The 57671-nt window shown below is 36.9% G+C and carries 47 protein-coding genes and 1 tRNA gene (1 of these 48 running past the window's edge); 17 read left to right on the forward strand and 31 right to left on the reverse strand.

Translation table 11 applies throughout. The features are described 5' to 3' along the window. Positions 1–131 precede the first annotated feature (131 nt). Together B3P23_RS05895 and B3P23_RS05900 are read right to left on the reverse strand one after the other, a co-directional pair. Positions 132–221, reverse strand: a tRNA-Ser gene (locus tag B3P23_RS05895). A 132-nt stretch (positions 222–353) separates the two neighbouring features. Continuing rightward, positions 354–2468, reverse strand: a complete 2115-nt coding sequence (locus B3P23_RS05900) for an HD family phosphohydrolase (protein ID WP_094773445.1) — start codon at positions 2466–2468, stop codon at positions 354–356. Positions 2469–2638: 170 nt separating this feature from the next. Between B3P23_RS05900 and rpe the strand changes: the two genes are divergently transcribed. The 4 genes from rpe to B3P23_RS05920 all read left to right on the forward strand — a co-directional run bounded on the left by rpe (position 2639) and on the right by B3P23_RS05920 (position 9825). Further along, complete coding sequence (rpe, locus tag B3P23_RS05905; protein WP_045752529.1) at positions 2639–3319, forward strand: ribulose-phosphate 3-epimerase; 681 nt, start codon at positions 2639–2641, stop codon at positions 3317–3319. Positions 3320–3778: 459 nt separating this feature from the next. Next, entirely contained in the window at positions 3779–6541 is a 2763-nt protein-coding gene (locus B3P23_RS05910) for a bifunctional aconitate hydratase 2/2-methylisocitrate dehydratase (RefSeq protein ID WP_094773444.1), read from the forward strand. Between the two features lie 58 nt (positions 6542–6599). After that, positions 6600–8867, forward strand: a complete 2268-nt coding sequence (locus tag B3P23_RS05915; protein WP_293925046.1) for an aconitate hydratase — start codon at positions 6600–6602, stop codon at positions 8865–8867. Between the two features lie 67 nt (positions 8868–8934). After that, the gene (locus B3P23_RS05920) at positions 8935–9825 is read left to right on the forward strand and encodes a hypothetical protein (protein ID WP_293925047.1); all 891 of its coding nucleotides are present in this window, start codon (positions 8935–8937) and stop codon (positions 9823–9825) included. Positions 9826–9863: 38 nt separating this feature from the next. Here the strand turns inward: B3P23_RS05920 and B3P23_RS05925 are convergent, their stop codons facing one another. Then, on the reverse strand, positions 9864–10700 hold the full coding sequence (locus tag B3P23_RS05925; protein WP_094773443.1) for an MBL fold metallo-hydrolase: 837 nt from the start codon (positions 10698–10700) through the stop codon (positions 9864–9866). A gap of 84 nt (positions 10701–10784) precedes the next feature. Next, a complete protein-coding gene (locus B3P23_RS05930) occupies positions 10785–11927 on the reverse strand; it encodes a serine hydrolase domain-containing protein (RefSeq protein ID WP_293925048.1) in 1143 nt (380 codons plus the stop codon). 336 nt (positions 11928–12263) lie between these two features. On the opposite strand from B3P23_RS05930, the gene B3P23_RS05935 reads away from it, so the two are divergent. Beyond that, entirely contained in the window at positions 12264–14870 is a 2607-nt protein-coding gene (locus tag B3P23_RS05935; RefSeq protein ID WP_293925049.1) for a TonB-dependent receptor domain-containing protein, read from the forward strand. A gap of 82 nt (positions 14871–14952) precedes the next feature. Here the strand turns inward: B3P23_RS05935 and gap are convergent, their stop codons facing one another. From gap to B3P23_RS05970, 7 genes are all read right to left on the reverse strand, one after another. After that, positions 14953–15951 (reverse strand): type I glyceraldehyde-3-phosphate dehydrogenase, encoded by a 999-nt coding sequence (gene gap, locus B3P23_RS05940; RefSeq protein ID WP_293925050.1) that lies wholly within the window; start codon positions 15949–15951, stop codon positions 14953–14955. Between the two features lie 9 nt (positions 15952–15960). Continuing rightward, positions 15961–16569 (reverse strand): redoxin domain-containing protein, encoded by a 609-nt coding sequence (locus tag B3P23_RS05945; protein WP_094773439.1) that lies wholly within the window; start codon positions 16567–16569, stop codon positions 15961–15963. Between the two features lie 96 nt (positions 16570–16665). Then, complete coding sequence (locus tag B3P23_RS05950) at positions 16666–17709, reverse strand: AI-2E family transporter (RefSeq protein ID WP_293925051.1); 1044 nt, start codon at positions 17707–17709, stop codon at positions 16666–16668. Positions 17710–17964: 255 nt separating this feature from the next. Next, a complete protein-coding gene (locus B3P23_RS05955) occupies positions 17965–18357 on the reverse strand; it encodes a VOC family protein (RefSeq protein WP_045752538.1) in 393 nt (130 codons plus the stop codon). Between the two features lie 6 nt (positions 18358–18363). Beyond that, positions 18364–19428 (reverse strand): NADH:flavin oxidoreductase/NADH oxidase, encoded by a 1065-nt coding sequence (locus B3P23_RS05960; RefSeq protein ID WP_248753336.1) that lies wholly within the window; start codon positions 19426–19428, stop codon positions 18364–18366. A gap of 54 nt (positions 19429–19482) precedes the next feature. Beyond that, positions 19483–20202: a 3-ketoacyl-ACP reductase gene (locus B3P23_RS05965; protein ID WP_293925052.1), complete on the reverse strand. Its 720-nt coding sequence runs from the start codon at positions 20200–20202 to the stop codon at positions 19483–19485. Positions 20203–20254: 52 nt separating this feature from the next. Next, the gene (locus B3P23_RS05970; protein WP_248753338.1) at positions 20255–20842 is read right to left on the reverse strand and encodes an NUDIX domain-containing protein; all 588 of its coding nucleotides are present in this window, start codon (positions 20840–20842) and stop codon (positions 20255–20257) included. A 22-nt stretch (positions 20843–20864) separates the two neighbouring features. Here B3P23_RS05970 and pyrE point away from each other — a divergent pair, with 22 nt between their 5' ends. Both pyrE and B3P23_RS05980 read left to right on the forward strand, forming a co-directional pair. Continuing rightward, complete coding sequence (pyrE, locus tag B3P23_RS05975; RefSeq protein WP_045752542.1) at positions 20865–21512, forward strand: orotate phosphoribosyltransferase; 648 nt, start codon at positions 20865–20867, stop codon at positions 21510–21512. Between the two features lie 18 nt (positions 21513–21530). Then, positions 21531–21929, forward strand: a complete 399-nt coding sequence (locus tag B3P23_RS05980) for an SRPBCC family protein (protein WP_293925053.1) — start codon at positions 21531–21533, stop codon at positions 21927–21929. 86 nt (positions 21930–22015) lie between these two features. Here the strand turns inward: B3P23_RS05980 and B3P23_RS05985 are convergent, their stop codons facing one another. The 6 genes from B3P23_RS05985 to B3P23_RS06010 all read right to left on the reverse strand — a co-directional run bounded on the left by B3P23_RS05985 (position 22016) and on the right by B3P23_RS06010 (position 29627). After that, complete coding sequence (locus B3P23_RS05985) at positions 22016–22732, reverse strand: superoxide dismutase (RefSeq protein ID WP_293925054.1); 717 nt, start codon at positions 22730–22732, stop codon at positions 22016–22018. Between the two features lie 397 nt (positions 22733–23129). Next, positions 23130–24422 carry a branched-chain amino acid transport system II carrier protein gene (gene brnQ / locus B3P23_RS05990; protein WP_293925055.1) on the reverse strand — a complete coding sequence of 431 codons (1293 nt, stop codon included), beginning with the start codon at positions 24420–24422 and terminating at the stop codon, positions 23130–23132. Positions 24423–24844: 422 nt separating this feature from the next. Further along, positions 24845–25936, reverse strand: a complete 1092-nt coding sequence (locus tag B3P23_RS05995; RefSeq protein WP_293925056.1) for a hypothetical protein — start codon at positions 25934–25936, stop codon at positions 24845–24847. 18 nt (positions 25937–25954) lie between these two features. Next, positions 25955–26515: a biliverdin-producing heme oxygenase gene (locus tag B3P23_RS06000; RefSeq protein WP_293925057.1), complete on the reverse strand. Its 561-nt coding sequence runs from the start codon at positions 26513–26515 to the stop codon at positions 25955–25957. Between the two features lie 18 nt (positions 26516–26533). Then, positions 26534–27253 carry an HmuY family protein gene (locus B3P23_RS06005; protein ID WP_293925058.1) on the reverse strand — a complete coding sequence of 240 codons (720 nt, stop codon included), beginning with the start codon at positions 27251–27253 and terminating at the stop codon, positions 26534–26536. Between the two features lie 4 nt (positions 27254–27257). Further along, positions 27258–29627, reverse strand: coding sequence for a TonB-dependent receptor (locus tag B3P23_RS06010; RefSeq protein WP_293925059.1), 2370 nt, complete (start codon positions 29625–29627; stop codon positions 27258–27260). A gap of 290 nt (positions 29628–29917) precedes the next feature. Between B3P23_RS06010 and B3P23_RS06015 the strand changes: the two genes are divergently transcribed. From B3P23_RS06015 to B3P23_RS06025, 3 genes are read left to right on the forward strand one after another with little or no spacing between them, the layout of a single operon-like run. Then, on the forward strand, positions 29918–30769 hold the full coding sequence (locus B3P23_RS06015; protein WP_293925060.1) for a heme/hemin ABC transporter substrate-binding protein: 852 nt from the start codon (positions 29918–29920) through the stop codon (positions 30767–30769). An 8-nt stretch (positions 30770–30777) separates the two neighbouring features. Then, positions 30778–31812, forward strand: coding sequence for a FecCD family ABC transporter permease (locus tag B3P23_RS06020; protein WP_293925061.1), 1035 nt, complete (start codon positions 30778–30780; stop codon positions 31810–31812). Positions 31813–31815: 3 nt separating this feature from the next. Beyond that, on the forward strand, positions 31816–33645 hold the full coding sequence (locus B3P23_RS06025) for a heme ABC transporter ATP-binding protein (RefSeq protein ID WP_293925063.1): 1830 nt from the start codon (positions 31816–31818) through the stop codon (positions 33643–33645). A gap of 7 nt (positions 33646–33652) precedes the next feature. Here the strand turns inward: B3P23_RS06025 and B3P23_RS06030 are convergent, their stop codons facing one another. After that, positions 33653–34612 carry a helix-turn-helix transcriptional regulator gene (locus B3P23_RS06030; RefSeq protein WP_293925065.1) on the reverse strand — a complete coding sequence of 320 codons (960 nt, stop codon included), beginning with the start codon at positions 34610–34612 and terminating at the stop codon, positions 33653–33655. 253 nt (positions 34613–34865) lie between these two features. Between B3P23_RS06030 and B3P23_RS06035 the strand changes: the two genes are divergently transcribed. Both B3P23_RS06035 and B3P23_RS06040 read left to right on the forward strand, forming a co-directional pair. Next, on the forward strand, positions 34866–35912 hold the full coding sequence (locus B3P23_RS06035) for a ferredoxin--NADP reductase (RefSeq protein WP_248753350.1): 1047 nt from the start codon (positions 34866–34868) through the stop codon (positions 35910–35912). 210 nt (positions 35913–36122) lie between these two features. Beyond that, positions 36123–38030 (forward strand): acetoacetate--CoA ligase, encoded by a 1908-nt coding sequence (locus tag B3P23_RS06040; protein WP_293925067.1) that lies wholly within the window; start codon positions 36123–36125, stop codon positions 38028–38030. A 111-nt stretch (positions 38031–38141) separates the two neighbouring features. Here the strand turns inward: B3P23_RS06040 and B3P23_RS06045 are convergent, their stop codons facing one another. Then, the gene (locus tag B3P23_RS06045) at positions 38142–39749 is read right to left on the reverse strand and encodes an acyl-CoA carboxylase subunit beta (RefSeq protein ID WP_293925069.1); all 1608 of its coding nucleotides are present in this window, start codon (positions 39747–39749) and stop codon (positions 38142–38144) included. Positions 39750–39900: 151 nt separating this feature from the next. Here B3P23_RS06045 and B3P23_RS06050 point away from each other — a divergent pair, with 151 nt between their 5' ends. The 4 genes from B3P23_RS06050 to B3P23_RS06065 all read left to right on the forward strand — a co-directional run bounded on the left by B3P23_RS06050 (position 39901) and on the right by B3P23_RS06065 (position 43913). Then, positions 39901–41046 carry an acyl-CoA dehydrogenase family protein gene (locus B3P23_RS06050; RefSeq protein WP_248753353.1) on the forward strand — a complete coding sequence of 382 codons (1146 nt, stop codon included), beginning with the start codon at positions 39901–39903 and terminating at the stop codon, positions 41044–41046. After that, positions 41039–41884, forward strand: coding sequence for a hydroxymethylglutaryl-CoA lyase (locus tag B3P23_RS06055; protein ID WP_293925072.1), 846 nt, complete (start codon positions 41039–41041; stop codon positions 41882–41884). Before B3P23_RS06050 ends, B3P23_RS06055 begins: the two co-directional genes overlap by 8 nt. 12 nt (positions 41885–41896) lie before the next feature. Next, entirely contained in the window at positions 41897–42682 is a 786-nt protein-coding gene (locus tag B3P23_RS06060; protein WP_293925074.1) for an enoyl-CoA hydratase/isomerase family protein, read from the forward strand. A 508-nt stretch (positions 42683–43190) separates the two neighbouring features. After that, entirely contained in the window at positions 43191–43913 is a 723-nt protein-coding gene (locus tag B3P23_RS06065) for a class I SAM-dependent methyltransferase (RefSeq protein WP_293925076.1), read from the forward strand. 302 nt (positions 43914–44215) lie between these two features. Here the strand turns inward: B3P23_RS06065 and B3P23_RS06070 are convergent, their stop codons facing one another. From B3P23_RS06070 to B3P23_RS06105, 8 genes are all read right to left on the reverse strand, one after another. Beyond that, entirely contained in the window at positions 44216–44683 is a 468-nt protein-coding gene (locus B3P23_RS06070; protein WP_293925077.1) for a hypothetical protein, read from the reverse strand. A gap of 10 nt (positions 44684–44693) precedes the next feature. Then, positions 44694–46553 (reverse strand): CocE/NonD family hydrolase, encoded by a 1860-nt coding sequence (locus B3P23_RS06075; RefSeq protein WP_293925079.1) that lies wholly within the window; start codon positions 46551–46553, stop codon positions 44694–44696. A 143-nt stretch (positions 46554–46696) separates the two neighbouring features. Continuing rightward, positions 46697–48001, reverse strand: coding sequence for a DEAD/DEAH box helicase (locus tag B3P23_RS06080; RefSeq protein ID WP_248753357.1), 1305 nt, complete (start codon positions 47999–48001; stop codon positions 46697–46699). Positions 48002–48075: 74 nt separating this feature from the next. Further along, the gene (gene asnA / locus B3P23_RS06085; protein WP_094773427.1) at positions 48076–49083 is read right to left on the reverse strand and encodes an aspartate--ammonia ligase; all 1008 of its coding nucleotides are present in this window, start codon (positions 49081–49083) and stop codon (positions 48076–48078) included. Between the two features lie 282 nt (positions 49084–49365). Next, positions 49366–49692 carry a HesB/IscA family protein gene (locus B3P23_RS06090; RefSeq protein ID WP_021189141.1) on the reverse strand — a complete coding sequence of 109 codons (327 nt, stop codon included), beginning with the start codon at positions 49690–49692 and terminating at the stop codon, positions 49366–49368. A gap of 90 nt (positions 49693–49782) precedes the next feature. Further along, positions 49783–50955: a cysteine desulfurase family protein gene (locus B3P23_RS06095; RefSeq protein ID WP_293925084.1), complete on the reverse strand. Its 1173-nt coding sequence runs from the start codon at positions 50953–50955 to the stop codon at positions 49783–49785. Between the two features lie 25 nt (positions 50956–50980). Then, complete coding sequence (locus B3P23_RS06100; RefSeq protein WP_045754004.1) at positions 50981–51415, reverse strand: DUF983 domain-containing protein; 435 nt, start codon at positions 51413–51415, stop codon at positions 50981–50983. A 2-nt stretch (positions 51416–51417) separates the two neighbouring features. Further along, on the reverse strand, positions 51418–52287 hold the full coding sequence (locus B3P23_RS06105) for a helix-turn-helix domain-containing protein (RefSeq protein WP_293925085.1): 870 nt from the start codon (positions 52285–52287) through the stop codon (positions 51418–51420). A 137-nt stretch (positions 52288–52424) separates the two neighbouring features. Between B3P23_RS06105 and B3P23_RS06110 the strand changes: the two genes are divergently transcribed. Continuing rightward, positions 52425–53276 carry a mechanosensitive ion channel family protein gene (locus tag B3P23_RS06110; protein ID WP_045754003.1) on the forward strand — a complete coding sequence of 284 codons (852 nt, stop codon included), beginning with the start codon at positions 52425–52427 and terminating at the stop codon, positions 53274–53276. Between the two features lie 111 nt (positions 53277–53387). On the opposite strand, the gene B3P23_RS06115 is transcribed toward B3P23_RS06110, so the two are convergent. The 4 genes from B3P23_RS06115 to B3P23_RS06130 form a co-directional block, all read right to left on the reverse strand. Further along, the gene (locus B3P23_RS06115) at positions 53388–54389 is read right to left on the reverse strand and encodes a D-glycerate dehydrogenase (protein WP_349681554.1); all 1002 of its coding nucleotides are present in this window, start codon (positions 54387–54389) and stop codon (positions 53388–53390) included. Positions 54390–54543: 154 nt separating this feature from the next. Beyond that, positions 54544–55974, reverse strand: a complete 1431-nt coding sequence (locus B3P23_RS06120) for a serine hydrolase (RefSeq protein WP_293925086.1) — start codon at positions 55972–55974, stop codon at positions 54544–54546. A 36-nt stretch (positions 55975–56010) separates the two neighbouring features. Then, positions 56011–56751 (reverse strand): LytR/AlgR family response regulator transcription factor, encoded by a 741-nt coding sequence (locus tag B3P23_RS06125; RefSeq protein ID WP_045754001.1) that lies wholly within the window; start codon positions 56749–56751, stop codon positions 56011–56013. Further along, positions 56744–57671: the 3' portion of a sensor histidine kinase gene (locus B3P23_RS06130; RefSeq protein WP_293925088.1), read on the reverse strand. Its footprint extends 116 nt past the window's final position; the window shows 928 of its 1044 coding nt (coding positions 117–1044); its start codon lies off the right edge, out of view; the stop codon is at positions 56744–56746. The genes B3P23_RS06125 and B3P23_RS06130 overlap by 8 nt, the downstream gene beginning before the upstream one ends.

Here is a 57671-nt window from a genome sequence, read left to right on the forward strand (position 1 = left end):
GCTTCAATACAAAATAAAGCCATTCACTCCGTTCATTACTTTTGTTGTTTATATACTTTTTGTTAAAACTTACGTTTACCCACGTATATAAACAACAAAACCCGACTTAATAGTCGGGCTCTATTTTGTCTTGGCGGAAGAGGAGGGATTCGAACCCTCGGTACCGTTTCCAGTACGACAGTTTAGCAAACTGTTCCTTTCGGCCACTCAGGCACTCTTCCTCGTTTTGACATTGCAAACATAAGGCAATTATTTTATTCTGCAAAGTCTATTTTATAAAAAAAATAAAAAAAAATCGTAAGGTTTTAGTAAGCGATTGTATGTCAATTTATTGCTCATCCAATAAATTTCACTTATTTTTTCTTACTGAGATCGTAATCAACCCTGACATGATAAATACTCTTCAACATGGCCTTGAAAATATTTGAAGACTCCGTGATTTCTTTCAATGTGATGTTACTATTTGCAAATTGATTTAATTTTAATTTGTGTTCAATGATCTTATCAACTAGTGTATTGATCGACTCTTCTGTATGCTCTTTAAGGGCTCTAGATGCTGCTTCTACAGAATCGGCCATCATGAGTACTGCCGTTTCTTTGGAATAAGGAATTGGCCCTGGATATTGATACAACGATTCGTCAACAAGTTTGTCCGGATTGTTCTTGATAAATAAATTATAGAAGTAATCGACTTTTGTGGTACCGTGGTGTGTTTTGATGAAATCGATAATCACATCAGGAAGTTGATTTCTCTTTGCTATTTCAACTCCTTTGATGACATGGGAAATAATAATTTGCGCACTCTGTTCTGGAGATAGCTCATCATGTGGATTCTTTTCTGTTTTTTGATTTTCAATAAAAAACTGTGGGTTTGTTATTTTTCCGATATCATGATATAATGCTCCTGCACGTACGAGTAGGGGATTTCCGCCTATTCTATAAATAGCAGCTTCCGCTAAATTAGCGACTTGAAGCGAATGCTGGAAAGTCCCTGGTGCTTTAAAGGATAGTTCTCGTAGTAGTTTGGAATTACTATTGGTAAGTTCCATGAGCGTTAAATCCGAAACAATGCCAAAGAGTTTCTCAAATGCGTATACCAATGGATATGCCATTAAGGTAATCATGACACTGACAACAAAAGGTATGACGTCCATGATATTGATCGTACTCAGGGAACCATTTCGTGTGAGAAGAAGACCAAAATAGGCAATGAGGTAAGTGGCGAGTATAATCGCAGATGAAATAAAGAACTGCTCTCTCTTAACTAGAGTTTTGATGCTATAGATCGCAACTATACCGGCCATAAATTGTAAAAAAACAAATTCATATGAATTGGGAACGAATAAAGCGGCTAGCAATACCATGAGTAGATGGATGTTTAAAGCTACTCTTGAGTCAAATAGAATCCGGATGATGATCGGTACGGAGCAAAAGGGGATATAGTATAAATTGGGAATCTTAATTTTAATCGCCCACGATAACGCACCGAGCATCCCGATGATCACAATCATAATAATCGAAAGTAGGCGGTTGTTGTAGTAGATATCTTTTCGGAACAGATAGAGAAATACCAATAAGATGGATAATGCTAATGAAATAATCAAAAACTGACCTAAGGTAACATAGGTTTGGTTACCTGATATTTTACCTTCGTCTTCGTAGATCTTACGAAGTGATTCTAACTTTTGGTAGGTTTCATTGCTGATAATCTTATCCTTCTCGGCTATAAGCTCGCCTTTTTGTACCACCCCCCGAGTAGAGGAAATATTGGCTAAAGCTGTTTGTTCTAGTCGTTCTGTTTGTTGATCGTTGTAGACGTAATTGAGCGTAATGTAGTTTTTTAAGGTTTCTAATAGCCACTTTTTGTAGACGATCTTGGACGAATTGTTGAGGACTGAATTTGCATATTCATAGGATGATTCTATGGTGTAACAGTCGGCTGTATTTTTTTGAGTGGCTACTTTGTCTTGGATCAGGGTAAAATTATACTGTTTTGCAGCGGGACTTTTGTCGTCATTTCGATTTTGAAATCGATTATTAAGAGATAAGATACCACGATCATAGAGATGTGATAATATCGCATTACCTACTGCTCTATAGTCTTGGATTTTTTGAGGGGTCGTATCCAATTTATTGGTTTGCCATCTTTCAGCTAAATCCGTTTCAAATTGATCAATCTGTTCTCTACTGATGGTCGAATTGACATCGTAGATAGGTTGAATGGTTTTGAGGATATTTTTTTTATCCTCATTTAATTCTTCTTGTGTTTTAAGAATAGCAAAATTATAGGGGGAAATCAAATTTTCATGATCCCACACTTTTCCTTTCTGAAATTCGTAACGAAAGCGTGCTTGCTTGGGAAGGAATATACAAATAAGAATAATGGTCGCCAATATTAAACTGATCTTACGAATGAGGTTAAGATTGTTGTCGGATTCGCGATTATATTTAATTTTTAATCTACTCACGGAATTGAATTGTTGTTGGATAATAAAGAATTACTCAAGCAAATGTACTTAAAAATGTCCTATTATTAAGTTCTTTATCCATAGCAATCGGGGCTATATTTAATTTTTTTGATTTAAATTCGAGGCTTCCGCAAGACTTAATTATCTTTGTGAAAACAAATCAAAGACTCATGTCAAGTAAAAAGCATCTTATTGCACCTTCAGTTTTGGCAGCGGATTTCGCTAAATTATACGATGATATTATAATGGTAAACAATAGTGAGGCCGATTGGTTTCATATTGATATCATGGATGGCGTATTTGTGCCAAATATTTCTTTTGGTTTTCCGGTCATGCAAGCAATTGCAAAACATGCTACAAAACCGTTAGATGTACATTTAATGATTGTAGATCCAGATCGTTATTTACAGGTGTGCAAGGATTCGGGAGCTGCGGTGATTACTGTACATTACGAAGCATGTACGCATTTGCACCGTACTTTAGCAGCGATTAAGGAGTTGGGATGTAAGGCTGGGGTAGCATTAAATCCACATACTCCGGTTTCTTTGTTGGCAGACGTTATTGCTGACTTAGATTTGGTCTGCTTGATGTCTGTTAATCCTGGTTTTGGAGGTCAAAAATTTATTCAACATACGTATACTAAAGTAAAACAATTGCGTGCTATGGCTGCGGGTGTGAATGATGGCTTGTTAATCGAAATCGATGGTGGGGTTGGTGTAGGTAATGCTGCTGCGTTGCTTCAGGCTGGTGCTGATGTTTTGGTTGCCGGTAGCTCGGTTTTTGCAGCTGCTGATCCAACTCAGTCTATAGCAGACTTAAAAGCGGTTGATATTCAGTTACAAAATATTTAATCAAAATAAAAGGGTATAAAAAAGGGGGAAATCAGACATGGTTTTCCCCTTTTTTATACCCTTTGCTACGATCATATTTTAATATCAGCGTCAAAATATACTGATATGAATTGCTGTTTATTTGATGAAAATCGTCTGCAAATAATTGTATGTTAGGGCTTTATTTTATTTTATTATGGAAAATAATTCTTGTTTAGAATATTTCCAAATTGAGTGAATAAATGGTAATGATAGCTATTAACTATTGATTTTTAGTATTTTTGTGCTCACATTTCAGCATTGATTTTATCGAGAAATAGATCCTTAAAACCAATAAAGTGTAAAGTTAATCTTAGTGTCACGGTGTCTCGTATAGCATGATGTTTTTTTTGGCTTAATTTATTAAACTTGTGGCTGTATTGGAAAACTGCAATGTGTATTTTTTTGAACAGCCTTTAACATATAAAAGATTTATAAACTATGAGTATTTACAACGATTACGTACAAGAGGTTGTAGAACGAAAAGGTCAAGGATTAAATCCTAAACCAATTGATGGAGCAGAATTATTAAGTGAGGTTATTGCTCAAATTAAAGATTTAAATAACGAAAATAGAGCTGATTCTCTGAACTTGTTTATTTACAATACCCTGTCTGGCACGACTAGTGCAGCTGGTGTAAAAGCAATATTCTTAAAAGAAATTATTCTGGGAAAAGAGGTAGTCGCAGAAATTACACCAACTTTTGCATTTGAGTTATTATCTCATATGAAAGGTGGTCCTTCTATCGAAGTACTTTTGGATTTGGCGTTAGGGGATGACGTAGCTATTGCGAAGCAGGCTGCTGAAGTTCTTAAAACACAAGTTTTTCTTTATGAGGCGGATACTACGCGTCTGAAAAATGCTTTTACTAACGGTAACGTCATTGCAAAAGAAATTCTAGAGAGTTATGCTCAAGCTGAATTTTTTACAAAACTACCTGAATTGCCAGAAGAAATAAAGGTGGTTACTTTTATCGCTGGTGAAGGTGATATTTCTACGGATCTGTTATCTCCAGGTAACCAGGCGCATTCGCGCTCGGATCGTGAGCTACATGGTCAATGTATGATCACTCCAGAGGCACAACAACAGATTAAAGCTTTACAGGCACAGCACCCAGATGCTAGTGTGATGTTGATTGCTGAAAAAGGTACTATGGGAGTGGGGTCTTCTAGAATGTCAGGTGTAAATAATGTGGCATTGTGGACAGGTAAACAAGCTAGTCCTTATATTCCATTTGTTAACATTGCTCCAATTGTGGGAGGTACTAATGGTATTTCTCCAATTTTCTTGACTACGGTAGATGTGACAGGTGGTATTGGAATTGATCTTCAGAATTGGAAGAAAAAAGTAGATGCAAATGGTGAGGTTATTCGTAATGAAAATAATGAGCCCATTTTAGAGCAAGTATATTCAGTTGCTACAGGTACTGTTCTTACGATCAATACTAAAACTGAAAAATTATATCATGGAGATCAAGAGTTAATCGACATTTCTAAATCTCTTACTCCTCAGAAAAGAGAATTTATCAAAGCAGGTGGTTCTTATGCTATTGTATTTGGTAAGAAAATCCAAACATTTGCGGCTGGGGTATTAGGTATTGAAATTCCAAGAGTATTTGCTCCTTCTAAAGAGATTTCTATTGAAAACCAAGGTTTAACTGCTGTAGAGAAAATCTTCAATAAAAATGCTGTCGGTACAACTCCAGGAAAAGTATTACATGCTGGTTCTGATGTTCGTGTTAAGGTGAATATTGTAGGTTCTCAAGATACAACAGGTTTAATGACTGCTCAAGAGTTAGAAGCGATGGCTGCAAAGGTCATTTCTCCAACAGTAGACGGTGCTTATCAATCAGGTTGTCATACGGCATCTGTATGGGATAAAAAAGCGCAGGCTAATATTCCTAAATTGATGAAGTTTATGAATGACTTCGGATTGATTACAGCGCGTGATCCAAAAGGAGAATACCATGCTATGACCGATGTTATCCACAAGGTATTAAATGATATTACGATTGATGAGTGGGCGATCATCATTGGTGGCGACTCGCATACGCGTATGTCCAAAGGTGTAGCTTTTGGAGCTGATTCGGGAACTGTTGCCTTGGCATTAGCTACTGGTGAAGCTTCGATGCCGATTCCAGAATCTGTAAAAGTAACATTTAAAGGGAGTATGAAACAGCACATGGATTTCCGTGATGTGGTTCATGCGACACAATCTCAGATGTTACAGCAATTTGGTGGAGAGAATGTATTCCAAGGTAGAATCATCGAGGTTCATATCGGTACACTACTTGCCGATCAGGCGTTTACATTTACGGATTGGACTGCAGAAATGAAAGCAAAAGCTTCGATCTGTATTTCCCAAGATGAGACGCTAATTCAATCACTAGAAATTGCTAAGAGCCGTATCCAAATCATGATTGATAAGGGTATGGAAAATAAAAATCAAGTATTACAAGGATTAATCGATAAAGCTAACAAACGTATCGAGGAAATTAAAACGGGTGTAAAACCTGCTTTGACTCCAGATGCAAATGCAAAATATTATGCTGAAGTGGTGATCGATCTTGATATTATTGATGAACCGATGATTGCTGATCCTGATGTCAACAATGTGGACGTTTCAAAACGTTATACGCATGATGCTATTAGAGAGCTTTCTTACTATGGCGGTGACAAAAAAGTGGATTTAGGTTTTGTAGGTTCTTGTATGGTACACAAAGACGATTTAAAAATCGTTTCTCAAATGCTGAAGAACGTCGAGAAACAACTTGGTGTTGTTAAGTTTAATGCACCATTGGTTGTTGCAGCTCCTACTTACAACATCATAGATGAATTGAAAGCAGAAGGCGACTGGGAATATTTGCAGAAATATTCTGGTTTTGAATTCAGTGATATTTTACCAAAAAGTACAGCACGTACTGAGTACGAAAATATCATGTATTTAGAGCGTCCGGGGTGTAATCTATGTATGGGTAACCAAGAAAAAGCAGCAAAAGGTGATACGGTAATGGCTACTTCTACTCGTCTTTTCCAAGGTCGTGTAGTAGAAGATCGAGATGGTAAAAAAGGTGAATCTTTATTAGCGTCTACTCCAGTGGTTGTGCTTTCTGCTATCTTAGGTAGAATTCCAAACATGCAAGAGTATAAAGCTGCTGTTGAAGGTATCAACTTAACCAAATTTTCTCCTATTTCGACAAAGTAAAAACTAATACTGGAGTTTGAGTAAATAACTTATATAAGTATCATAAAATTAGAAATATATGGCTTTTGATATAGAAATGATTAAAAAGGTATATAACCGTTATGAGGAGCGTGTAAACGCTGCTCGTAGCTTGGTTAATAAACCTTTAACCCTATCTGAGAAAATTTTATATACTCACTTATGGGATGGAAATGCAACTGAAACATACGATAGAGGTGTATCTTATGTTGATTTTGCTCCAGATCGTGTAGCAATGCAAGATGCGACTGCACAAATGGCATTATTGCAATTTATGCAAGCGGGTCGTCCTCAAGCGGCTGTTCCATCAACAGTACACTGTGATCACTTGATTCAAGCGAAAGAAGGTGCTCAAGTAGATTTGCAAAGAGCGAATACAGAATCAAAAGAAGTATTTAATTTTTTAGGTTCTGTCGCAAATAAATATGGTATCGGTTTCTGGAAACCAGGAGCGGGTATTATTCACCAAGTCGTTTTAGAAAACTATGCTTTCCCTGGCGGTATGATGATCGGTACAGATTCACATACGGTTAATGCTGGTGGTCTAGGTATGTTGGCTATTGGGGTTGGTGGTGCAGATGCATGTGATGTCATGGCTGGTCTACCTTGGGAACTTAAATTTCCTAAATTAATTGGTGTTAAATTAACAGGTAAATTAAGTGGCTGGACTTCGCCTAAAGATGTGATCTTAAAAGTTGCGGGTATCTTAACTGTAAAAGGTGGTACTGGTGCTGTTGTAGAATATTTCGGTGAGGGTGCTCAATCTATGTCTTGTACTGGTAAAGGTACAATCTGTAATATGGGTGCTGAAATTGGTGCAACGACATCTACATTTGGATATGATGAGTCGATGGAGCGTTATTTACGTGCTACTGGTCGTGCTGATGTAGCTGATGCGGCAAATGCTGTTAAGGAGCACTTAACTGCCGATGCTGAAGTATACGCAAACCCAGAATTATATTTTGATCAACTTATTGAGATTAATTTATCTGAACTCGAGCCTTCATTAAATGGTCCTTTTACACCAGATCTATACACACCAGTTTCACGTATGCGTGAAGAGGCTGCTAAAAATGGTTGGCCTACAAAAGTGGAGTGGGGATTGATCGGTTCATGTACCAACTCTTCTTATGAAGATCTGTCACGTGCTGCTTCTATCGCTAAGCAGGCTGTTGATAAAGGTTTGGTAACAAAAGCTGAATTTGGAATCAACCCAGGTTCTGAGCAAGTACGTTATACCGCAGATCGTGATGGTTTATTGAAAACTTTTGAAGATCTGAATGCAACCATCTTTACAAATGCTTGCGGTCCATGTATTGGTATGTGGGATCGTGTAGGTGCTGAAAAGCAAGAGAAAAATACAATCGTCCACTCATTCAACCGTAATTTTGCAAAACGTGCGGATGGTAACCCGAATACATTTGCTTTCGTAGCTTCTCCTGAGATCGTTGCAGCAATTGCAATTTCGGGTGATTTGGGCTTCAACCCTTTGACAGACACGTTGACAAATGCTAACGGTGAGCAGGTTAAGCTGGATCCTCCTACGGGTGATGAATTGCCTGAAAAAGGATTTGCAGTAGAGGATGCTGGATATCAAGCTCCTGCTGAAGATGGTTCTGCTGTCGCAATTGATGTAGATCCTAATTCTGACCGTCTGCAATTATTAGAGCCTTTTGCTGCTTGGGAAGGTACTGACCTGAAAGGTTTAAGATTATTGATTAAGGCTAAAGGTAAATGTACTACTGACCATATTTCTATGGCTGGCCCTTGGTTGAAATACCGTGGTCATCTGGATAATATCTCCAACAATATGTTGATCGGCGCTGTTAATTACTTCAATGAAAAAACAGATTCGGTTAAAAATCAATTGACTGGTGAATATGGTCCTGTTCCTGCGACACAACGTGCTTATAAAGCTGCTGGTATCGGATCGATCGTAGTTGGTGATGAAAACTATGGAGAAGGTTCTTCTCGAGAGCATGCTGCTATGGAGCCTCGTCACTTGGGCGTTCGTGCGGTGTTGGTGAAATCTTTTGCTCGTATCCATGAGACGAACTTGAAGAAACAAGGCATGTTAGGTTTGACTTTTGCTGATAAGGATGATTATGATAAGATCCAAGAGGACGATGTAATCGACATCTTAGGATTGACAACTTTTACTCCTGGACAGCCACTTACTCTGGTCCTTCACCACGCGGATGGAACGGAAGATCAAATTTTAGCAAACCACACTTACAATGCTCAACAAATTGAGTGGTTTAAAGAGGGTGGTGCTTTGAACATTATTCGTAAAAATCAAGTAAAATAAAGTAATTATTTTGCTTATCTAAATATAACCCGGTACTTTTGTGCCGGGTTTTTTATTGACAAACAATATGAATAAATTTTTATTGGCCTTAAGTGTGCTAACAGTGTCTGCTTCTTCTTTATTTGCACAAGATCATAGTAGTGAATTACCTGCAAAACCAATCGCTAAAAGTATATTCAATCCGAAATATTCGCGTACGGAAAGCAACAAAGGCAAGTTTTATTTTCACTGGGGATATAACTTTTCATCTTATGCCAAAAGTGATATTCGGTTTAAGGGTACGGGATATGATTTTACTTTATTGGATGTAAAAGCATCGGATAGACCGACTAAATTGTCGATGACCTATATTAACCCTGCTACAATTTCTATCCCTCAATTCAATTTCCATTTTGGGTATTTTATCAAAGATAATTATTCGATATCATTGGGCTGGGACCATATGAAATATGTGGTGGATATTCCACAGACGGTACGAATTAAGGGACATATCAGTCCTGAAATTTCTGAACCTGGCATTCCAACTGGTGGTATGGCCGGAACTTACAATGGTGAGGAGGTTACTTTAGTGGATTCGGTACTGAAATTTGAACATACAGATGGATATAATTTTGCTTCTGTTGCCTTGGAAAGACATGACGATATCTGGGTTTCTAGAACGGGGAAATCTTATTTGTCAATGGAAACTGGTGCTGAACTTGGGCTGCTAGTGCCAAGAACTGATGTTCGATTATTTGGAGTAGGAGAGAATAACTTTTGGAATATTGCTGGTTATGGTGCTGCTGCAAAAGTTGGTTTGCAATATCACTTTTTGAAGTGGATGTATTTGCAAACAAGTTTTAAAACCGGGTGGACAGATCTTAATAATATCCGTACTACGGGGAGAAACAATATTGATAAGGCAAGTCAGTCGATATGGTTCTTTGAGAACTATTGGGTGCTTGGTTTCAAATTCTAAATTTTAAAAGCGGATGATTGTCATCCGCTTTTTTTACATTAAATATCTGAAAGCTGAAAACTTTCTTTTAGTCTTATTCCTTTTTCTGTATGCTGTAAAGTACAACAAGCATTGACCGCATCATGTTCTAAGAAAAGGATGTATTCTCGATCTACTATCTCTTGCCAGTAGTTATTCCTTTCTTCCATGGTAGTGAGCGGTCTTATGTCATAGCTCATGACGTAGGGAAGGGGAATATGTCCTACCGAAGGAAGTAAATCTGCCATATACAAGATTGTTTTATTTTTATATTGAATTTGGGGCAACATCATGGATTCGGTATGTCCGTGAGCATACCTGATCTGAATATTTGGACCAAATGGGCTGCTCTCTTTTTCAATAAATTTTAGTTGACCACTTTCTTGTATAGGTATTATATTTTCCTCCAAAAAAGAAGCCTTTTCTCTTGGATTTGGATGAATCGCCCAATCCCAATGTGCTGCATTGCTCCAATAATTAGCATTAGTAAATGAAGGACGTAATTTATCTCCTTGACGTGCAATGGCGCCACCACAATGATCAAAATGCAGGTGTGTCAAGATTACATCCGTGATATCTTCTCTATTGAAACCATGTTTTGCTAATGATTTATCTATGCTATTGTCTCCATGTATATAATAGTGTCCAAAAAATTTTTCGGATTGCTTATCTCCGAGTCCAGTATCGACCAGTATCAACTTTGCACCATCTTCTATCAAGAGTAAACGATTGGTCCATGTACACATATTATTCGAATCGGCAGGATTTGTTTTATGCCATATTGATTTGGGTACTACGCCGAACATAGCTCCGCCATCTAATTTGAAGTTTTGAGTTTCAATCGTATATAACTGCATAATTTTTTCTTTTTACGTATCTTATACGAATATACTAGTTTTGATCAGTAAAATAGAGGCATCAATGACAAGATCGTATAACGATTAATTTTCAATCATTTCTTGATAAATCAATTGGATACAATCCTTTAAAAATGGATTGAAATCGGTGTACTCGGGGACACGGCAACCATTGGTGATGACTACTATTCCAAATTTTGCTCGGGGATCAAAAAACATAGCGCTATAAAGACCGTATGCAGAACCTGTATGTCCGATCAACGTTTTATGCGGAACTAATTGGTCAGTTGACCTGAGTGCTAGTCCATAGCCTTCATCAGGTGTAATGGGGGTCTGCATGATTTTTGAACTGCTTTTTTTGATGATTTGCTGACCATTAAATCCTTTACCATAATTCATGTGCATACCCATATACTTCGCTAGATCAACGGCTGAAATTTTCATTCCTCCAGTAGGCGAGAAGACGGGAGTGGAATGGCCTAATGTGTAATTTTTGATTTCTAATGATCGCGGATTATAGGCACTGGTTTGGGGACGGAATCCACTTTTATCATGGTCATATTCATAAAGTGTGACAAACTTATTTTTATCTAAGGAGTCAACACAATAACCTGCATACAATTGCAAAGGATCTAGGATATGTTCTTTGATATATAAATCAAATCTTTGTCCGGATAAACGTTCAATCACTGCTCCAATCATATTAAAATTGAGGTTGCAGTATGCATATTTTGTCCCTGGCTCATAGTTGCTATACGAGTTTATGTATTGATCTGAATGCGTAGGATTGATGACTTCTAAGTCAAAGTATCCATTTTTATCATTGATACTTGAGGTATGCGAAAGTATCATTCGTAATGTGATTTTCGTGTTTGGAAAATTAGGGTTTCTAATTTTGAATCCAATCAAATCACTGAAATCATCATCCAGGTGACATTTCTTTTGCTCGATCAATTGCATAATGGCAGTTGCCGAAAATGATTTGGAAATTGATGCTATTCTAAATATATCATCATTTTGCAAGGCTTGATTCTCTTCTATGTTTTTAAGTCCGTAGGAATTCGAAAATATTAATTTATTGTTTTTTATGACAGCAACTGATAGGCCAATAGCCTGATATTGTTGCATGATATCGGTTATTTTTTTATCAATAACAGTTGGTTGAGCTCGGCTTACTTGACTGCAACAGAAGGCTCCGAGTATAAGAATGAATAAGAATTTTTTCATGATTTATGGATTAGTATCGAAAGGTATAAATAATTAATAAATATAGTTGCATTAGTTTGCATTTTTATGTAGTCTTATTGCATACTCTAGCTGTATTTTCTTTTCTTCTTTTATGTTGGTTTGCTCACTTTTTTTTTAAAATCTTTTGTCAAACACATGAAAAGTCTATTTGAATTTTGTTTTAAAAAATAGTATCAACATGTTGTTTTTAAGGTGATTGTGTGTTTGTTTTTGGTTTCAAAATAATTTTATATTTATTTAAAATAAATCTAAATAGATTGAAAAAAAGATTGTAAGTTTGCATCCGAAATAAAATTTATCTTATTATCATACACTATGAAAAAGTCATTTCTCAGCTTAGTATTAAGCTTAGGATTAGTCGGGGGGATACAATTAGAAGGAATTGCGCAGCACAGTGGAATTCACGGAAAACTAAAAAATAAATCTGGGGCTCCAATTGAAGCTGCGACGATAATTGTTAAAGAATTAGGGAAGTCAACAGCAACTGATCGCAATGGATCATTTTCTTTTTCTTCGTTACCTGATGGATCTTATACTATCATCGTTAAAAGTTTGGGTAATGTCATTGACGAAGAGCGTATAAAAGTTGTCAATGGTAGTTCGCAACCTATCAACTTGGTAGGGGATCGCAGCGATTCTAAATTGGATATCGTGGACATTCGCGGGTATAATTCACATAATAATCAGACAGTCAGTGTTGGGAAAGCTGGAATTGCTGATAAAGATCTACCACAGAGTGTTCAGATTATAAACGAGCAGGTGATCAGAGATCAGCAAGTGAATCGGCTTAGTGATGCCTTAAAAAATGCCAATGGAATAGCCATAGGAGCAAATAGGGGGGGTGTTAATGAAAATTTCTATGCACGTGGTTATAGTCTTGGTGCAAATAATATCTTTAAAAATGGGGCACGTACCAATAATGGAGGCTCTATTGAGGCCAGTACATTGGAGTCTGTGGAGATTTTGAAGGGAAGTGCTGCATTGCTATATGGTGGTGTTACCGGTGGTGCTGTTGTCAATTTAGTGACCAAAAAGCCGAAATTTGAGTATGGTGGAGAGGCTTCGGTACGTGTCGGTAGTTATGATTTTTATAAACCGACAGTTGATGTGTATGGACCTATATCCGATAAATTAGCTTTCCGTGTGATCGGTACTTATGAAAAATCTGGCAGCTTCAGGGATCATGTCACTTCTGAAAGGTTATATGTAAATCCTTCTATTTTATATAAAATCAATGATCGTACGGATATCAACTTGATGTTTGACTATCTAAAAAGTGATTATACACCTGATTTTGGTATTGGATCAGTGGATGGAAAGCTTAACAAAGATGTAGGTCGTCATACCTTTTTAAATACGCTTTGGGCATATAATAAAACAAATACGAGTAATGGTCAGATTAATTTGAATCATCAATTTAATGATAACTGGAAGTTAAATGCAATAGCGAGTTACCAAAGCTATGGCCGTGATTATTATGGCTCAGATAGAATTCAAGCTGCTGCCAATGGTATTGCTGCTCGAAATCTGACGCGCTCAAAATCGGATGAGCTTACTTTCAATCAGCAGTTAAATTTGACTGGTACGGTAAATACAGGTGGCATTAAGCATAAAATTTTGGTAGGTGCTGATGCTGATCAGTCCAATACAAAGGCTTATGCATATCGTATTGATAATACTTTAAATATCAAGACAGTCACTTACGATCAAAAAGGATTGCCTGTCATCATGCCAGGATCGGTTTACGATAATATAAATGTTTTTGATCCGGCATCAACAGTATATACTTATATTCCTAGTCATTTTGAAAATAATCTAGCAAATCCTAAAGTTACAGTTCCTGCAGTGATGCAGACTGGGGTTAGAACAGATATGCCAGGAGCAGAATATTTAACCAGAACAACGACTAATATCTACCGTTATGGTGTGTTTTTACAAGATCTGATTGAGGTTACAGACAAATTTAAGGTACTTGCGGGTTTACGATATACATACCAAAGAACGCCTTATGCTGAAAAATATACCTATGCTACTGATGTAACTGAAGATGTTAAAAATTTGGATGCTAACCAAAAGGAATTGGGCGCAAAAGTTGATCAAGCTTGGTCTCCAAAATTTGGATTGATCTTCCAACCGATCCCAACTTCGAGTATTTATGTGACTTACGCGAATAACTTTACATCCAATGCGGGCTATGATGTGGATTATAGACCAATGGGCCCTTCGACTATAGATCAGTACGAGGCAGGTATTAAAAACGATTTTTTCAACGGACGTTTGACTGCGAATGCATCGGTATACCGGATCAACAACAATAGATTTGCACAGCAATTGTTGGTTAAACCTGATGGAACAAGTAACGGAGATACTAATATGAAAGAGTTTTCTGGTAAAACGGCTTCGGATGGTGTTGAGCTTGATGTAACGGGTTCTATATTGCCAGGATTGGACATCTTAGCTGGATATTCATATAACTATATGCGTTATACAGAGACGAGTCCTATAACAGAAATTACTACTGTTGTCAATGGTAGTCCAAAGGTTACTGAGGTTTCTGGTAATCAGGAAGATGTTCGTTTGGTCGGTACAACTGCACATACTGCTAATGGAACGATCTTCTATACTTTGCAACATGGTGGTGCTAAAGGATTAAAATTGGGCGTATCGGCATTTTATACAGGAAGAAGAAATGCAGGCTGGAATAATACGAAAATCAATGTGAGAGATGGTCTAGACCGCTTAATTACTGTCAGTCCTTTTACAACCGTAGATATCTCTGCTGGTTATACGTATAAAAAATGGAGTATTTTAGCTAAAATGTCTAATGTTAATAATGCTTTCAATTATTATATTCATGAAAATTACAGTGTGAACCCGATTCCACCAAGAAGTTTTATGACCACATTGACGTATAAATTTTAAATGTTTAGTTTGTTTATAGTTTATGTTAAAAGGGCCTCCATGGAGACCCTTTTTATATTGAATAGTATGTGATATACGTATTTTAAAGTTTACTGATTTTTTCAAGAAGATCTACAAGTCGGTTTGAATAACCGAATTCATTATCATACCATCCCACAACTTTAACCAGCCCGCCTACAATAGATGTTAATTGTGAATCAAATACACAGGAATAGGGATTGTTGATAATATCAACAGAGACTATTGGGTCTTCTGTGTAATAGAGTACATTTTTCAATTCACCTTCTGCAGCTTCTTTAAATTTTGCATTGATTTCTGTTACTGTCGGTTGATGTATCAACGTACAGGTGAAATCTGTCAAAGAGCCATTTAGGACAGGGACACGTATACCAGCACCACCTAATTTTCCTTCTAAATGAGTAAAAACGTTGGTAATTGCCTTAGCTGCACCAGTTGTGGTTGGAATAATAGAAGATGATGCTGCTCGTGCTCTACGAAGATCACGATGGGGGGCATCATGCAGATTTTGATCACCTGTCATGGAATGGACCGTCGTGATATACCCGTCCTTGATACCCCAGTTTTCATCTAATATTTTGACCAGCGGAGCAACATTGTTTGTCGTGCAGGATGCATTGGAGAGTATAGGTACGTTTAAATCAAATTCTTTATCATTAATACCTAATACAATTGTCGGTACATCTTTATCAGAGGATGGTGCTGAAATGATTACTTTCTTGGCACCGGCTAGTACATGTAAATTTGCTTTTTCTTTACTTGTAAAATGACCTGTTGACTCCAATACGACTTCAATATCTAAAATCTTCCAAGGAAGATTTTGCGGATTTTTTTCATTGGTTACCAAAATCCGTTGATCATTGATAATAAGGTGATGCTCATCAAAATCGACTGTACCTAAGAATGGCCCGTGAACTGAATCATACTTGAAAAGATGAGCTAATGTTTTTGTATCTGTAAGATCATTGATCGCAACAACTTTTAAATCATCTAATCCGCGAAGTAAAATGTTACGTAAAGTATTCCTTCCAATACGTCCAAACCCATTTATAGCAATATGCATAATTGACTACTATTTATGAAATTCGGCAATTGCCTCATTTACATTTTTGTCACCTTCCCACTGCGCCTTTAACTGACCATCAGCACCATAAACATAATTAGCTGGAAACTGCTCTGGAACATGTATTTTTTGAATAAACTCTTGGTTCTTGTCTACTAAAATTTCAACATTTTCCATCTTGGATAGTTTTGGAGCGAAGTTGTCGAAAAATCCCAATACTAATGCCGGATCATTCATGGAAACGTAATAGATATTGATATCTTTGAGTCTCTCTCTATTTTTTTCCAATTCTGTAGCTTCCTGTTGGCAATGGCTACATCCTGGATCAAATAAGATAAATACGGTGTTTTTATCTTTTGATACATCTGATTTTGTAACTTTAATTCCGGATTTTAACTGATAGAAAGTGAAATCTGGAAGCATTTTAGCGGCTTCTTTTGCCATGGCAGCAGGAGCTGCTTCATGAGCACTGTGATCGTGTGCACTATGGTCGTGACCATCATGTTCGTCATGAGCTTCAGTTTTTGTTGCTTCTTGGGTTTTGTTATTTGAATTGCAGGAGAAAAGCATAGATGCTGTTAAAATTCCTGATATGCCTAATATTAATTTTTTATTCATGGTAATGGTATCAATTATCTATCAAAACTATAAAAAATATTGAATTTAAATTTTAAAAATGCTCATAATGACATTGTACTGTATATCTAGATCCGTTTAGGTGATGATATTACGATCGTTGTCCAAGTTTTTTAAGGATGTTGATTCGATAATTGCTGGTTGTCCTTTGCCATATTCGTTGTTATATACTTTTAGTAATACACGTACAGAAGAAATGATCAACGGCCCAAATATAAGTCCGAGCATCCCGAATAGGTTTAACCCCAATAAAACACCAAATACGGTAATTAATGGTGGTACATCGCCTAATTTTCTTAGAATGGTGAAACGAAGCACATTATCAATACCGCCAATTAATATAAATCCATATAGAGCAAGTCCAATCGCATTGCCGGTAGATCCTATTGCGAGTAGGTAGATCGCTGTAGGGACATATACAGTCATGGTACCCAATACGGGTATAATGGTCGAAATAGCTGTGACGATGCCTAGCAAAATGGGGCTTTCGACTCCAAAAATCCAATAACCGATACCGGCTACGATCCCCTGACAGATGCCTAGAATCGGAATTCCGATTGCATTTGAACGGACCATCATACTTATTTCATTCCAAAGTTCAGTTTTACTTTGTTGTGAAAAAGGGATCGCATGCCCAATTGTTGATTCCATCTCCTTACTATAGTACTGCATGAAATAAAGTACAAATAAAGCAACAATGATATTAACGACGGTTTCTGCAACCGAATTCAGCACATTTGGGATGTATTTTGCCAATCTTTGGAGCGAATTGAGAATAGCTTCATCTGATAAATCTATATTTTTTAATACCGGTTTATTGTGCATGTAGTCCTTTACAGAATCAAATTTCGAAAGAATGTCTTTTTGATTGACAATAAGTTGTTCAAGCTGCGGTATTAAGTAATTGATCAATCCCCACAGCGGGAAAACGATAAAGATGACAGAGAGACTGATTAGAAAAATACTTGCTGCTGATTTGTTCCATCTTTTTTTCTCTGTCAGTGTATGGTATATATTTCTAAATAAGATGTAAAGTGTTACTGCACCTAAAAAGCCCGGTAAATAATAGGATAAATTTGTGAAAATTAATATACATATCAATAAAATGATCGTTATCAACATGATTTGGTTAATCGAATTGTTGTTTATTTGTTTATACTTCATGGTCGGCTCCTCAGAATAAGTAAATATTAAGTACTTTATTTGCTAAACTAAGATAAATTTGTTTTACCTAATTGCATATAATATAAAACAAATTTATCGATATCTCTGCTACGGTAAACATTATTTTATATGGGAAATATATTAAATATTATTGAGCAATTTTTTGAAAGAAATAAAAAAAGCTAGCTTTAAAGTATAGCTAGCTTAATTGAATCAAATTTCGTAGAGTTCCAGAGGCAATCCATCTGGATCTTCAAAAAATGTAAATTTTTTATGTGTCCACTCGTCTATACGAATAGGTTCTACAGCAATTTGCAACTTTTTTAAGAACTGAACTTCTTTTTCAATATCCGATACGGCAAAGGCGAGGTGCCTCAAACCTACAGCTTCGGGTTTAGAAATTCGTTGAGGTGGGTGTGTAAATGAAAACAATTCGATAATATAGCTGTCATTCAAAGCCAAGTCTAATTTGTATGAATTTCGACTCTCGCGATATACTTCCTGAATAATAGTCAATCCCAATATATCTGTATAGAACTTTTTAGATCGCTCATAATCACTACAAATGATAGCGATGTGATGTACTTGCTGTAAATTTAGTGGCATATTGTTTTATTTAGCACGTTCATATTGTGATGGCCAATCTATTTTATCTCCTAAGACTTCTGCAAAATGAAATGGAAGATGTGGGTTTTTTAAAAAAGCGCGCGCTATCATTATGATATCTGCTTTATTATCTTGTAGGATCTGTTCAGCATGAACGGCTTCTTTTATAAGTCCGACAGTGGCTGTTGTGATGCCTGTTTCTTTCTTTATTGCTTCGGCAAACGGAAGTTGATAATCGGGCTGAGCATTTATTTTTTGATATACAACCGCCCCTCCTGTAGAAACGTCTATCACTTCCACGCCGCATTTTTTTAATTCATGTGCAAGCGCGATAGATTGTTCCAAGTCCCAACCATCGGCAGCCCAATCTGTGGCGGAGATTCTGACCCATAGCGATTGTGAGGTAAGCTCCTGTTGGATTGCATCAATGATCTCCAATAAAAATAATATTCTATTTTGAAATGAACCTCCATATTGATCTGTTCTGATATTGGACAGTGGGGATAGGAATTGATGTATAAGATAACCATGTGCTGCATGAATCTCGATAATATCGTAACCGGCTTGAACAGCTCTTCGAGCAGCGATTTTAAAGTCAGCGATTGTCTCTTTAATTTCGTCAATAGATAGTGGTAGGGGAGCAACTTCTTTTTCTGGTCTAAATGCTAAAGCTGAGGGTGCGACTGTTTGCCATCCATTTTCTGCCTCAGGTGAAATTTGATAATGATTTTCCCAAGGTTTTCCCGTACTAGCTTTACGGCCCGCATGTGCTAATTGAATGCCTGGAATGGCATTATGCTCTTTGATAAAGGTCGTGATTTCTTTAAATTTTTCGATGTGTTCATCTTTCCAAATACCCAAATCTCCAGCGCTGATTCTACCTTCTGGAGTTACCGCTGTGGCTTCTTGGATAATTGCGGCGGCGCCACCTGTCGCAAACTGGCCCAAGTGTACGAGATGCCAATTGTTGGCAAAACCATCAATAGCAGAATATTGACACATTGGAGAAACCACTAGCCTGTTTTTAAGTGTGATATGCTTGAGGTCTAATTTTGAAAATAAAATACTCATATACGAAAGAAATTAAAAATGAAATAAAAAAAGGAGCATGCGCTCCTTTAATTTTTATGATGGATTTGTGGACCATAAAGATGCAGATTTTAACATCGCTCTTCTTGGTAATTTCAAATTTGCAATAATCAATTCTGCAAAATCTTCAGGTTGTAATACCGATTCAGGATTTCCGTCTGTCAAACCTAATTCTTTGGACATATCCGATGCAATGGTACTAGGCATCAAGGTGCATACTCGAATATTGTGTTTACGAACTTCGCGCATAAGCGAATCTGCCATGCCAATAACAGCAAATTTAGATGCACTATAGGCAGATGTCGTTGGCGCTCCATTCAATCCTGCTGTGGATGAAACAAAGATAATATCTCCTTCATTTTTTTGGATTAATTGTGGAAGTATTGCCTTTGTGACGTAGTAACTACCCAATACATTGGTATTGATTATATCTGTCCATGTATCCGGGCTCATCTCCATCAAAGAACCAAAAGAAGCTATACCAGCATTGTTAATCACAATATCAAACTGTCCAAATGATTGGTTTAATTGTTCAATCGCTTGCTGTACAGCGGTTAAGTTTGAAATATCAAAAACAGCATATGTAGCCGTTACACCCAGACCTTTTAATTCGTTAACCGTCAATTTTAATTGCTCTTCATTGCGCCCTGTGATGGCAACATGTACCCCTTCTTTTGCCAATGCAAGGGCCGTTGCTTTGCCTAATCCACGAGCACCACCTGTAACCAGTGCTTTTTTTCCAGCTATATTTTCCATGTTTTAAAGGTAGCTATTCGAGTTAAGCTTAATGTCAATAGAATTTAAAATTTTATAAATTGTCCTCCAATATATGCGCAATAATGGGATAGGTGTTTTGTTTCACTTTCTTTAGGTTTCTTGCATCTAGCCATTCAGCCTGTGTGATATCTTCTTCCAGTTGTGGTACTAGCTTAGGGACTTTATTGACCCCCATTTCATACCAGTTTGTTTGTTTCAAAACAAATTCGCCATTTCTCAGATAATACGTATGATAGGAGGTCTGTATTTTTTTTCCGAGATAATCTATTTTTAAACCACACTCTTCTTCTACTTCTCTTACTGCAGCTTCTCTCATTTTTTCATGGCTTTCAACTTTACCTTTTGGAAGGTCCCATTTACCAAGTCTAAAAATGAATAAATAGTCTCCTTCGCCGTTTTTAACTAAACCGCCAGCCGCTTTTATAATTTTATGTTTTTCTTTTATTTTTTGAAAAACCGATTCACAATCCTTGTGTATATATAAAAATGATCTAGGAATGTCATTTTGTTCAGATAATTTAAAAAGTTTTTCAAGTTCAATATCTTGAACATCAATTGTTTGAGGGTTTTTAATGCCCGTAGGAACGAAATCTGCCAAAATTAGCACAGATTGGTTCATATAAATTTTATAAATTTGCGACATGAATAATTTAAATGAGGTTGAACAAAAAGTTGCTGAATCCTTATTGCAAATTAAAGCAATAAAATTGCAACCTAAAAACCCTTTTACTTGGGCATCGGGTTGGAAGTCTCCAATTTATTGTGATAATCGTATTACTTTATCGTATCCAGCAATCCGTACGTATATTCGTCAGAAGCTTTCAAAGTTGATTCAAGAAGAATTTGGATCTGTGGATATGATTTCTGGTGTCGCTACTGCAGGTATCCCACAGGGTGTTTTAGTTGCTCAAGATTTGGGTTTACCATTTTCTTATGTGAGAAGTAGTGCTAAAGATCACGGTCGTCAAAATATGATTGAAGGTGAGGTTGTTAGCGGTCAGCGTGTTGTTGTTGTTGAAGATTTAGTTTCTACAGGTAAAAGTAGTTTGGTAGCCGTAAAAGCGCTGCGTGAAGCAGGATGTAATGTAGTAGGTCTAGTCTCTATATTTACGTACGGTCTTGACGAGGCTACGAAGAATTTTGCTGATGCAAAATGTACCTTCCACAGTCTTTGTGATTACAATTCCCTTATTCAAGTGGCGGCAGAAAATGGTTTTATTTTTGAAGAAGATGTCGAGCTATTGAAAGATTGGAGAAAAAATCCATCGACTTGGTCACCGACAGTTTAATAAATAAAGAAAATTTTTATGACAACGATTCAGAATAATGTAACGATTGATAAGTCAGTTCAAGAGGTTTTTACTTTTTTAACAGATTTAAATAATCATGAGCAATTGATGCCTGAAAACATTTATAATTGGTCTTCCACTACTGATGAGGCACGCTTTACAATCCAAAATATGGCTAAATTGGTCTTGAAAGTTGAGGAACGTATCGTAGACCAAGAAATAAAGTTAGTGCCAGCAGAAAAAGCTCCTTTTGATGTTACATTAAAGTGGACTTTGTCAGCAATAGCAGCTGATGCAACAATAGCAACATTTACGATTGATGCTGATCTGAATATGATGATGAAAATGATCGCATCTGGTCCATTGCAAAAATTAGCTGATTTTCAAGTGAATAAATTGAAAGAGATTTTAGGATAATCTATCCCTATGTTATCCTGTAAATTTTCAGTCTATAAAGAAATGTCTTCCAATTTGGAAGACATTTTGAGTTTATAGTAATATGTTTATGCAAGTCTTTCGTGTACTATTTTCCAATTCACAACATTCCACCAGTTTTTGATATAGTCGGCTCTTTTATTTTGATAGTGTAGGTAATAGGCATGTTCCCATACATCAAGAGCCAAAACAGGAATTCCTCTTTGATCTACTACATCCATCAATGGATTGTCTTGATTGGCTGTAGATGTAATTTTTAATTTACCAGATTCGTCTAAGATCAACCATGCCCATCCAGAACCAAATCTCGAAGTTGCAGCCGTTGCAAACTGTTCTTTGAATTTTTCCATGCTTCCGAAAGATGAAGTAATCAGTTGCATTGTTTTCTCAGAAGGTCCCGTCTGCTTTGCGGATAAATTTTCCCAAAAGAAATTGTGATTCCATGCTCCCCCAGCATTATTTCGAGCCTTAGCAGAATATTTAGAAATATTTGCTAGTAATTGTTCTTCTGATGATTCCGAAATGTTTTCTGCAACGATCGCTTCATTGATCGCTTTGATATATGCAGCATGATGCTTTGTGTAATGGATTTCCATTGTTATCGCATCAATATTTGGCTCCAGATCGGAATACGCGTACGGTAATTTGATTTGACTAAAAGAAAGAGGAGCGGCTTGATTACGTGCAGGTTCGGCTTGTGCTAAATTAGTTAAAACACTGCCCGATACAGCGACAGCCAATGTTGCCTTAGCGGTGTTGTGAAGGAAATTTCTACGTGTTTGCATTCTTTTATTATTAAGTTAATAGTAGTAATATAACGTGTTTTTTTAGTTTTATTATTCTTTATTGCGGGAAATTTTGGAAGAGAACGAGAATGTTACCTAATCATGACTTTTTGCATATTTTATAAAATATAAATATTGTGTTTATCGTCTATTAATGTTAATAAAATTACATTGTAATATAATAGCTCAAGTTGTATTAACTTTTATTATTAACTAATTGTGATAAAGTGTTGATGTTATCGATACCATCATTATGAAGGTGGTAATTTTTATGTTGGGCTTTTTGTATATAGTTTCCAATAGTTTAATAAAGCCTAGTGAAATGCTTTTGTTTTAGACTCAGCTTGACTATTTAAATTAAGTTGTATTTTCTACGTATCCTTATTATAAAAGGTAATTATTGCTTAGCTTTTAATTTTTCGCATATTAAAAATATAGCAAATCCAATTATGGAGGGGACTACCCACCATAACTCATATCCGGCTAATGGAACTGATTGTAGCACTTTTTCTGCACCTCGTATATGGATGTCAAATCCTGCTAGCAGATAGATCGTAGAAAATAGGGTAGTTCCTGCTAAAGCTCCTATATAGGGTAATCTAGCCTTTATAAAACGTCCAAAAATCAACACATAAAGTACAAGGGTAATGACAATCGGGTAGATGAATGCTAAAAAAGGATAGGCAATCTGAATAATATATTCTACTCCTGTAATGGCAAGTACTGCTGAAAAAAGACAACAAATAATAACAATCCACTCGTAGGTAATTCGATTATTAAACAACTGACTGAAAAATGTACCGACAGCACAGGTCAATGCAATAGCAGTTGTTAAACAAGCTAATGCTATACTGATCGAAATGGCTAATACGCCATAAGTCCCAAATATTTTATTTGAAATAAACAGGAGTAATTCGGCACGTTTCACATCAGTAGATACGGGATATCCAGATTTAGCTCCTAAAAATATTAAACCACCATATATCAATAGTAGACAAAAGGTGGCAAGACATCCTGCACTCGTGACGATTCTACTTTTATCTTTACGTTTTTCATATCCTTTGGCTTTAGCGGCTGCGATAATGATACTACTAAAAATGACAGAAGCCAACACATCCAATGTTTGGTATCCTTCTATGAAACCAAGCTTAAAGGCCTGCATGGATTCCATCTGTTGTGCGATATTCGGTGATAACGGAAACAAAATTCCCATGATGATCATACCGATCAATAAAATCAAAAGTAACGGTGTCAGAAAATTTCCAATGACATTCACGACTTTGGAAGGGCGGATAGAAAGGATAAAAGTAACCGCAAAAAATAGTATTGAACCCCAGATGGGAGATAGGTTTGGAAATGCAGGCAATAAACCTACTTCAAAAGTAGTTGCGGCTGTTCTCGGAATGGCAATTAATGGTCCTATACCCAACATGATGATAATACCCAGTATAGTGGCTATATGAGGATGAGTTCGATTACCTAAATCTTTGAATGATTCACCTGAATTGATAATCGATAAAACGCCTAATAGAGGAAGTAAAATACCTGTGAGCCCAAAACCTACTATTGCCCAATCCCATTGATCCGCCGCATGGAGCCCTATAAAAGGAGGAAGGAGTAGATTTCCTGCTCCAAAAAACATGGCAAATAAGGCGAATCCTAGTGTGGTAATATCTTTGATTTGTTTCATCAATAGTTAATTATGTCCTTTCAAATAGGTCTGAGCTTCTTATCAACACAAGAGTGTTCATAGTCTGCACGTTGTAGATCTTTGAAATGTAAATAGTATTATCGAACGGCAAATATAGTAGGACTTCCCAATTAAACAAGAAATAAGTAGCGCTGTTTTTAAATAGCTTATTTATATTGTTGACTAAGTTGGGGAAATCAAATGCTGTGTAAGCAATATGCTTGCAGTAGTTTGAACGTCTGTGTTGCTGCGCAAAATGATCAGATCTAAGATTTTTTTTATCTTTCCTAAGTTATGCTGAAATCAATTGATCTCAAAAAAAGCTCGACTGTCACGGAGATATCATACATCTTATTAAAAATAAGAAAGCATCTTGATTTATGTCAAGATGCTTCATGCTATTATAAAATTGACTTTTAGGTCTATTTAATAAACTGCTTTATTTTCAATTTAAAGGTCACATCTCTACCTGCAGTAACAAGTTCATTTGCTTTGAAGATGATGACTTCATTTGGATTTTCAGATAATGATGTTCCTTTATACAATAATACATACCGATCAGCAGTAGGATATACAGCATGTGTTGGAGCACCTGCGTACACCATCCATGTTGGACCTGTTACTGGTACGTTCATGCTTGTGGCATCTAATCCTAATGATGTTGCTTCTTTGAAATCAAGTTCTTTTAAGTTCGCGATTTTGATATCTTCAATAGCTTTTCCTTTTAAATCAAAATATCCAAATTTATAAGCTGTTGTACTTGGCTTAAGCGTAGTACCGGAAGTCCCTGAGAAATTTACTAGACTTGTTTCGACAGTTTCAGTACTTTTATCATTTAATAAATCGTAAAATACTGTTTTCCCCGAAGCAACAGCAACAGTACCCGTTTTTACTTCTTTTTCTTTAAGGATATTGATATCATGCGATTCCGATTTTAATTGGTATCGTGCATTTCCATCTTTGGCTGTTACTTTATCTGCTTGCATAATGATGACTTCAGTTTGTGCACCACTTGTGATGTCTGCTTTTTTGTAGAATACAATATAACGATCTGCAGTCGGGTATACAGCATGATTATTTTTATAGTCATAAATAATCCAAGTTGGACCGTTTGCCGGTTCTCCTGCAGTTGATGCATCTATGGTTAAGAAATTTGTTTCTTTAACATCCAATTGGTTAAAGTCTGCTGTATTGGTCAATTTAATATCTGTGATACTCGTATTTTTCAAGTCAAAATATCCCATTTGATAGCCTTGGTTTCCCAAATCTAAACGAGACCCATACATACCTGAAAGTTTAAACGTATAAGAGCTTTCTGTCGCATCTTCTTGTTTCTTTAAGTCGTAAAATATGGTTTTACCACTTGGTACTGCAACATTAAGTCCTTCCGTTTTGAAAACTTCTTCTTCTATTGGATCTTCAACTTTATCTTTTTTACAAGCTGTAAATTGAAAAGAGGTCAGTGCAATAGCACTAACACACAGGATACTTTTTAATTTGTGTGATGATTTCATGATTAGACGGATTTAAAATTACGAGACAACTGCTTTTGAATTAAAGGTATTGGTAAAGGCTTCAAATGTCGCTAATGCAGCGTCAATAGCTTCTTGCTCGTCATTTTCGGCAACTTCTGCATTGATAATTGCAGTAAACTCCGCCCATTTTTCCATTGATTGGTCACCATAACCATTAAAAAAGTTGAATCCTGAGGCTATACCTCTATGTTGAAGCATTTTGACAATATGTGGTCCCCCCATGATAGATCCCTCTAATACATATAGGGCACCGATCGCTTGGTTTTTTGTGCTGATCGTTGGTAACACAACTTCAGGTAAGTTTTCTAAACTACCACCAAGTTCAATGATATCTTTGGCAACATGTGATGCATTTCTGCGTGTGGCATAGTAAGACGCTAAGCTTGTTGGTAATGCCGCTTCAATGTTTCCTTCTGCAGCATTGAAATAAGCATAGAAATATTTCAATACCTCTGCATAATCTAAGTTATTTTCAATAGCCTTCAATTTAAAAATAACATTTTTTTCTAACTCTTGATGGCCATTTTTTGTGGCTTCTTTGATTTTTAAGTTTAACATGATATTTGCTTATTAATTTTATAAATTACTCGTTTTTAAATTTTTTGTTCCGTCTTCTTGTATAAAATATCGGAAAGTAAAGTAGGGGGCAGGCCAGTATAGGTCAGTAATAGGCGTAAAATTGTGAATACCTTGATATACACTGATCATTTGTAGTTTGACATATTTTCCATTACTTAAACGGATGACATAGGTGCGGTCAGGCATGGCTTGTACCAAGTGACGCTGTATATTATAATCATACCAGCCTGATGACTCGGCATCCATAATAATACCGAATGCGTTTATCTTTGAGTTTTCAAATTCAATATCCTCAGGAGCTGAATCGACCTGGTCATATGGCTTTTTAATCAGTACAATGCGGTGTCTTGAAGGATTTCCGTAAGCGGGATTATTTTCCATCGTTCCATCATTAATAAAAAGTGTTCCATTGTATTGCCCTGTAAAGGCAAGATCCCAATCTGTTTTTGCAAAGTTCGTGACCGAATCGGTATGATTTTTTAACCAGGTCTGGTTTTGATCTGAAAACCGAAATAGGAAGGTATAAAAGTCTCTTGTTTCTTTGGGGTTTCCGCCACCAACACCAGCTCCAACATAAGCATTTACATCACCTGCAAGATCTTTTATGATCGCACTTTTTCCGTCGGCTAAGATATCTGGCTCTATGTTGGGTTTAAAACATGAAGTAAACACTGTTGCGATGCAGCTATAAAAGAGTATTTTTATGGATAATTTCATCTTTTTACTTTATTAATCTGTAGGATAGGCCAAAGGATACACTTCGACCAATTTGGCCTGGAATTAAATAATTAATATAGTTTCCGAGGTTTTCTCCAGTAACCCGGACAGTTAGCGGAAGTTTGTCAAACTTTTTTTCAATAGTTGCATTATAGAGAATATGCTGATTGACAAATGTGTCAAAACGATCAATAAAATGATTGCCATTTGCATCTGAAAATGTATACTTCCCTCTGTAGTTAGCGCGTGCATTTATTGTCAGATTCCAAGGAGCTTGATAAATTGCACCTACGTTGAATTGATGTCTTGATCTGTTTTCTAAGCCCCAGTAGTCTTTTGATGTTGGTTTAAACGTCTCACCGGTCTTTGGATCTCTTAAGGTATTAAATGGCCAATTCCCTTGCTCTATACTGTCAATAACACTCATATCTTTGGCAATCAGATATTGATAACCTGCATTGATTGTGATTTTTTCTAATACCCGAGTAGAAAGAGATATGTCAAATCCTTTATTGACTGACTTTGGTAAATTTTGATACGAATAAATCGCCATGTTTTGCATACCTGTGGCAACCTGTATACTATTGATTTGATTTTTAAGCTGATGACGAAATACATTGACTTCTACTGTTGTATTCGTTAACGGCTTCCAGGTCAAACCTGCATTGATTGAGGTGTTGTGCTCGGCTTTTAAATTACCATCAAGTTGATTGATGATGTAATTGCGACGTTCAGAAATTTGTCCTGCGGCATCCATTTCATCCAGAGTACTGTTTAAAACTTCATTGCCGATAACGTAGTAATTGGCAGCAGGGTTGTAAAACACCTGATAACGGGTCTTGAAGTCAGGAGCTTTAAATCCAGTTCCTATACCTGTTTTCAAAGCAAGCTGAGGTAGTAATTGATAGGTCACACCTAAACTTGGGTTTAATCGCCCTCCGTAATTGTCTGTCTGATCATAACGCAATCCTGCAACAACAGTGGTTTTTTCTCCGATTGATTTATTCGCTTGGGAATATAAAAAGAAGTTCTTCTGATTTTTGTTGTCAAAATTTTCAGCAAGATCCATAGTTTCTATAGCTCCACCTAATCCCATAGTCACATTTAAGCCTTCTGACTGATAAGCAAATTGTTGTTCCAGACGATGCACCATCTGTGTGAAATTGTCTGAAGCTAAATTGGCATTGTTTTGCTGTGCTGTTACTTTATTATCGGATTGATAATGCGATACGTAATACGTAGAAAGTGATTTCCAGCGCTCATTCCAACGGCTATCGTAGAACAATGAAGCATTGATGTCAGTTTCTTTTTGCTGATCTAGCGTGCTAAAATCTTGTCCGTAACCACGGTGCATATCCGATTGGCGATAGTTATAACGCCCTGAAGCGCCAATGAAATGCTGATTATCTTTCAATTGATGTCTTACTTTTCCCTGGATGGAAAAAGTTTGGTAGGGTGGGACTGTGGTTCCGCTTGACTGAAATTTTTTGTTTGTATTAAAACCATCCGTACGGTAGTAATTCGTAGAGAGTAAAGCTGTTCCTCTATTTTTATTAAAGGAAGTCTCACCTTCTAAGGTTGCATCCAATACGTTGAAGCTTCCATAGTTAATATTTGCATGCATTTGAGGAGTTACTTTCCCTAAACGGGTAATGATATTGATCGCTCCTCCCAGTGCATCACTCCCATAAAGACAAGAAGAAGCTCCTTTGATAATCTCTATACGTTCTATATTTGTTACCGAAATACGTGATAAGTCAAAATTACCGGAACTTCTGCCGAGCATAGGCTGTCCGTCAATAAGGATCATGACGTATTCACTAGAGAATCCCTGCAGCTGCACACCTACAGAACGGTTACCGCCAGCGGTATTGTTAACAATGGCAATACCTGTCTGTTCTTTTAAGACTTCGTCCAAACGTCTACTCCCCATAAGTTCAATTGCCTTCCTGTCGATAATAGTAACCGGCATGGCAGAGTTCTTAGGATCAATTAATGTTGGACGGTTTTGAATCTCTTGCCTAACCAATGCTTCATCTAAAACTTGATTCGATTTATGAAGCTGGAAGCGATGTAGCTGCTTATCTTTTGCGATCAACTCAATAGAGCCAGTTAAGGTTTCATATCCAATTGCACTTAAAGTATAAGTATATGTTCCGGCATATAATTTTTTGACAATGAAATTTCCACGATTATCTGTTTTTGTCGTAGATCGGTCTGGTTCGATTAAAATACTAACATCTGCCAACGGTCTTTGTAATTCATCCACAATAAGCCCCTGAAATTGCGCATTCTGTTGTGCAAGCACTGAATTGCTTTTCCCGATCAGAAAAAGATAACTAAATAGCAGGCATAGATAGTGTGTTGTCTTCAAAGTTATTTGTAATAATTCTAAATAATAATGCAAGTATCTCCATAAAATGGCAAAGTTTATTTATGCATTGTGTATTTTGATTTGTGCGAAGCGTATTAATTTTTGTGCAATATGATATTATTTAAATGACATAATGCTCCCCACTGTTTAGGTAATCTATTTATTACCAGTGTATTTAGGTGATTTATATCTACTCTTGTGTATTAGTGTAAGCGTATTGCAAACAGAACCCTTTATTTGTAATTAGTTTAAATAAGCCCATTTTTGTTCTTCATAAATGAACAAATTATATGAAGAAAATATTAAATAATTTTGCGCTTATCATCATTTTATGGTCTGGCTATACAGTAGCTATAGCACAGGGCAACACGCCAAAAAGAATTGTTTCCTTAAGTGGAAGTTTGACGGAAATTGTTGATGCATTAGGGCTAGGTGCTAATCTAGTGGCTGTTGATGTGACAAGCGATTATCCAAGTTATGTGAAAGAGATTCCCAAAGTGAGCAAAAACAGATCAATTACGGCTGAAGGAATTGCTTCATTTCGTCCAGATATTGTACTAGGTTTTGAAGGAGAGGTCAGTGCGGCTGTATTGGCGCAATTTAAGACCTTGAATATTTCATGTGTTTTGTTTAAACAAGAATTTTCTGAGGCAGGATTAACAGGATTGGTTCGCAAAGTAGGACAAGCTCTAAATGTTACTACAAAAGGAAATCAGGTCGCAGATCAATTATCGAAAGATCTAAAGTCGGCAATTGCGAAGGGAAAATCGAATAAAGCAACTAAAATGATGTTTGTATATGCACGTGGGGCAGGAGCAATGAGCGTATCTGGTTCAGGAACCGCTGTTGATGCGGTAATCAAGTTAGCCGGTGCTCAAAATGTGATGAAAGGTTTTACGGGATACAAAACATATAATACAGAAGCTTTAGTTCAGGCCAATCCGGAAGTTATTTTGTTATTTGATTTTGGGATGTCCAGTTTAGGAGGAAAAGAAGCTATTTTGAAGTTGCCAGGTGTTAACTTAACTACAGCAGGTAAAAATAAAAGAGTAATTGCTATGGATGCATCCTTGTTAAATGGTTTCAGTATGCGTTTACCACAGGCGATACAGCAGTTGCACGAAAAATTATTTGGAAAATAGTTGCTGTAATGAAAAATACCTTAATTTACACGCTACTCAGCATATTACTTATTATCGTAGTCATATTTTCATTAGGGATGGGATCGATTTCGGTTTCCTTTTGGGATGTTTGCTCTATACTGTTACATAAGATAGGTCTTAAAGCTTCATCAGGTATAGATGAGCTGACTGTGAATGTCTTGGAGCAAATACGATTGCCTAGAATTCTAATGGGAATAGCAGTTGGTGCAGCTTTAGGAATCAGTGGAGCAGCTATCCAAGGTATATTTCGAAATCCATTAGCGGAACCTGGTTTAATGGGAATTTCTTCAGGAGCTTCTTTCTTTGCCGCACTCGTTATCTCTTTCGAAGGCTTATTACTTCCTTTAATTTCTGCAAGCCTGGGTTATTACGTTCTGGCATTTTCCGCATTTTTAGGTGCGACATTGACAGTGCTTATTGTTTATCGGATTTCCATGAATAATGGGAAATCACATATTGCGACGATGCTCTTGGCCGGTGTTGCTATGAATGCATTTGCGGGAGCCTTAACAGGATTATTGAGTTATTTGGCAACTGAACAACAATTACGGTCCATCACGTTTTGGTCATTGGGTAGTTTGGCGGGAGCATCATGGGAAAATATTAAGGTACTATATCCTTGTGTTTTGGTTTCTTTGGTTATTCTACCTCTTTTTGCCAAACAATTGAACGTTTTTGCTTTAGGAGAGTCTCAAGCCGAAATGATGGGGGTCAATACAAGCCGTTTGAAGATTGTTGTTATTTTATTTTCAACTTTAGCAGTGGGTGCCGCAGTGGCATTTTCTGGTGTGATCAGTTTTGTTGGTTTGTTGGTGCCACATGCTATCCGATTGATCGGTGGTGTTGATAATCGCTATGTGTTGATTGCTTCAAGTATAGCTGGTGCTTTGGTTTTGACACTTGCTGATCTATTGTCGCGAATGATCATACAACCATTGGAACTTCCGATCGGGGTTATTACTGCTCTATTAGGTACTCCAGTTTTCTTATTTATCCTGATTAGAGACAAGAATAAAATCTAGTTTATGCTACAAGTACAATCACTATCATACGAAATTAAAGGACGTCCTATTTTAAGGGATATTGATATCTCTATTCAAAAAGGCGAATTTTACACAATTGTAGGGGCAAATGGAGCCGGAAAAACATCGTTGTTGCGTATGTTGGCGTCCGATCTAAAGCCTGCTAAAGGATCGATATGGTTTAAAGGAAAATCGCTCCGTTCTTATTCATTGAAGGAACTGGCTTGTGCAAGAGCTTTTCTGCATCAATCCAATAGTATGTCCATGGCCTTTACGGTTGAAGAAGTCGTGCGCATGGGGCGCTATCATTTGAAATCTTCTCAGGAGCAACATGAACTGGCTATAGCTGAATGCATGCGCATCTGTGAAGTCGAACATCTGGGAGATAGAAAAATACAGCAATTGTCGGGAGGAGAGCAGCAACGTGTGCATTTTGCACGGGTATTGGCGCAAGTCTGGGATCAGAAGGAGGTCTTGCTATTATTAGATGAACCCGTGGCAAGTATGGATATTCAATTTCAACATCAAACATTAGCCATTGCGAAAGCTTTGACCGCTGTCGGATTTAGTGTTGTTGCCATTCTACATGAATTAAATCTTGTAGCACAGTATGCAGATCGTGTATTGATGCTTAAATCGGGACGGAAATGGTGGGAGGGAACTCCGATGGAAGTGCTCAAGCCTGAAAATATATATGCTATATTTGGTGTACAAACAAAGGTGAGTACGGATATGGCTACGCTGACACCGTCAGTACATACCTGTACAGTACACTATTCGGCAGCAAAATTTAATTCAAATTATAAATATGAATTGGCTATGGAATTAAAAGAAAAATACGAAAATTATAAGAGGGAGCATCCTAAGGCAAGGATTTACGACTGTGCAAAAGCATTGAATGTAAGTGAAGCACAGCTTCTATTGACACAGTTATCCGATGATGTGGTGTTACTTAAAGATGATATTTGGGCTATTCTGCAAGAATTGCCCCGTCTTGGTCACGTAATGGCTCTGACACGTAACGACGCATGTGTTCATGAAAGAAAAGGTACATATCCCACGCCTTCCAATGAGGGACATGTCGTCCTATTTCATAATGAGGATATTGACCTACGTGTTTTTATCCAGAATTGGGCCTATGCATTTGCTGTAAAGGTCAATGATCTTTGGAGTATCCAGTTCTTTGATACAGCTGGGTTGGCTGTCCATAAAGTTTATTTGACCAAGGACTCTAATCCGCTTCCGGTGTATGAAGAACTCGTAAATGCGCATCGTGCCACAGAACAAACCTATTTTACAATCAATATTCCTGCAATATTGAGCGACATCTCCATCCCAGATTCGGAGATGGATATCGATAGTTTTCAATCAGATTGGTTAAATATGAAGGATAGTCATGAATTTTTTGGTATCCTACGAAAATACAGTTTACAGCGGACACAAGCGTTACGTTTAGCTCCAGCAGGCTTTGCAGAGCAACTGCCATTGGACCGATTCACGGAGATCTTAAATCAGGCTTCTGAACAGCAAGTTGCGGTAATGGTTTTTGTGAGTAACAAAGGCTGCATTCAAATACATTCGGGGTTAATATCGAAACTTGTAACGATGGATAACTGGTTTAATGTATTGGATCCGCAATTTAATCTGCATCTTAACATGGATGCTATCGATCAAATCTGGCTGGTAAGAAAACCTTCTACGGATGGTATTGTTCATGCACTTGAAGTCTACGACAAGCAGGGAAATCTTATTGTTCAATTTTTTGGAAAGCGAAAACCGGGTGTTCCTGAACTGGAATCTTGGCGTGCGTTGTTGCAGGGTGAAAAGGTTTAAAAGTAAATTAACGGCTTATTTCTGAAGGGAGTAAGCCGTAATATTTTTTAAATGCATGTGTAAAACTAGCCTGATGTTTAAAACCCACAATCGTACTCACCTCATACATGTTTTTGTTTTCATTTAAAATTAGACGCTTTGCTTCTTCCATACGGATACGGGTGATGTAATTGTATATGGTCGTCCCGAAATGTTGTTTAAAGCCATTACGAAGTTTAAATTCATTTAATAGTACTAATTTTGATAATTGCTTGTGTGTCGGTGGATTAACAAAACTATTCCGAAGGATACGTTGTGCTTCTTCCAATTTTTGGACGTCTTCTATCTTTAAAAGATCTGTTAGCTTATCACTGATAAAACTGAATTGCTCAAATTGTAGCATGATTAGTTCCAGTACACGTGCATTGACGAATATCTGTTTCAATTCGTTTTTATTTGTCGTGGTCCGGATACTATCAATGATTCCCTTCATTTCTGTGGTAACAAAAAGATCTTCTTCGACAATGGAGATTACTTTTTTTTCCTTCATCTTCTCTTTGAACTCCAAATGTAGCGGCGTATGTATGCTGATCATATTCTGATAGAGTTCTGGCGTCATAATGACCATAAAATATAGAAAGTCCTGGTTGCTCTCAATGGGGTGCTCTTCATACAGCGATGGAATGTAACGAATATTGTGCTTACTGAAAGTAAATCCATGGGCAGATTCCGATTTGCTGAGTATAAATTGACTCACTACAGCTTCGCCCTCTATCTCGGAGATAATATCGACCGGTGCTGATACACGCATATCTGCACAGAGTATAAATAGACCTCTGCTGAGGATCTGATACGTGCTGATATTGATCGGACTTTTATTGATCGCAATATGCTTTTCTGATAAAATGGTATTGATGGAACTGATTTCAGGAAGTTCTTCCCAAAATAGCCATTCATTATGTTGTTTTATCTTTGCCTTTATAATCATACCTAATTACAAATATACATTATTTATAATAAATCTAAATAATTAAATTGTATGATACCCCGAGGTGATAGCATATACATCTAATGTAAAAGTAGTGTGTGATATATCGAATTGGAGCTTTATCAATATTGCTGTGCTAATTAGATGGAGGTAGTTTCATATGTTCTAAGTCTTGTCAAAGTATATTTTTAAGATCTATAGCCTATTGCTATTTATGATTTGATAAAACTCAATGTGAATACTATCTTTGGTTATGCACAAGCTCAGAATTACGAACATCATTCCTCGTGAAAATCATAATGTAACCATAAATTTTGAACCAGTATCAGGGGAGTTTACAACTTATAAGGCTGGTCAATTTTTGACTTTATCTTTTGAATTTGGTAACAGAGAGGTGAGAAGGTCGTATTCTTTCAATAGTTCGCCAGATGTTGATGAACCTTTAAGCATCACCGTAAAACGAGTTGAGAATGGGGAGATTTCTCGTTTTTTGCATCATAAAATTAAACAGGGAGATATCGTGAATGCTCTAGAGCCACAGGGACTCTTTACGTATGAGCCTATTAGTGATAAAGAACGGACAGTATTTTTATTTGCTGCAGGTATAGGCATTACACCGTTGTTTTCCATTATGAAAACTGCACTGGTTCGGGAACTTAAGTCTAAAATTGTCTTGATATATAGCAATAGTTCTCCTGAGGTAACGCCTTTCAAAGAAGAACTGCATGAATGGGCGGTAAAATATCCAGATCGTCTTGAGATTATATGGATTTACTCCAACAGTAAAAATCTTATGACAGCACGTTTGAACAGAGATTATATTCTTTCAATTTTGAAAAGTCATTTGCCAATTGACCATCAGGATGTTCTGTTTTACACTTGTGGTCCGGTCATCTATATGGATCTGTGTCGTTTCACTTTACTGGGTATGGGCTTTGAAGAGTCTCAAATCAAGCGTGAGACTTTTTTGCTTCCTGAAAATGAAGAGGACGATGATGATGAATCGGAAAAAGAGATTGATAAAAGCACCTATTCGATTACGTTAAATTTTCAAGGTGAGTGTTATCAGTTGGATATCCCCTATAATAAATCTATTCTGGATGTCGGTTTAGAACATAAAATTAAGCTCCCGTATTCCTGTAAGTCGGGTATGTGCAGTACTTGTATATCAAACTGTTCTCATGGGAAAGTCCGTATGACTTATAATGAAGTGTTGACTGATCGAGAGGTTGAAAGTGGACGTATATTGCTGTGTACGGGACATCCTGTTGAAGCGGATACGGTTATAGATGTATTTTAATATCAATTTTTTCTATATAGTCATATTGTCAGCGATTATATGGATCCTTTATTGGTATTACAATCTGCAGGCGTATTATCCTAGGTTGGATGATGATGTATTAGTATCAGTTTTATATTGATCAATCTGTATGTTATAAATCAATCGTTTGATCTCATTTATTTTACATTATTTTCAGTAGATTTGATTCAAACCAAATGAATCAAAATAATGAGTAATTTACTTTGGAAGCCTTCTATTGCTTATCAAGAGGAGTCTTCTTTACACCAGTTTAAAGAATTTGTATCTCAGAAACGGCAGCTCAGCATAGACTCCTATCCTATACTATGGGATTGGTCTGTTTCTCATCTAGATGAGTTCTGGGAAGATGTAGCCTTATTTTTTAATGTCATTTTTCATCATCCTTATCAACGGGTTTTTGGGGCATCTGCACAAGGTTTTATCGGTTCGAAATGGTTTGAAGGTGCGACGTTAAATTATGCGGAGCATATTTTCCGTCAAGCTACCATAGATCGTTCAGCTCTTTTGTTTCAAGAGGAAAATAAACCCGCTCAGGAGATTTCATGGAAGGAACTGGAGGTCATGGTTCGATCTATCCAAGAGTACCTGTTAGGGAAGGGAATACAGCCAGGTGATCGCGTCGTGGCTGTGCTGAAAAATAGCCCGGCTTCTGTCGCTCTTTTTTTAGCTGTAAATAGTATAGGTGCGATATGGTCATGTTGTTCTCCAGATTTTGGAGCAACCAGTATATCCGAGCGATTTGCTCAAGTGGCTCCAAAACTTCTGTTTGCAGAGGCAGCTTATACCTATAACGGCAAACTGTTTGATCTGAAAGATTCAATGATCGATTTAGCATCGAATCTCGAGAGTTTAGTAGGGGATGTCATTTTTGTAGGGGAGCAAATCTGGCAAACTATCTTATCACAAGATACGGGATTGCCACTGCGTTTTAAGGCTGTTCCATTTGATCATCCGATCTGGATTTTATATTCTTCAGGTACTACTGGTAAACCTAAGGCGATCACGCATAGTTGTGGCGGTATTTTACTGGAACATCTCAAAGCTTTGGCTCTTCACCAGAATGTGCAAGCGGGAGAACGATTTATTTGGTATGCAACTACTGGTTGGATGATGTGGAACTATGCACTTTCTTCTTTATTGGTTGGTGCTACACTGTGTATTTACGAAGGCTCATTGGTCTACCCTGAAAAATTATCTTTTTGGAATTTTACTGATGAGCATGAGATTGATCATGTGGGTGCGGGTGCGGCTTATTATATCGCGAATCAGCAATTTGATTTGATAAAACCGCGTTATCAACCTAAAACTATAGGTTCGACAGGGTCTCCCTTACCCCCACAGACTTTTTGTTGGCTGCAGCAGCAATTTCCGCAAGCACAGATTATTTCGTTAAGTGGTGGTACTGATGTATGCAGTGCTTTTTTGTCTGGAAATCCGTTGTTACCTGTGTATGCTGGTGAAATACAGTGTTTAACTTTAGGGTCGAAGATTGAAGCTTATAATGAAAATGGAGAATCGGTAAAAAATGAGGTGGGCGAACTGGTTATTACGTTGCCTATGCCTTCCATGCCCATATATTTTTGGAATGATGTTGATAATGAGAAGTATCTAGCTAGTTATTTTGATAAATATCCGGGTGTTTGGTGCCATGGTGATTGGATCAAGTTTACCGAGCACGATGGTATTGTCGTTTATGGACGTTCTGATGCGACATTGAATCGGGGTGGAGTGCGAATTGGCACTGCAGAAATCTATAATATAGTGAACACTTTTTCGGAAGTGGCAGACAGCTTAATTATTTGTCTTGATCATGAAGACGGAACGTCTACGATGCCACTGTATGTCCAGATGCGGGATGGGATTTTGCTGACTGACGAACTTAAAGCTGCTATCAAATTAAAGTTGAGAAAGAGTTATAGTCCGCGCCATGTACCTGATGATATTGTGTCAGTGCCAGCGATACCTTATACGCTAAGTGGAAAAAAATTAGAGATTCCTGTGAAAAAAATTATGATGGGAGCTCCGCTAGAAAAGGCTGTAAGTGTAGCTGTATTGAAAGATCCTAAGTCTTTGGATTTTTGGCTTAATTCTCTTTAGTTGAGGTATTTGTTTGTGTTATAGTAAATTATTGCTATATGTAAAAAATAAAGCTCTGGTTTTAAAAATCAGAGCTTTATTTAAAAAAAATAGTATTTTTTTCTTTTGTAATCAGGTTTGGATCACGCCGACATTGTAGCGTTCTGTTATTGGATTATGATTGGCGGCTTCTATACCTAAACTAATCACATTTCTTGTCTCATCCGGTCTAATGACTCCATCGACCCAGATACGAGCGGCGGCATAATAAGGACTTAACTGCTCGAAGTAACGCTTCTTAATATCATCTAACAGGGTGTTCTTTTGTTCTTCTGAAATGTCTATTCCTTTAGCTTTTAAGGCAGACTCTTGAATTTGTAACAGGGTGTTTCCTGCTGCGGCTCCACTCATAACTGCCATTTGTGCTGTAGGCCAAGCATAGATTAATCTAGGATCGTAGGCTTTACCACACATTGCGTAATTTCCGGCTCCATAGCTATTGCCGATAATAAATGTAAATTTGGGCACCACTGAATTTGCCATAGCGTTGACCATCTTAGCTCCGTCTTTAATGATTCCTCCTTGTTCTGAGCGACTACCGACCATAAAACCTGTTACATCCTGTAGGAATACCAGCGGAATTAATTGTTGATTACAGTTCATGATAAAGCGCGCAGCCTTGTCTGCCGAATCGCTATATATCACACCACCCATCTGCATTTCAGTGGCACCAGCCGGTTTTTTGGCTTTAACTATTTCTCGTTGATTGGCAACGATACCGACTGCCCATCCATCTATACGTGCTAGGCCGCAGACGATGGTTTTGCCATAATCTTGTTTGTATTCTTCAAATGTACCTTGGTCAACTAAAGCTTCTAATAACTTGTGCATAGAATAGGGTTTGGTACGATCTAGGGGCAATATTTCTGCTATTTCTGCACTTTTTCGTAGTGGTTCTTTAGCTTCTTTTCGATTGAAACCTGCTTTTGGATGTGCACCAAGCTTGTCCATAACGCCTTTTATGGCGTCCAAACAACTTGCCTCATCTGGAAATTTATTGTCTGTGACTCCTGAGATGACAGAATGTGTACTTGCTCCGCCTAATGTCTCTGCATCTACCGTCTCGCCAATAGCAGACTTTACTAAATAGGGACCGGCCAAAAATACGGAACCAGTTCCTTCAACAATAAATGCGTAATCGGACATGATGGGTAAATAAGCTCCTCCTGCAACACAACTACCCATTATAGCTGCAATTTGGGGTATACCCATCGAGGACATTTTAGCATTATTTCTAAAAATACGTCCAAAATGTTCTTTGTCGGGAAAGATCTGATCTTGCATCGGTAAAAATACGCCTGCAGAGTCAACGAGATAGATGATGGGAATTTTGTTTTCCATTGCAATTTCTTGCGCACGAAGATTTTTCTTGCAACTAATAGGGAACCAAGCGCCAGCTTTTACGGTTGCATCATTGGAAACAATGACGCATAATTCGTCTTTAACGTATCCTAAGACACATACAACACCTGCATTTGGGCAACCGCCTTCTTCGGAATACATTTTATCTCCTGCAAATTGGGCAATTTCAACATAAGCTTTGTGATTATCTAAGAGGTATTCGACACGCTCCCATGCGGTGAGCTTTCCTTTTGCTTTTAATTTTTTGATTTTATCTTCGCCACCTCCCAAGCGAAGTTCTGCTCTTTTTAGTTCTAACTCTACAATTAGTTCATTCATGTTATAATTGGATTTTAAGCATGTCAAATTCAGAATTTGATAATATGAGATAAATTTAACATTAAATTTTGAGTTTCTCTAAAAAAAGATGTTATAATTTTGTTATTATTGTAAATAACAGAATTCCAATTATAAATTAAAAATAACATTTATGTTTATTGAAAATGAACAACAAATGATGATGATTCGTCAAAGTGCTAGAGACTTTGCGGAAACTCATATTCGTCCCTACATCATGGAATGGGATGAGGCACAAACATTTCCTGCGCCTTTATTTAAGAAACTTGGTGAGCATGGTTTTATGGGTATTATTGTCCCTGAAGCTTATGGCGGGTCTGGTTTTGGATATCAAGAGTATATCACTGTTTTGGATGAAATATCCAAAGTCTGTGGTTCTATAGGACTTTCGGTAGCGGCACATAATTCATTGTGTACAAACCATATATTGAGTTTTGCAAATGAAAATCAAAAGCAAAAATATTTACCCAAATTAGCAACGGGAGAATGGCTTGGTGCTTGGGGACTGACAGAAACAGGTTCGGGGTCTGATGCTGGAGGTTTGGCAACTGTGGCGGTTCGTGATGGTGATTATTTTGTGCTGAATGGTTCTAAAAATTTTATTACGCATGCGATTAGTTCGGATGTAGCTGTTGTGCTTGCGCGTACAGGTGAGAAGGGAGACAAAAAAGGAGTGACTGCTTTTATTGTCGAGAAAGGGACTGAAGGGTTTTCTGCTGGTAAAAAGGAAAACAAGCTAGGTATGCGTGCCTCGGAAACTGCTTGTTTGTTTTTTGATAATTGCCGTATACATCAGGATCAGATGGTCGGTGAGGAGGGACAGGGCTTTGTTCAGGCATTGAAACTATTGGATGGTGGACGTATTTCGATTGCAGCGCTATCATTAGGTATTGCTCGCGGTGCATATGAGTGTGCTCTGAAGTATGCAAATGAAAGAGAGCAGTTTAATCAGAAGATTTTTGAATTTCAGGCTGTTGGCTTTAAGCTTGCTGAAATGGCTACTGAAATTGAAGCGGCAGAATTATTAACTCGTCAAGCTGGTTATATGAAAGATCGTGGTGAGCGTATTTCTAAAATAGGGGCAATGGCTAAGCTGTACGCATCTGAAGCTGCTGTGTCTGTGTCTAATGAATCAGTACAGATCTTCGGGGGATATGGTTTTACGAAAGATTATCCTGCAGAAAAGTTCTTTAGGGATGCAAAATTATGTACAATCGGGGAAGGTACATCAAGTATACAGAAGATGGTTATTTCTCGGGAAATTCAAAAAGATGTCTAAAAAGGATGCTGTAATTTTGGTGGAATGTCCACGAGATGCTATTCAGGGGATAGCACAGTTTATTCCAACGGAAAAAAAGGTTAAGTATTTGAACATGCTGCTTGAAAGTGAGCTGTTTGACTGGCTTGACTGCGGATCGTTTGTATCTCCAAAGGCTGTTCCGCAATTGGCGGATACAGAAGAGGTGCTTCGTCAGTTAAATACCTCTGGACAAACGAAGCTGCTGGGCATTATTGCTAATGAACAAGGTGCTCTACGTGCTGTGAAATCGGATAATATTACTTATTTGGGTTATCCATTTTCGATCTCTGAGGTCTTTCAAAGACGCAATACGAATGCTTCTATTGTGGATTCTTTTGAACGGTTGAAGGGGATTGTGGAAATCGCTCATCGGAATAAAAAACAAATGGTCGTCTATATATCCATGGCATTTGGAAATCCTTTTGGTGATTTTTGGAGTAATGAGCTCGTGCTTGATTGGATGGACAAAATTGCTGCCCTAGGGGTTGTGGAATTCTCCTTGGCGGATACAACGTCGGAGGCAACAGCGCCACAGATAACTGAGCTTTTTGAACAAGCGATCCTGCAATTTCCGGCATTACATATTGGAGCACATTTTCATTCTCCTAAAGCGAGTAGTTTGGATAAAATTAATGCGGCTTATCTCGCTGGTTGTCGGAAATTTGATGGTGCTATTTTAGGTTTTGGCGGTTGCCCTTTTGCCGAAGATGAATTGGTTGGCAATATACCAACTGAGGATTTATTGTATTATTTTGATCGAAAAGGACAGGATAAAATAATATCTTTAGGAGGTGAGTTTGTTAATTTAATATCATAAAGTCAGTTACTTATGAATGGTTATATAAATTATAAGTTTATTAAGGTAAAATTGGTTGATCATGTTTTTCATTTGACACTTGCTCGTGCTGAAAAGCGCAATGCATTTACGCCAATAATGATTGATGAGATTTATCATGCGATACAAATAGCGGATGCTGATCCCGAAGTTCGGGTTCTGCTACTTGATGCTGAAGGTCCTGTTTTTTGTGCTGGTATGGATCTAAAAGCTTTTGAGAATCCAGATAACATGGAGTATTCGGATGTAGTGCCGCACGTGGATTTGTCATTGGGGGAGGTGATGTCATTTCTGAATAAACCGTCGATTGCGGTTATTGAAGGTCATGTGATTGCTGGTGGTTTTTTGATGATTTTGGAGTGTACTTATGTTTTTGCGCATTCGTCTGTTCAGTTTTCTTTACCTGAGGTACAGATTGGTTTATTTCCTTTTCAAGTGTTGGCTGGTCTGTTGAAGCATCTTCCCTATCATAAAGCGATGGATCTCTGTATACATTCTGAGGTCATAACGGCCCAGGAAATGAAAAGCATGGGACTAGTATATGAGTTAATGGATCAAAAGCCAGATGTTTTGCCTGCATTGATGGCTAAGCTTACTTCTGCTGCTCCTTTGGCAATAAAGATGGGCTTTGAGGCGGCGAAGCAATTGCGTGAGCTTAAATCGGCTGATCAGTATACTTTTTTACTTCGACAGTTGGATAAATTGAGGACGAGTCATGACTTTAAAGAAGGGGTGACTGCGCGTATTGAAAAACGGGCTCCCAAATGGAGGGGCGAATGATCGTGTTATTAAAATGTTTTAAAACTGGGTGTATTTGTTGATGGTGAGTCCCCTCAGGGTGTAGATGTAGTGATAATGCCTCTTGTCCAAGCAGTGTAGATCAAGATCGTTTTGAACTTATCTGCACTGCTTTGTTTTTTTGGTTTTATATTACTAATGGTGAATATAATGATCATGGTGATCAGTTGTATGAATAAGAAGCGTTCTTTGATCATTTTTTGAAAGTTGCTGATAGAATAATTTGATCATTGGAAGCCCAATATAAATAGGGTTGATCCTAAGATAAACTGTATGTAAATTAAGATAAAAGTGATTATTTAAAGTATATATCATACAGTTTTTAACTGATCTTTTTTAGTTCATGTTACTTGAATTTGAGAATTAAAATGCCATCAATTGATTAGTGTTAAAGGTCTCGTATGCTGCTATTTGTATGGAAAGCACAATGGGTTTGATGTCGTGATTATATTTTCTTGAATTTCCTGTTTTTAAATTGTAAATTTATGAGATGACTGATTTTGGTACAAGAAAAGGAGGCTACACACAAATGAAGGGGTTTCGTCAAAAAGCCAAGTATGCTCTTGATAGGATCAGGTTTTTGACAAAACAACGTGGAGTGGTCAATACTTGTAAATTTATTTATAGTCGCTATTTGTATTTTTTAAAGTACCGCATTAATCTGGCTGGGGTAATGACACCGCAAGAACTTAATATTCAGAACAAAGGTGCATGTAATTATGAGCCTATTGCACATTACACTTTTAATAGAATGTTGAAAAATATCGATTTCTGCTGGCATGAAAGCACTTTTATTGATTTTGGATGTGGAAAAGGGGCTGCTATTTTGCTGGCAACTCGATACAATTTCAAACGTTATATAGGTGTTGAACTATCTCCACTGTTGGTAGATGAATGTCGCAGAAATGTTCAAAAATTTATCGGAAACAGGGTTTTAGATTATAAAATTGTCAATTGTAACGCAGTGGATTATGTCATTGAGGATGATGTCAATGTATTTTATTTTTTTAACCCATTTGCTCCATCTGTTTTAAAATCTGTGCTAGATAATATGGAATTATCTCTGAATAAGAGATATAGAAAAATAATAATTTTATACTGCAATGGGGTGGATGTATCGTTCATGTTGGATCGTGGCTATAAAATAGTTTACTCGGAAGATATAGATCCTATTACCCGTTATTCATGTGGTAATTATGCACTTGTAAATTAGTGTTATATTGAAATATTTACATAACTGCTATTGCAAATTACTTCAATTGATTTTGATCTGCTATGTTACCGACTTCGTTATGGGGAATGATATGTCTCGATTTAATCTAATCTGCTGACCTTTTTTGTGCTTTGAGGAGTTAGGGCGGGGTTTTGATTAGCTCAGTAGTCACGGGAGCTTAAATAGGCTGATCGGTACACTTTGTTTATACCATTAGATAAATTGAAGTCAGTGTTATGACTATAGAGGATGACTTCGCGCAAAGAATAAGGAGCGCTCAGTTGGAGCGGTGTATAATCTGCTTAAAACATTCTGAAACTCGGTCTGCTTGTTAAGGGAGAAAATTCCCAGGGTATTGAGGTCAAGATAATGCATGTAGCCCAAGTCGTGTAGATAAATATCGTTTTGAATTTAGCTTCACTGCTTGGGGCTTTATGTGCTTTTATATAACCAATTGTAAATACGATAATGCCAATGGTCATCATGGTGATATGTTCCATGCCAAAAAAACGTACCTGACGTAATTTGACGGCTTCTTTAAAATTGTCAATAAAGTATTGTACGATCGGGCTTTCAAAATAGAGTGTTAATCCTACTGCAAACTGTATGTAAAGTAAGGCTAGTGTTATGATCTGAAGAGTACTATCATACAGTTTTATTTGATACTTTTTTTTCCAGCCCATATAGCTGCGCAATAACAAAAGAATAAGACAGATGACAATCATCCATCTGCTAGCCGAGTGCAGGGCAAGGAAAAAATGGTAGAGCATGCTATTATACTTATTTTAATACTGAAAACTCAATATAAGAAGAGTTGTTTTGGTCGTGAAATATGCGATGTGTTGCTTTTCTATAGTCACTGGCTGTGGCTTCATAACCTTCAAAAAATTGCTGCGGATTTCGTTCTGCAATAGGAAACCATGTGTTTTGTATTTGTATCATGATGCGGTGTCCTTTTTTGAAGGTATGTGCGACATCTGGCATACTGTAGTTGACAGCTGTAACGAAATCGGGTTGCATAGGTTCTGCTTTTTCAAATCCATTTCGATATTTTGCCGCCATAATCTCACCGCGAACTAGCATTTGGTATCCATCCATCACTTTGTTGTTGAATGAAGGGCTGTTTGCGGGATAAACATCAATTAGTTTGACAACATAATCGGCATCTGTTCCAGAGGTGGATACTTTTAAGAAGTTTGTAATAGGGCCTACTATGGTCATATCTTCTGTTAGCGGTTCTGTTTGATACACCATAACATCAGGTCTAGATGAAGCGAAACGCTGATCATCGATCATGTATTCGCGCGTGCGGCTCTCCATAACACCTCCTTGATAGGGTACGGGTTTGTTGGGATCGCTGACATATTCATCCCAAGAATCTGTGCGACCAACTTTTTCGAAGCCAAGTTTTCCCTGTGGTTGTAAATAAAGTTTTTTGTTTTCTACATCTTGCGGAGGCCATTTTTCAAATGCTTTCCACTGATTGCTTCCTGTGATAAAAATATTGGCTTCAGCAGCTTTAAAATCACCTTTTCCTTTTAAATAGTAATTGAAAAATGGCAATTCAAATTTTTCTTGATAGGTCACACTAGTTTTTTGGTCGAATTGGATGTCACCGAAGGAACTGCCATCGCCTCGTACCCATCCTCCATGAAACCAAGGTCCTGCGACTAATATCGAATTATTCTTTGGGTTCTGTTTTTCTATTGCTTTATAAGTCTCAAATGTGCCGTATGCATCTTCTGCATCGAAGAAGCCACCAACAACCATGACAGCAGGTTTAACATCTGTTAAGTGTGGTAAGATCTCGCGGTCTTTCCAGAACTGATCATAATGTGGATGAGCAAATGCGTCATTCCAGAATTTTACAGAATCTCCAAAGTAGGTGTCTTTTAGATCTTTGGCAGTTCCGGCATTCATATAAAATTGATAAACATCTTTAGATGGATATTGAAAAGTTTTGGGTGCTTGATCCGGTGTGATGGTTTTTGGCCTAGGGATTCCGAAACTGGACATGAATTTGAATGCGTCTCCTGTGAATAGTACGCCATTGTGGTGAAAATCGTCGCCCATATACCAATTTGTAACTGGTGCTTGGGGGGATACTGCTTTTAGAGATGGGTGAGTTTTGACCAGACTTACGGTCGAGTAAAATCCTGGATAGGAAATGCCGTACATGCCTGCTTTGCCATTGTAGTTTTGGAGATTCTTACTGAGCCATTCTAGTAAATCGTATGTGTCTGTGCTTTCGTCAATTTCCTTTTTTCCATTTTTTAAATTGGTCGGTCTAATATCATCAAATGTTCCTTCACTCATCCATTTGCCACGTACATCTTGATAAACAAATATATAACCTTCCAGAGTCATTGCTGGAAAATTTCCTAAAGTCTCTTTAAATTTATCTTCACCATAGGGGCCAACGGTATATGGAGTACGATTTAGTAAAACAGGATATCTCTGGCTTTTATCTTTTGGTGTATATATGGTCGTAAAAAGTTTTACACCATCACGCATTGGGATTGTGATTTCCTTTTTGTCATAATGGGTTTTAACATAGTTCGTTTCGAGCGTCTCTTGTGCTTTTACTTGATATGTAACGCTTATGACAAGAGCTGAAAAAACGATAAGTGCTTTTTTCATGGTGTTAGATTAATGTTTCGATAAGACAAGGTAAGGAAAATCTCTAAAATAATGGATTAAAAAAAAACCAGATTAAGCGTTTTAGCGTGTAATCTGGTTTGGTATATGTGTAAAAAAATAGTGGATATCAAGGATTAAATTTTCTAACTTCTTAGAATTCTAATTTTTTTACCCTTGATTTTTTCTAAATTGGAATGTTTTAATATGGTGCTCACTAACGAACGTTTTACTGCGACAAAGGATTCTCTATCTTTCACTTCGATGATCCCTACATCACTTTTTTCAATTTGATCCAAGTTTAGTAAAAAACCAACTAAATCAATTTTGTTTACTTTATCTTTTTTACCTGCTGAGAAGTATAGGGTTGCAAATTCAGAGTTTTTTGGTAAATCATATTCTCCGTCTATTTCTTCGATTGCAATATCATCAGCAACATAAGGATAATCTTCGTCAGGTTTTAAAATGATAAAGACTTCACCTTTGGCTTGCATGCGTGCTGTACGACCGTTTCTGTGCGTAAAATCATCTTCTCGGTAAGGTAACTGATAGTGGATAATGGCGTCAATCTCGGGAATATCAAGTCCTCGAGCGGCAAGGTCTGTTGTGATCAAGATGTGATTGCTATTGTTTCTGAATTTTAGTAGGGCCAATTCGCGATCGCTTTGTTCGAGTCCACCATGAAACACGTCGTGTATAATATCCCGATTTTGCAGTAATTCACTGATGTGATCAACAGCATCACGATGATTACAAAAAATGAGGACTTTTTGATTTCCTATTTTGCACAGCAATTGAAATAGGGCTTCGAGTTTTTTATGGATAGGTGCAACAATTTTTTTGATTGTTAATGCTGGGGTACTATGTGTATCGTTGAGGAAATTAACTTCTGTAGCAGTTGATATACCAGTGAAATCAGGTATATCTTTCATTGCGGTAGCCGAGGTTAATATGCGTGTTTCTAAGGTTGTTAAATAATCAATGATAAAAGACATCTGTTCTTGAAATCCTAATTCCAGCGATTTGTCAAATTCATCCAACACTAAGGTCTTGATCTGAGTTGGATCAAAATGATTGCGCTCAAGATGATATACAATACGACCAGGTGTACCGATCAGTATAGCGGGAGGATTTTTCAGGTTGTTTCTTTCGGTTTTGGTATCGTGACCACCGTAGCAACATGTTATCTTAAAACCGGTAGCAATTCTTTTTAATACGGATTCGATCTGCAAAGCCAATTCCCGAGTCGGGACTAAGATCAAAGATTGGACTTCTGCTGCATCTTTATCTAAAGTTTTCATCAATGCCAATGCAAAAGCTAAGGTTTTACCTGAACCTGTTGGTGACAGTAGGATGAGATTTTCTTTTTCTTTGAATTTTTCCAACACCTCATTTTGCATTTCATTGAGCGAAGAGATATGGAGTTTTTGTAATATGGCGTCTATTTGCATGTTACAAAAGTACACAAAGTATTACATAAAAAAGGTCTGCTACGGCAGACCTTTTATTATATTGGGGCATTCAATTATAATAAATGAATGCCTTTATCTTGTAAGGATTGTTTTTCTTGTTCGTCCCAGATACTTACTTGAACTTCACCTATATGTGCTTTTTTTAGCATAAACATACATACTCTAGATTGGCCTATGCCACCGCCAATGGCTTCTGGCAATTCGTCATTCAAAAGCATTTTGTGAAAGGATAATGCTGCTCTTTCCGGATTATTTCTGATAACAAGCTGTCTCTGTAAAGCTGTTTTGTCAACACGTACTCCCATAGAAGATAATTCAAAAGCGGTATTCAAAACAGGGTTCCATACTAAAATATCACCGTTGAGACCATTGGTGCCGCTACCATTGTCTGTGCTCCAGTCATCGTAATCTGCCGCGCGTCCATCATGAGCTTCGCCATTAGATAAAACACCGCCGATACCATAGATAAATACAGCCCCATATTCTTTGGCAATTGCATTTTCTCTTTCTTTAGGAGTCAATGTTGGATAAGTTTGTAATAGTGCTTCGGAGGAGATAAAGGTAATCTCTTCTGGCAATACTGCTTTAATATCAGGATATTGACGTTCTACTTGTTTTTCAGTAAAGCGTAATGCATCGTATATTTTGAGAACAATATCTTTTAAAAATGAAAATGTTCTTTGCTCTGCCGAGATTGTTTTTTCCCAATCCCACTGATCTACGTAAATAGAATGGATGGGGGTATAGTCTTCATCAGGACGTAGTGCTCGCATATCGGTTAATATACCTTCTCCAATCTCCAGTTCTAACTCTTTTAATCTTAAACGCTTCCATTTTGCAAGTGAGTGAACAACTACAGCTTTGCGTTCTTGTAATGCTTTGATCGGGAATGCGACTGGTCTTTCGATCCCGTTTAAATCATCATTTATACCTGTACCATCGAGTACAACCAAAGGTGATGAGATAGGAATCAATCCTAAATTATTTCTAAGTTGTTGTGCAAAAGTATCCTTTACAAAACTAATAGCAACTTCAGTTTTTAATAACTTTCTTTTATCCATGAAATGTATATATATCAAAAAATAGCCTCTTGGTTATCTATTTTTTATTTGTATTAGTCGAGAATTTATGTGAATCTATGGCCCATACAAATTCTGTTTTCCCTCAATTTGCATCAAAAATAACAATATTTCAGATATAACAAGGTATTGTTATAAAATTTATTTCTGCTGTGATGTTTTTTTGATTTGATGGCAAGAATATGCCTGAATTGATGAGATACTAAAAATAAAGAGGTCGCCATATCTTTATGGCGACCTCTTTATTTTTATATGTTTGTTTTTTTAAACGGAGAAACTTTCGCCACAAGCACATGTTCTTGTCGCATTTGGATTATGAAATTCGAATCCTTTTCCATCTAATCCATCCGAATAGTCAAGTTCTGTTCCAGCTAGGTATAAGAATGATTTGATATCTAAGCATACCTTAACACCTTTATCTTCACAAAACTGATCACCTTTTTTTTCTTCGTTATCAAAATGTAGCTTATAGCTTAAGCCTGAACAACCTCCGCTTTCAACAGCAACGCGCACAAAATAACTGCTGTCATATTTTTCAGTACTCATTATCTCTTCAATTCGAGATTTTGCTTTGTCTGTTACGGTTACCATATCGATGAATTATTATATTAATATTGAATATTACAAATTACGCTAACTTCTTTTTTATTTCCAATATAAATCTGTTTGTAAATGTAATAATTAAGTAATAAGACCAGCCTGAAAGAGTTGCCAAATAGGTGAGTTTTGTCTAATTTTTATTAATGCTTCTGTTATTAAGCTAATTGTAGCCGCTATTTCTTCTGTTGTCGTCAATCTACTTAAGCTAAATCTTACTGTTGCTAATGCGTCTTCTTTTGAAACGCCCATAGCGAGTAATACGTGGGAAGGATCTCTTGTGCCGCTCACACATGCGGATCCAGAAGAAAGGGCGAGTTGTGGACAATGGGTCATAAGTTCGCTCGCTAATATATGCCTGAAACAGATGGATGTGGTATTGGGTAGTCGTGATACTTCTTTTGCATGAATGTATACTTCAGGTAGAGTACTTAAGGCACTTTCTAGATTGTTCCTTAGTTGCATGATAGTATCGTCATGTGGTATATTTATGATTGCCGCTCCTAGTCCAACGATATTGGGAACATTGTATGTTCCTGCTCGAAAACCATGCTCTTGTCCTCCTCCGACGATTAATGGGCTTACTTGTATCGGCTTGCTTTTACGGCGAATAAACAGTGCTCCAATGCCTTTGGGCCCATGTAGCTTGTGGGCGCTTAAACACAATATATCGATAGGGGTTTGGGCAAGATCGAGTGGAATTTTGCCGATGTATTGGGTTGCATCACAAAAATAAAGGCAGTCTTTTCTGTTGCAGATGGCCGCAATCTCTTTAATCGGGTGGATATAGCCTGTTTCATTGTTTGCGGCCATGATGCACACTAATATGGTCTCTGGGGTAATATGATCTTCTAGCAAGGTAAGATCAATTTTTCCTGAGTGGTCTACCTCTAGATAAGTGACTACAGCTCCTTGTCTTTCTAGATCTTGTATGGTAGTCAAAACAGCTTTATGCTCTGTCCTGACGGTGATGATATGTTTTCCTTTTGATTGATAGTTCTTAAAGATTCCCTTTATAACCGTATTGATAGATTCAGTTGCGCCTGAATTGAAAAAAATTTCTTTTGTTTGGCAATTGAGTGCTTGTGCAACTTGCGTACGGGCCTTTTCTATAACAGCATTGGCTTCGCGTCCCATACTGTGATACAGGCTAGATGCGTTTGCATAATTATGGATGAAATAGGGTACCATGGTATTCCATACATCATCCATAATTCTTGTAGTCGCATTATTGTCAAGATAAATCAAATCCTTCATGATATAAAGGTAGAAATTATCTTTTTTATAAAGTCCTTGATGTAGGATTGATTTCCTTTTGTTTAATGTTGGGATTGTAGTTTAATCCTGGACTCAACCAATACATCAATACGACCCTAGAATATCGGTAATTGAAAGGACTAAGTATAAAAACTGTTAATAAAGCGACAATTGAATACAGCCAAAAAGAATTGTCATTGCCGGTAATCACATAGGCAGCGACACAAGCTGTGATCATTTCGGCTACTGTAAATGCGTAGCTGACAAACATGGATACATAAAAATAACCAGGTTCTCGTTCATAACGTAAACCACAATAATCACAATGTGTATTCATTTTTTGAGTTTTAAAACCGTAAGTATTCCCTGTGAATATTTTACCTTTTCGACAGCGAGGGCACAGTGCTTTGCTGGCAGCTTTAAACTCTGATAATTCGTAGGTAGTTTCGTTCTCTTTCATATCTAACTGTTGTTTTTTCTGAATTCATCGGGTGTTAATCCAGTAGCTTTTTTAAAAAATTTAGTGAAATAAGAGTTGTCATTAAAATTCAACTCGATTGCGATCTCATTAATATTGAGATTTTTATTGACCAATAACCTTTTTGCTTCAAGCAATACGCGCTCCCTGATTATCTCTCCAGCAGAACTCCCGATATAAGACTTGCAGATCGCGTTCAAGTGATTGGGGGTAATAAATAATTGTTCTGCGTATGCTTTGGGTAATCTGATTTCTTTAAAGTTTTTTTCAACTAATCGCTGATAATTATGGAAAATGGTATAATTATAGGGATTACTTGTTTTTTCTGTTTTTGTGCCATGCCATGACTCGATCCAAAGTAATAGTTGGAGCAGACTCACCCGAATTAAATCTGTAGCAATTGGATTTTTGCTCGTTTGGTAAAATGCTTCAAACATCTTTAAAGCTTCTTGTCGATTGGTCTCTGGTATAGTAAAAACAATTTGATCACTCTGTCCACTTAGAAATGAGAAACGGTTTAAATAGTCAGTCCTCAGTAAAAAAGATTGAAAATATTCTGGATCAAAATTCACTACAAAACCTTGTTCGTCACCACTGAAGTTCCAAGTATGTACTTGTCCAGGTGCCATAAAGTAGATTTGATAAGCTTCTATGTCATGCTTTTCGAAATCGATTAAATGATTGCCTGAGCCCTTTGTAAATAATACAAAATGGTAGAAATTGTGCTTATGCGGGAATACCATGTTGTGGTGCTTTGCGATATAATCAGCCAGATGATCGACAAATAATAGGCTGCTCGAATCATTATTGATGGAGCAGTTATCTAATACGGGTATGGTACTTTTCTTTGTCACACTACAAATTTACTTCAAATATCATATTAAAAACTGATTTAATTATCGATTTAATGGTGTTTTTCAACGATCGGTAAATTTATTGCCAAATTGTGATTCAATTATTATATTTATATGGAACAAAAATCAGATTACACATGAATAGATTAGAAACCAGTCTGGACACGCTATTAGATGTGGTACTTTTAAAGGTGCCAAGCATTATTACAGGGATTATTATATTAATCGTCGGAAGTTACCTTGTCAAGTTTTTGCTGAACCTCATCAGTAGACGATTTGAAAAGCGTCATGTAGACTTATCAATACGTGGATTTGCGATGAGTATATTGCGTGTTGTGTTTTACGCATTATTATTCTTGACTGTAGCAAGTACGATGGGAATTCAAACAACGTCGTTTATTGCCGCATTATCTGCATTTGGTCTAGCAGCAGGTTTAGCCTTACAGGGGAGTTTAAGTAATTTTGCTGGCGGGGTATTGATTCTTTTATTTAGACCGTTTGAAGTCGGGGACTATATGAGCAGTAATAATGGAACTTCGGGTACTGTGGAAAGAATCGATATCTTATATACAACTTTAATTGCGGGAGATGGTGTTCGTGTATTTAGTCCAAACGGTCCTTTAGCAAACTCCGTTATTCAAAATTTCACAAAAATTACCAATCGACGTTTTGAGTATACTGTAGGTATCTCGTACGATGCTAATATTAAAGAAGCTCGCGAAATCATTATGAATGTACTCCATGCTGATCCTCGTATTCTAAAAACGCCTGCGGCAGAGGTTTTTGTAAAAGGATTGGGGGATAGCTCTGTTAATTTGACCATACGGGCATGGACAAAGAAAGAAGATTTTTGGCCTGCCAATAATGAAAATCAAGAAGCTATTAAAATTGCTTTGGATAAAAATAATATTAGTATCCCTTATCCGCAGACCGAGATGCGTATTATTTCGGATCCAAATGGGGGACAGGACCGTATTATGAAATCTTAATCTAAGGATCTAATTAAAATGAAGTATCGATAAGCTATAATAGCTTGTTGGTACTTTTTTAACTTTGAAGGATCTTTCTTCGCGTATCTTGGCAAAATCAATTTGTTGATTTTATTGATTATTTTGTATATTATCTTCATAGATCTCGTTATTTAGTATTTGTGGCATTTTGATTTGATTTTTTAGTGCTATTAAATTATTGGCTGCCATTAATGCCATGTTATCTCTTGCCTCTATTGTGGCGGATCCAATATGTGGCAGTACGGCCACATTGGGCAAGCTAATTAATGGATTGTTGGCAATCATCGGTTCTGGATTTGTCACATCTAAACCTGCTCCCCATAATTCGCCATTTATCAATGCGTTATATAAATCTTGCTCTTGGTGCAAGCCTCCTCGTGCTGTATTAATAAAAATGGCGGTGTTTTTCATTCTTTTAAAGGCATCTTTATTAAATTTATTCTTTGTTTCAGCAGAAAGGTTGGCATGTACCGATAGCACATCACTTTGCGTCAGCAATTCATCATAATTAACGTATGTAGCATCTAGTAATTTATGCGCATGTTGATTAGGATGCCTATTGTGATAGATGATGTTCATGTTGTAAGCGGCTTTGGCTTTGCGAGCAAGTTCAAATCCGATACGTCCTAATCCAAATATACCTAATGTCTTTCCGTTTAATTCAATTCCTAAGTGTTCGGTCAATTCGAAATCTTTCCATTGGTTACTGGTGATTTTGCGATTCATATAAAATGCTTTTCTTGATACTGCTAGCATTAATAGGAAGGCGATGTCAGCTGTTGCATTGGATAAGACGTCGGGAGTATTGCTCACCGGTATACCGTTTTTGGTAGCTTGACGAAGATTAACGCTATCATATCCAGCACTCATCAAGGCAATTCCTCTGAGATGACCACAGGCATTGAAAAACTTCGCATCTAAGAGGTTATGTCCTGCCGCAAAAAGATAATCGACCTTTTGGCAGGACTCAATTAAATCGGATTGATCGATATTTCCAGGTTCAGTACGATAGATAATCTCAAAACCAGCCTGTTTTAAACTATCAATTGCTTTTTGGGGAATTGTTCTACTGATAAAAACTTTCATACTCATTACATCAAATTAATATAACCAAACTTAGGAAAATTTGTTTTATATAAAAGCCAATAACTCCTCTAACATCCAGAATTTTTGAATATGGAAAATAAAAAAAATAGGGGATATATGATAGCATATGTCCCCTAATGATTTGGATAATTGCTTTTTCTTATTTTTGAGAAAGTAGAAAATGGAAAATTGATAATCCATTTGTTTCTACAGATTCTGCTGCATTTGAGAGTAAAACAACCGCTGTTTTTTTATCTGGTGCAATAGCTATGAATGAACTGCTACCTCCTGTACCGCCAGTGTGATAACAGTACGTAATATCATCTAATAAATCCATATGCCAAGCTAAGCCAATGTCTGTGCTAGGAGGAAGAAAATAAGTGAATTGGCGAGTAAGTGCCATAGCATTTTCTAATTGGGTTTGAGGCATTTTAAATTGCACTTGGGCAAAGTTGAGTAGATCTGTTACAGTAGATTTTAAACCGCCAGCAGCGCTAAATATTTGAAAATCCCAGGCTTTAGTTTCTTCTCCATTTGTATTATATACTTTGGGAAGGTATTGTGTTTTAGGATTTAGAATATCAGTAGTAGACGTTAGGCCTAAAGGTTTTGCAATAGTTTCTTGGATTAATGTATTGTAACTTTTTTTATTAAGTGATGTTAATATATCTCCTAATAATGCATACCCAAGATTACTATATTCATATTTTTCTCCGGCTTGATTTTCTGCTTTGAAAGTCGCTAGATATTGGTATAAATATTTTTTGTCATAATCCTTGTAAGGGTTATTAGGATCAAAACCTTTTGTTTTTTCAAGGTTTTTTGGTAATCGAGGTAAACCTGATGTGTGATTAGCTAAAGTTTTGAAGGTGATTTTTTGTAAGCTTGGATTTGTTTTTAAAGAATCGGGCAAAAAATCAATGATCGATTGATCGAGACTTAATGTTTCATTTTCAACAAAATTAGCAAGTAGGGTCGCTGTAAAAATTTTGGAAAGAGATCCTATCTCATAAAGAGTACCACTTGTTGGTAGCACTTTATTTCCTTTTTCAGTTTCACCGTAAAAATAGGTGTTTAACTGTCCATTTTTTATTATACCAATTGCTAAAGATTGAGTATTTCCTTTTTTTGTATAAATATTGGCCGTAGAATCAATGAAAAAATCAACTTTATTTTCGACAACTGTATTTGTTAATACGGGTGCCTGTTTCTCTGCAATTGGTTTGGTAACGGGTTGAAAACCTAAAGTGTGGTAATGAAATGTGCTATCCATACCGAAGGGAACCTGAAAGGATTTATCGGTGAAATCCACACGGTACTGACTTACTCCATTACTGAAGTTTATTTTTTCAGCATGTTTGATCCTACCTAATGGATAAATTTCATTTTCCAGTAAGTTTTTTATAGTAGAATAAGGTACTGCTCGCTTAAAATCTTCATTAGCCAATTTATAAATGGAGTCTGTCTGTTGTGAATTGATAAAAAATTCTATTTTATTATAGAATGTATGATTTATTTGTTCTTGATTAGAATGTTGAGCAACAGCAGACAATGAACTACTGAGTAAAAGTGCAGCAATAAAATTTTTCATAATGAATATACTGCTGCAAATTTACATAAACTTTATCTATATGCCAATCATTTGTTTTAATCGGGCATATCCTGACTTACTGATATTTAATTTTTCACCGGTAATCAGGATAGCAACAAAACTATCTTTCTCCCAAGGTTCTATGCGTGCTAATTGATCAACTTTGATGATATAAGAGCGATGAATTCTGACAAATGTTTGTTCATCTAGATGTTTTTCAAAAAAAGCCATTGTTTTATTTTTCAGAAACATACCGTCTGCCGTATGAATTTTGACGTAGTCATCGTACGCTTCTAAATATTTGATTTGTGGAACTGGTATAATTTTAATCTGCGTTCCAGTTTTCACTACAATACGATCTAATTTGGATTCCTCTTGATGTATAACAGCTTCATAATTTGGTGCAGGCTCTGCAGCTGGTTTGGCAAAATTTAATTTAAACTTTTCAAATGCCTGTCTAAATCGATTAGGTGAAATTGGTTTCATCAAATAATCAATGGCATTTTTTTCGAATGCTTTTAATGCATAGTCGTCAAATGCTGTTGTAAAGATGACTGCAGGTGGATTTTCTACTAATTCCAACATTTCAAAACCGGTCAATTTTGGCATCTGAACATCTAGAAATAAGAGATCAGGCTGATGTTGCTGTATTGCTTTTACTCCTTCAAATCCATCTCCACATTCAGCAACAATAGAAACTGATGGGTCCTGTTTGAGGTATTCTACTAAGATAGAACGCGCCAAGGGTTCATCATCAATAAGGATAACTTTAATCATATTGCGGTATTTTGATACTACTGGTAAATATATTGTTTTCACTATGAGTTGTCAGAAGATCATTTCGACCGAAAAGTAGAAATAAACGTCTTTCAATACTTGTAAGTCCAAATCCTGTTCCTTTGGATTGGATAGCTTCACTTGGGTCGAAAGGATTTTCTATGGAGACATGCAACATTTTGTTCTCTAAGAAACATTTAATGTTAATGGTGACATTTTCGGTAACGTTGTATAGTCCATGTTTAATGGCATTTTCTACCAGCGGTTGTAAGATCATCGCCGGTATCTTAGTCGATAAGACATCTTGATCATGATCTATATGGATATAAAGCCGGTGACCAAATCTTACTTTTTCAATATCTAAGTATAATTCTAAATGATTTAGCTCTTCTTGTAAGACAATTAATTGATTGTTTTCTTTACGAAGTGTGCCGCGCAAAAAATCTGATAACTGGAAAGTCATATTGCGAGCCTCTTCTGGTTTGCTACCAATTAGTGCAATGATAGAGTTTAGGCTATTGAAAAGAAAATGAGGTTGTAATTGTTGTCTAAGGTTGTATAATTCTGCTTCGCGCAACTGATTTTCAGAGTCTTGCTTTCTTTTGATATTTGAAATATACTCTTCTTGTATATTCCAGACGATAATAAAGATGGCAACAGAAGTTAGAATAAGAAAATTGACAATGTATCGGTAAGGGATGATTAGATCATATATTTTTAAATGCTCTTTTGGTAAATAATACTGAACGACCAGGCGACTACCTAGGATGCTGATACCACTCATGATAAATCCAATAATCAGTACTTTCCAGATTTGATTGGGTTTTGGGATGTAATAGTTTAGTGTTGTTGAAATGGCATAACAACACAGCATCATCGTAAGGCTATTGATAATAGAGTCTTTAATGGTTATTTCACTC

Origin of the sequence: Sphingobacterium sp. UBA6320, from assembly GCF_002440335.1 — a bacterium.
Classification (GTDB): Bacteria; Bacteroidota; Bacteroidia; order Sphingobacteriales; family Sphingobacteriaceae; genus Sphingobacterium.

Bases quoted from the DNA above. Each gene is read 5' to 3' on its own strand.
- B3P23_RS06030 (WP_293925065.1), bottom strand. From the start codon at position 34,612: ATGATTATAAAGGCAAAGATAAAACAACATAATGAATGGCTATTTTGG.
- B3P23_RS06065 (WP_293925076.1), top strand. From the start codon at position 43,191: ATGACTGATTTTGGTACAAGAAAAGGAGGCTACACACAAATGAAGGGG.
- B3P23_RS05955 (WP_045752538.1), bottom strand. From the start codon at position 18,357: ATGCCACTAAATTTACAGCAAGTACATCACATCGCTATCATTTGTAGT.
- B3P23_RS06075 (WP_293925079.1), bottom strand. From the start codon at position 46,553: ATGAAAAAAGCACTTATCGTTTTTTCAGCTCTTGTCATAAGCGTTACA.
- asnA (WP_094773427.1), bottom strand. From the start codon at position 49,083: ATGGATAAAAGAAAGTTATTAAAAACTGAAGTTGCTATTAGTTTTGTA.
- B3P23_RS06020 (WP_293925061.1), top strand. From the start codon at position 30,778: ATGAAAAATACCTTAATTTACACGCTACTCAGCATATTACTTATTATC.
- B3P23_RS06035 (WP_248753350.1), top strand. From the start codon at position 34,866: ATGCACAAGCTCAGAATTACGAACATCATTCCTCGTGAAAATCATAAT.
- B3P23_RS06095 (WP_293925084.1), bottom strand. From the start codon at position 50,955: ATGAAGGATTTGATTTATCTTGACAATAATGCGACTACAAGAATTATG.
- B3P23_RS05960 (WP_248753336.1), bottom strand. From the start codon at position 19,428: ATGAGTATTTTATTTTCAAAATTAGACCTCAAGCATATCACACTTAAA.
- B3P23_RS05915 (WP_293925046.1), top strand. From the start codon at position 6,600: ATGGCTTTTGATATAGAAATGATTAAAAAGGTATATAACCGTTATGAG.
- B3P23_RS06055 (WP_293925072.1), top strand. From the start codon at position 41,039: ATGTCTAAAAAGGATGCTGTAATTTTGGTGGAATGTCCACGAGATGCT.
- B3P23_RS06015 (WP_293925060.1), top strand. From the start codon at position 29,918: ATGAAGAAAATATTAAATAATTTTGCGCTTATCATCATTTTATGGTCT.
- B3P23_RS05985 (WP_293925054.1), bottom strand. From the start codon at position 22,732: ATGCAAACACGTAGAAATTTCCTTCACAACACCGCTAAGGCAACATTG.
- B3P23_RS05910 (WP_094773444.1), top strand. From the start codon at position 3,779: ATGAGTATTTACAACGATTACGTACAAGAGGTTGTAGAACGAAAAGGT.
- B3P23_RS06115 (WP_349681554.1), bottom strand. From the start codon at position 54,389: ATGAGTATGAAAGTTTTTATCAGTAGAACAATTCCCCAAAAAGCAATT.
- B3P23_RS06100 (WP_045754004.1), bottom strand. From the start codon at position 51,415: ATGAAAGAGAACGAAACTACCTACGAATTATCAGAGTTTAAAGCTGCC.
- B3P23_RS05935 (WP_293925049.1), top strand. From the start codon at position 12,264: ATGAAAAAGTCATTTCTCAGCTTAGTATTAAGCTTAGGATTAGTCGGG.
- rpe (WP_045752529.1), top strand. From the start codon at position 2,639: ATGTCAAGTAAAAAGCATCTTATTGCACCTTCAGTTTTGGCAGCGGAT.
- B3P23_RS05980 (WP_293925053.1), top strand. From the start codon at position 21,531: ATGACAACGATTCAGAATAATGTAACGATTGATAAGTCAGTTCAAGAG.
- gap (WP_293925050.1), bottom strand. From the start codon at position 15,951: ATGCATATTGCTATAAATGGGTTTGGACGTATTGGAAGGAATACTTTA.
- B3P23_RS06000 (WP_293925057.1), bottom strand. From the start codon at position 26,515: ATGTTAAACTTAAAAATCAAAGAAGCCACAAAAAATGGCCATCAAGAG.
- B3P23_RS05965 (WP_293925052.1), bottom strand. From the start codon at position 20,202: ATGGAAAATATAGCTGGAAAAAAAGCACTGGTTACAGGTGGTGCTCGT.
- B3P23_RS05945 (WP_094773439.1), bottom strand. From the start codon at position 16,569: ATGAATAAAAAATTAATATTAGGCATATCAGGAATTTTAACAGCATCT.
- B3P23_RS06080 (WP_248753357.1), bottom strand. From the start codon at position 48,001: ATGCAAATAGACGCCATATTACAAAAACTCCATATCTCTTCGCTCAAT.
- B3P23_RS06090 (WP_021189141.1), bottom strand. From the start codon at position 49,692: ATGGTAACCGTAACAGACAAAGCAAAATCTCGAATTGAAGAGATAATG.
- B3P23_RS05995 (WP_293925056.1), bottom strand. From the start codon at position 25,936: ATGAAATCATCACACAAATTAAAAAGTATCCTGTGTGTTAGTGCTATT.
- B3P23_RS06120 (WP_293925086.1), bottom strand. From the start codon at position 55,974: ATGAAAAATTTTATTGCTGCACTTTTACTCAGTAGTTCATTGTCTGCT.
- B3P23_RS06125 (WP_045754001.1), bottom strand. From the start codon at position 56,751: ATGATTAAAGTTATCCTTATTGATGATGAACCCTTGGCGCGTTCTATC.
- B3P23_RS05920 (WP_293925047.1), top strand. From the start codon at position 8,935: ATGAATAAATTTTTATTGGCCTTAAGTGTGCTAACAGTGTCTGCTTCT.
- B3P23_RS05925 (WP_094773443.1), bottom strand. From the start codon at position 10,700: ATGCAGTTATATACGATTGAAACTCAAAACTTCAAATTAGATGGCGGA.
- B3P23_RS06060 (WP_293925074.1), top strand. From the start codon at position 41,897: ATGAATGGTTATATAAATTATAAGTTTATTAAGGTAAAATTGGTTGAT.
- B3P23_RS05970 (WP_248753338.1), bottom strand. From the start codon at position 20,842: ATGAACCAATCTGTGCTAATTTTGGCAGATTTCGTTCCTACGGGCATT.
- B3P23_RS05950 (WP_293925051.1), bottom strand. From the start codon at position 17,709: ATGTTGATAACGATCATTTTATTGATATGTATATTAATTTTCACAAAT.
- B3P23_RS06070 (WP_293925077.1), bottom strand. From the start codon at position 44,683: ATGCTCTACCATTTTTTCCTTGCCCTGCACTCGGCTAGCAGATGGATG.
- pyrE (WP_045752542.1), top strand. From the start codon at position 20,865: ATGAATAATTTAAATGAGGTTGAACAAAAAGTTGCTGAATCCTTATTG.
- B3P23_RS06025 (WP_293925063.1), top strand. From the start codon at position 31,816: ATGCTACAAGTACAATCACTATCATACGAAATTAAAGGACGTCCTATT.
- B3P23_RS05930 (WP_293925048.1), bottom strand. From the start codon at position 11,927: ATGAAAAAATTCTTATTCATTCTTATACTCGGAGCCTTCTGTTGCAGT.
- B3P23_RS06045 (WP_293925069.1), bottom strand. From the start codon at position 39,749: ATGAATGAACTAATTGTAGAGTTAGAACTAAAAAGAGCAGAACTTCGC.
- B3P23_RS06040 (WP_293925067.1), top strand. From the start codon at position 36,123: ATGAGTAATTTACTTTGGAAGCCTTCTATTGCTTATCAAGAGGAGTCT.
- B3P23_RS06110 (WP_045754003.1), top strand. From the start codon at position 52,425: ATGAATAGATTAGAAACCAGTCTGGACACGCTATTAGATGTGGTACTT.
- B3P23_RS06050 (WP_248753353.1), top strand. From the start codon at position 39,901: ATGTTTATTGAAAATGAACAACAAATGATGATGATTCGTCAAAGTGCT.
- B3P23_RS06005 (WP_293925058.1), bottom strand. From the start codon at position 27,253: ATGAAATTATCCATAAAAATACTCTTTTATAGCTGCATCGCAACAGTG.
- brnQ (WP_293925055.1), bottom strand. From the start codon at position 24,422: ATGAAACAAATCAAAGATATTACCACACTAGGATTCGCCTTATTTGCC.